The following is a 45,996-nucleotide window of genomic DNA, read 5'->3' as shown; positions in this document are numbered from 1 at the left end:
CCGATGGTACTGCTACACCAAGTGGGAGAGTAGGCCGCCGCCTTTTTTTAAGAGTCCCTTCATGAAAATGAAGGGACTTTTTTTTTGCCCTTCCGCAAAGTAGTTCCACAAAGTAGTTCCGCAAAGTCTCCCGACTTTGAGGGCCATTCCTACCCAAAACAACCATACCGCCAAATCCTGCTTCTAAGACATTTCTTTTTACGTGTCTATACATACTTTAGGCCAGTTCCCTTTTATCAAATACAGCTTCTTTGTAGCGTCAATGCAAACGCAGCGAAGCAACCTCATGAAGCATACGGAAAACAACAATAGATTATTACAACTCCACTTCGGTTCATTATTACATTAATCAATTGCTACATCAACCCATTGTTGCATTTTCAAATTCCCAAATTAATTCATCGCTACATTAACCCATTGGTATATTTCCACACTGATCTATTGTTACATTAAACAATTGGTAGATTATCATATTAGTTGATTAGCCAATTTTCAAATTCCCTCATTTTCAAATTCCCAAATTAATTCATCGCTACATTAACCCCATTGGTACATTTACACATTCATTCATTGTTACATTAACTAATTGCTACATTAATCAATCGGTACATAAACCTCATAGCTTCATTAAAAAGTTATTATATAAAAAAGAGGTCGGACTTTTTGGTCCGACCTCTTAATGATCTTAAACTTCCTGGCTTTACGGGGAGAGTCCGATTCACCGAAAATATTGTTATTTATTTAGTTCTACCTCAATCAAACCTTTTAGGGCGTTAGGCATTCTTAAATCGCTGGTATTTTCTTTAATAACACTCCCTTTTTTATCGACCAATAAATAATGCGGAATTCCCGAAATATTGAACTTTTGGGCTAAATAATTCCATTTATCCTTAGACACCCTGAAGTGCTCTCCTTTTATATTAGGAATCATGTTGTTATAGGTGGTTTCGGGAGAAGAGGGGTCTGTTATGTACACAAAGACAACATCTTTATCCTTGTATTCCTCTTTTAAAGGTTGCATTTGCTTCATGCCGGATCGACAAGGGCCACACCAGGTTGCCCAAAAATCTACAAATACTACTTTCCCTTGGTATTTCGAAATGATGGCGTCAAACACTTTATCGGCTTCGGTCATTGGGGTTTCATTAACTATAAAGTCGGTTTTAGATTTATTAGCTGAAATCTTGGCTTTCATCTTATCATTTTCTACTTTGATTACTTTTGTAATAAATGGATAGTCTACCACCTTTTGGGACGCGCTAAGTTCGGTATCTGACAACGGAATGTAACTACTTGTTATATTTCCCAATATGGCCTGTGCTATGATCACATCGGTACTAAAGCTATTACCTATATTTTTTCTAATTTGTTCTATATGTTGTTTTTTAAACTCATTGTTGATATAGGCATCAATGTGAGCTTTATGCTTTTCTGAAAAAGCTTGATTTTTTTCATGGATTTCTGGTGAGAAAAATTTGCTTATGCTCTTTTGCTCATCTTGCGTCAATAAGTTTCGTTGAGCTTTTTGAATTTCAATTTCTTCCTCTGTAAATACAACCTCTAAATTCTTAGATTTAATAATGATTTCTATTTTATCAAAATTGATACCTCCACTGCTAAAAACTTCCTTTCTTTCTTCTTCCGTCAACTTCTGATAAATAGTACTTAGTTTTTCACTAAGACTCCCAATCACCTCCTGATGCGACTTCTGAAATGCCTTCTGTTTTGCCAGAGCCGCTGCATTTTCTTTATAATGCATTTTATGACTGGCAATAAGTTCTTTGTCTTCAGCTGATAGCGTAATATTCTTCTCTTTTAGTATTTCGGCCAATTCTAAAACACTTGGATGGGAAACACTAACCCCTGATCTCATGGGTTTTAAATGTTTTAAGCGATTTATAAAGCTCTTATAACCACTAGAAACCACCGCCAATTTATTATTATATACTTCGGGTGTTATAAAACTTAGGTATGCATTATCGATTTTGGCTAAATTTCTATCCCTTGAGTTGATGTCATAACTTAAAATATTCTGATAAAGATGATAGTCCAAATCTAAGTCAAATACCTGACGTGATTTATTACTTAAAAATCGTGTCTTAAGAACACTGTCGCGCTTTTGGAGCTGTTTGGTATACAGAGAATAACATTCCTCTTTATAGGCTTCTAAAGAATAATCATCAATATGGGATACTACCTTCTTATAAAAGGTATGATCCCTAATTATAAATTCTAAACTATATAGGTCGGTATTTAGTTGGGCGCAATCGCCTGCAAAAAACCCGCCTTCAGATTTTCCGGGGTTTATTAATTGCCAGGATTCTTTTCCGGGTTCAACAAATACAGAAGTATAATAATTTGGGAGTCTCACAAAAACCTGCTGTGGATAATACGAAGGAAACTTTACGGAAAAACTACCATCGTCTTGTATTTCTACTAAATACGAATCTTGATCACCAGTAAAGACATTGTTCACATACACCATTCCGGTTTTTTCTTTACTGTTTACACTAAAGCCCCTTATAATTCCAGCATAGGTAGCAGAAGCTACTTTAAATAGATTCTCTTCGGTATAGGGCTCATCATTATCTAATTTAAAGCCTGGCTTATTTATTTTATTGGTCGTATAGGATACAAGTGCATTCATTTTAGTCCCAAAACTTGCGGAGCCATCTTTGTTTAATTTGCCATAGATGGTTTTCTCCTTCCCATTACGTTCTAAAGTAATTAGGTGTATGTCATCTATTTTCTTAACGGACTTATAGTTCCAAACTGTTCTATCTAGCACCGCATTATCGTAATAAAAACTAAAGGCCCAAACATTACTTCCATCTGCCTGTAACCAATCGCCCCTTAATTCTTTAGGGAATTTAGAGTTCATAAATGCTGCAACATTATCTATTTTATAGTCAGGATATTCTATGGAGGATTTATACCAATCTCCAGCCTTTCCATTAAAGCCTACTTGCAGATAATGTTCGTTCCAGTTTTTAAAATAGAACATCCAATATTCTTGCTCATTTTTAACTACAAAACGATATTCTTGTGGTTCTTTAGAGGTAAAAGAAACAACATCTTCAATGATGTACTCTTTATTTCTAAAGGTTATTTTTTGATTTTCAACCGAAAATTCTAGATTATTCTTTCCATCCGTGCTAAACCAGCTTCTTTTTAGCTCGTTGGTTACTTCTGCAGCCGTAATAGGTTTACCATCTAATGGATTTTTATACTTCACAAATACTCTAAACGGATTGTCTCCTAGCTTTAGTTTAATGGAGTCTTTCGCTACAACCTCTAGCTGATAGCTTATAGTATTTCCTTGATTGTCTTTAGCATCAAAAAAGTAAACACCGTTATCCCCTTTATAGATATTCTGGTACATAAATGCACGATACCCCGTCTCTATAAAGCCTGGATGTATTAACAAGCCATTGTATTCCCCATTTCCGGTATTTCCTTGCCATTCGCCAAACACCGTTTCTGGGAGGGAAAGGTTTACTGAAGGAGCAAATTCTGAGTAATATTTTATTCTGTCATTGGGATACTCTTTACCAGCTTTATACAGATCACCAGCCCTACCATTAAAACCGATTTGCAAGTAATGTGCATCCCAATTTTTAAAATAGAACATCCAATATTCTTGGTCATTTTTAACCACAAAACGGTATTCCCCAGTTGCTATCGACCCAAAACGAACAACATCTTCAATGGTATACGCTTTATTTCTAAAGGTGATTTTTTTGGTGCCCACGGAAAATTCAAGGTCGTTTTTGCCATCTGTGGTATACCAACTTCTTTTAATTTCGTTTGGCACTTCAGCTGCGGTAATACGTTTGCCTTCCAATGGGTCCTTGTGCTTAACGAATAGTTTAAACGGACTGTTCCCTACCTTAAGGTTTATGGAGTCTTTCGCTAAAACTTCTAGCTGATAGATCATGGTATTGCCTTGAATATCTTTTGCATAAAAGTTAAAAATACCATTGTCACCTTTATGAATATCTTGATACATAAAAGCCCGGTACCCAAACTCAATAAAGTCAGGATGAATTAATAATCCATTATATTCTCCATTTCCGGTCTCACCTTGCCATTCACCAAAAACGGTTTCTGGGAGTGATGCCTTACTAATATTTGATCCTTGGGCAATAGCAATATTTATAAAAAATATAAATACGAAGCAGCTAGTGAGTAGTTTCTGAATGTCCTTTAAGGTGTGGTCTTTGGTCGGTTGATTCATGTTTTCTAGTTTATTTTTGTGGTTTACAATGGATTATTAAACATACTGATTATTGTAAGAATATACAGGTGAAATCTTAGTAGAATATTATTCTATACCTTGGCTCAAGTTTGTTACTTACTATAATTATATTATACATTCAACCAACCTTTTACTTGCGCGTTATAGCTTCTACCCGTGGTTATGGTTTGTTTTTTATTGGTTTTTAAGGTGATGATATATCTGCTATTAAAGTATTTCTGTGCATTTTCTACATAATTGGTATTAATGATTAAACTTCTATGAACCCGTAAGAAATAATCGGGTAATTTCTCTTCTAATTGGGCTAGGGACTGCTCTGTTAAGTGGTTTCCAGAATTGGTGTAAATGCTTACATATTTGGCATCGGCTTCAAAATAAATGACCTCCTCTAATTTTACGAAAAATAGTTTCTCTCCCTTTTTAATGGTAATAGAGGTCATCTTCTTCGCTTCTTTTTCGGTAGCCATTTCTTTAATGGCTTCTAAAAGCTTAAGCGAGGTATTATTCCCTTTAAACAAGCGCAATTTCTCAACGGTTTTCTCTAACCGCTCTAACCGTACAGGTTTCACCAAATAATCTATGCTATGGGTTTCAAAAGCTTGTAAGGCGTATTGGTCAAAGGCAGTACAGAAGATAACCAAAGGGATAGTATCTAATTCTTCAAGAAGTTCAAATCCGTTTAGCCCAGGCATTTCTATATCCAAAAAAATAAGATCTGGATGTAGTTGATTAATTTTTTCTTTTGCTTCTGTTCCGTTCTTTGCGGTAGCTATGATTTTAAAACTCTCAGGAAAGTGCGTTACTAATTCAGATAAACGCTCCCTTGCCAAATGTTCATCGTCTATAATAATAGTTTTATAAGGTACATTCATTGCTAGTGCTAGTTTTCAATGGTGATTTTAATTTGTTTTGCAGGGGTGTTTTTCCAGCTAATGGATGCCTTTTCCTTATAGGTCAACCGCAACAGATCGAACACCGTTTGTAGACCGTGACCACTAACCAGTCCTTCTGGAAAATCGGGACCATTGTCTTTTACAATGATAGTGATGGCTGCTTCACTTTTTTGAATGCGAAGGGTAATTTGGCCTTTGCTCTCTAATTTAGAAATACCGTGTTTTACGGCATTTTCTATTAAGGGCTGAATGAGAAACATGGGGATTTTGGTGTTTTCTAATGAAGGATCAACCTCAATAGTAAAATTCAGCCGGTCGTCAAAACGAATCTGTTCTACCTCTAAATAATTTTTGACCATTTCTACTTCGTCGCCAATAGTGCTGTCTTTTTTTCCTTTTCGGTTGATAGTGTATTTAAATAGATCCGATAGGGATAATGCCATTTTTTCTGTTTTATCGGCATTTTTATGGGCTAAACTTGCTATGGAGTTCAACGCATTGTATAAGAAATGAGGGTTTATTTGGGATTGCAGTAGTTTAACTTCCGCTTGTGCGTTTACTTCTTTAAGTCGACTTAATTCTAGGTCTTTTTCCCTTATTAAATTTTCTGAAAAATGGTTGAGGTAAATGAAGATACCTCTTCCAATGGCCACAGTTAACACAGGAAATCCATTTCTAAATGAAAAGTCCCAATTAATTTCGCCCGCATTTATAACCAACGAAATGAAGATAGGGCTTAGTAAGACGATATAGGTGAAGATTACTTTAAGAAGTAGCGCTAAAGTAAAACTCATTTTTTCGTTAATCACGTACTTGTCAAAAAGGAATAATAACAATGCTATTAAAGAACCAGCAACTATTGTTATTATAATAAATCTTATGCTATAAATATCTAAGGCATATTGATGTTTATGTGTTAAATAATTATAAATAGCCATCGAAGATATCAGCCACAACAATAATATTATCGTTGGAATAAAATATTTAAAGTATCTTATATTATATTCTTTATTATGTAGGTTGAATCCGATTATAAGGAAAAAGATTCCTAAAAAAACAATTGTCCAAGTGGCATAGGTTTCAGCCAATTTTTTATCGATGAAGTTCAGGGCGTAATACCATGGATAAGTTTTGAATAAGTACTCTTTAAATTCCTCCATAAAATTTGGAGCGTATAATTTTTGTAATAAAAACTCGTCGTTTTTAGTTATAATTGTGCTAAATGATGAATTATTTGTTTGACCATAAACTGAAGGGACTTGTTTAATATTTCTCCTGCTATTTTGTATTTTACAAAGTGACTTCATGATATGTGCTGTAATTAAGGACTGCAAATAGTCGTCTTCTAATTCATTCTTTTCAATTGAAAAATGAATATTATCAGCTCCTACAAGATTAGAGTACTCTCCTGATTTAGAGGTTTTACGGATAACTGTTGATAGCTCACCTGCAGGATAATGCTGGTAATCTGGTAATACTCCCGGTAACACTTTTAGTGTGTCAGTGTTGAAACCTAAGTTTATGGTGGATTGGATGATATGGAAATATCTAAAACCTTTGTAAAAATCATTATAACTTGATTCTGAAGACTTTATTTTTTCGGCCATGTAATTAGCTAATTCTACAGGTGACTTCCCTAAAAACCGTTCGTAAAAATCAATTTCTTTATTTGGTATAATTGCACGTATCCTTTGCATTGCATTTTTTACCATAACACTATCTTGTTTTGTAGCATTTTCTAGTGTAAAAAGTATCGGTCCTTTAAGTTTGGGAACATTCGGTGTTTCGCCATCAAACAGTCTTTCTTTTACATATTCCCATTTTTCATCTGTTGGTAAATCTGGAAAAACCTCATTATATGGATCGTACTTGTTACTATAACTTGTCGCTATAATAATGGGTATAGCTATAATAACTAAAATTAGAAGGAGTGTAGAAATAATATTTCTTTTCATAATGGTCGGTTTATTTATTAATACACCTCAAAGAAACTTGATAAGCCTGATTTCTGAAACCATTTTCTGACGAACTGCATCTAGGGGGATTTAATTGCATTTTATTATCATTTGTGGATTGGTAGTAGGTGAAACTTATTGTATCTAGAATTAGTGATTGCTGCTAAATGGAATCATAATAATTTCACTTTACCTACTGTTTTCATCCATTTGTTTTGACAATTTCGACGCTATAGCTCATAGCATTTTCTCTAATTTTTCCATGACCACAGCAGGCCGTAGATGTGATCCTTTTTCTATAATAGTACCATCTTTATCAATTAATAAGTAAAAGGGTATACCACTAATATTAAATACTGTCTGAAAATCTCTACTTTGGTTCTGATCCAAAAAATAGTGTTCCCCTCCCAGTTGAAATTTATCTAATACAGCTTTGTATGCCTTTTCTTTGGTATTTATACAGAAGTATGCAAAGACTACATCTTGCCCTTCCATCTCCTCCATAAGTTTTTTGGAATTAGGAAACTCTGCTAGGCAAGGAGCACACCATGATGCCCAGGTGTCTACATAGATTACTTTACCTTTGTGGGTCTCCAAGAGGTTCTCTATAATTTTATCAACGGAAGTACCAGAGGCATCTTTTAATATGGCTTCGGACACTAGTTCTGGTGACTCTATACTTTTCTTGGCTTTTAAATAATTCTCATCCAAGGGTTTGGCGATAAAGGGTTCGGTGATATGGGTTTTAACCAAACCTCTATAATCTTCATAGAGATCAATTTCAACCTTGTCAAACCTCTGTTGAAATAACTCGGCTAATACTAATTGGCGCAGTAGGCTATCTTGCGTATATTTTATAATTCCATAGATACTTATGGAATCTAGTTCCTTTGAAGGACCTGTCATTCCAAATTCCGTACGATATTTTTCATTGGATTTCTCATTCCTAGTCTTGTTGAGTACATATCGGTAACTATAGCGATTTACAAAATTGACTAAGGCATAGCCGCTGATTAACATCGGTTTTGTAATAGGGAGCCGTTTGTTAAGTGAGTTGTAATAACTCTCTGGGACATCCCACGAAAAGGGCAAGTTGTTTAACTTACGATGTTCTGCTGGGTAAAAAGCTAACGCATTGTAGTAATCTTGTTCAATATAGGTTTTGGCCCAAAGTAGGGTTTCTTCATTAGGAGAATATGTCTGAAGAAAATTGTTCACCAATTCGGTATTCTTTTGCTTTAAGGTGTCTAGATACTGGAGATAGTCATCTACCCCATATTCCTTTGTCGCTTTCTTTTTGGCGTCCCAGTCCGTATAAATTTCATTGGAAAAATACATTTCCTGAAAACGTGCTGCATCTTGATTGGTCTTCACCGCATCCCCGGAAAATTGAATTGATTTTAAAATTGGAACCCGCTGAGCGATTTTGGCATCAAAACCCATATGGATGCTATCACCGGGATGTGTCAAAACTAAAAAATTGGTTCCTACATTTACCCAAACATCAGTAGGAGTATAGCTTTCAAAGGACACTGAGAAAAACCCTGTACTGTCAATTTTAGAATGCAGGTTTAATCGGTCTACACCAACCCGATTTACACCAAAACTAACATTTGGATTTTCTGGATCAAAATTAGATACAATTCCGGTTAGGGTAACGGTCTTAGGGGCATCAAAAACCGTGGAGTTTTTTGTTTCTCGATCTTTGCAAGAAATTGAAACGAGCAATAACAGCAGTATTATATTTTTCATTGTACTAAATATATTTTTCAATAGAATTTTAAAGGTTGATTTATAAGGTCTAGTTAAAGTTAATTTTCACTGCTTAGAAGCTAAGCTGGATGCTCCTATTGTTGGTGTTCTTGATTTTATCTTACACATTCAACCAGCTTTTAACTTGCGTGTTATAGCTTCTGCCCGTGGTTATGGTTTGTTTTTTATTGGTTTTTAAGGTGATGCTATATCTGCTGTTAAAATATTTCTGGACTTCGCTTACAAAATCTTTGTTTATAATTGTTGCGCGATGAACTCTTAGGAAATTGGATGGTAATTTTTCTTCCAATTGGGATAAGGGCTCATCCGTTAAATACACGCCATTTTTAGCATGTACGGAAACATAACGTTCATCGGCACTAAAATGACTCACCTCTTCTAGTTTAATAAAAATGAGTTTCCCCTCTTTCTTCACCGTAATGGATGTCATTTGGTGATCTTCTTTTTTAGAAGACAAGTCTTTTAGTAGCTGCATAATGTTCTGATTAGGAAGATTATTGCTAAACAGCTTTATTTTATTCACCGATTGTTGCAAGCGTTCTAACTTAATTGGTTTTAATAGGTAATCTATACTATTGGTTTCAAATGCCTGTAATGAATATTGATCATAGGCGGTACAAAAAATTACAATGGGGATATAGGTCAGCGTTTCTAACACTTCAAAACCGGTAAGTTCTGGCATTTCAATATCCAGAAAAATAAGATCTGGTTTTAGGGCTTCAATTTTCTCTTTAGCGATTAGTCCGTTTTCGGCAACGTCTATTACTTCAAAGGTATCGGTGAAATTCTCCAGTAATTTTAGTAGTCGTTTTCTTGCTGGCGGCTCATCATCTATGACTAAGGTTCTATATATTTTATTCATGCCATTACTTATTTTTAATGGATATCACTATTTGCTTCTTAGGCTCGTTCTCCCAACTTAAGGACGCTTTGTCACCATAGCTTAAGCGTAGTAGATCGTATACCGTTTGCAGGCCATGTCCGCTCACCAATCCCTGTGGGAAAGCAGGGCCATTATCGCCTACTGTTATTAACAGCCCCTTATCCTCTTTTTTAATGTCGAGACTGATTTTTGCTTCTCCTCCTATTTTGGAAACCCCGTGTTTTATGGCATTTTCTATAAGGGGTTGAAGCATAAACATGGGAATCTTTTCTTCTTTGGCATCCTCATCAATAGTAAGTGTAAACTCCAATCGCTCTCCAAACCTAATTTTTTCGATTTCTAAATAGTTCTCTACCAGAGTTACTTCTTCACTAACCGTACTCATTTCTTCTCCTTTTTTATTGATGGAGTATCGAAACAAATCGGAAAGGGAAAGGGCCATTTTCTCCGTTTTATCGGCATCATCATGAGCCAGACCAGCGATGGAATTTAAGGCGTTGTATAAGAAATGTGGATTAATATGAGATTGCAACAACTTTAGCTCGGCCTGCGCATTTATTTCTTTTAGGTGACTTAGCTCTACATCTTTTTGTTTTACTAGGGAGTCTGAGAAGTGGTTTAAGTAGATTAAAAAACCTCGTCCAAATGCTACAAATAAAATCAATTTAATATAGTCTTCGTAAGAATATATAGAGACCAAATTATTTTCCTGATTTGCCAATAGATAAAGTCCATAAATAAACAGGCATCCTGTTAAAATGACGAAACTTACTTTCAATAGGAGCTGTAAGGCAAAACTCATATTTTCTCTAATAAAAATTTTATCCAAAAGATATAGGAGGAGAGCTAGTGCAGTAACAACAATCAAACTGGTAAAAAAATAACCCAAATAGGCGTCTAAAGACGTAAAAGCTTCAGGATAGGCAAAGTAAAAAAATAGGTTATTCAAACAGTTATAAGATAAAAAAACGATTAGTAGTGGTAGTAGGTATTTGAAGAAAGTATATTTATATTTTTTCATATACAACAACCTTAGACCTAGAATAAGTACAATAACAACTAGTGTAATTGATAATAGTATACTAATAAACCTTGCTTTACTTCTATCGATTAAATATGTGGCATAGCGCCAGGGATAGGTGTTATACATATATTCTCCGAACTGCTCCATAAAGTCAGTAGAGTATAATTTTTGTAGTAGAAATAGGTCTAATTCTCCAATCGAGCCTAAACTAGATTGGTGTTCAGCCTTATTAAATATTCCTACCTCAAATGATTGATTATATGAGTTTAACATGTTTGGAGTGGAAAAAATCCTATCCCATAATTCATATTCGATAAACTTTTTTCTAGAAATATCAGAAATGTCATCATCAAATTTAAAAGCCAACCAGGAATGTTTGCTTCCATCATTAGTTCGAAAGAAATCAAAATTATTTATTCCAATAACAGTTCCATCTGGCCAATGTTTTTTTCTTAAAAATCTGTCATAATATTGGTATGGTACGGTTCTAAATCCTAGAGTATCTTTTCTAAACCCCATAATTATGTTATGTATAGGGGTAATCCAAGTTGAATCTGAATTAAAACCAATTCTAACTGTGGGGAGCAAACCATTAAGTTTTTTAATAAAACCATCAACAATTATACTGTCCTTAAAAGTGGCATCCTTCCCCAATTGAATGATAACAGGCTTATCATATCCTTTTTGAAGAGTACCATTCTTATTGAATGCCCTATTTTTTATATATTCCCATCCTCTGAATTCTGGTTGTTTAGAATTATATCTACTTATTTCTTCAACCTGTTGATTTAAGGGTTTTTCGGATATAATCAGAAATGGGGTAAATGCCAAAATCAGTACTAATAGTATTATTCTTTTCATCGTGCTATATTTAAAAATGTATACCACAAATGAATCGCAATAGTCTTACTTATAAAATTAGTTTCGGTTGAACTGCAAATAGGGTGTATAAATAGCATGCTGTTATTGTATGGCTAAATGTTTATACTATATAGGTTGAAGTATAAACATACTATTTATTGTAGGAATCTTCTAGTATTTTTCCATAAATATAGCTTCTTATACTATCTTTAGGACGATGTATATAACCAGTATTATAGGCCCTAAAAAGACCTTTCCATAAAATACAGAAAAATTATTTCTAAAAAATGGCTATTAGCTACTCAACAACCTCACAATAAGCCTCATCTAGCACTTTCATGGCTTCTTCCATTTCCTGCTGATTAAAATGTGCAAACCCCAGCCTTAGAGCGGTTATCGATCGATTTTGATAGAGGCAAATACTTGGAATAAAGAGTCCTTTTTCTCCTGCTTTTTTTTGCAATTGCGTCAAAGAAAATGAGGTATTAAACCGAATCCAAAAAGCTAAACCAGCTTGCGGAATATTAAAAATAATATTGTTCTTAAAATGCCTATTAAGTAGTTCGGCAAACATTTCTTTTCGCTCAGCGATTACTTTTTTCGACTTTCTTTGGTAACGATGAATGTCTCCTTGGTGAATGAGCTCTCTCAATGCTTTTTCCATCATAGTATCTGGTTTGCCAAAGATATTCAGGTATTTTGCTGCTTCCTGCAAAAGGTCTTTGGGAGCAATTAAAAAATTCATTTGAAAACCTGGGTGTAAAAACCGTCCGAAAGCACCAATATAAATGATGCGATTGCCGCCGTTTATTCTAAGTAGCGATTCTTTTTTGTTTTTAATCATTGAAAATTCAAAATCCCTATCATCTTCAATTACAATGAAATTGTATGCTTCTGCCAAATCTAGCAATTGTTTTTTCCGCTTTTTGGAAAGACGAATGGTGGTGGGATATTGGCATGTGCTGTTGATATATACCAATCGTACCTCTCCGGGTTTAAAATTGTTTTGAATATAATCAATATTCATTCCGTCCGCATCTACCGGAATTGTTTTCATTTTGGCACCCGCTTGACTATAGATCATATTGGGTAAAAAGTAACTGAGCTCTTCAACTAAAACAATATCGCCAGTATTGATCAGTAAACGTGATAAAATGGAGTGAACCTGCTCCGATCCAGCTACGGGTAGTAGAAAATCCCTAGACAAATGAAAACCTCGTGTTAAATTTAGATAATAACTGAGATGGTCCCTAAAAACCAGACTGTCATCAATGGTGTTTAAGAAAGGGCCTGATTGTTTTTTTCTTCGAATTACCGAAGTGTAAAAACGAACTAGTTCCTCCGAATTAATAATGCGATAATCTGGCCTGCCATCCGTAAAATATAATTTTTCTTGTTTTTTTTCTATCGGTGTATCCAATATAAAATCTTTCCTGAAATGAAACGCTGCCTTTTCTGGAGGATGTTGAAAAGCATTGGTGTTTTGGGTTTGAGTGGGGGAAAGCTCAGGATTTCTAACGATAGAACCTATGTTTGGAAGCGTTTCTATCCACCCTTGTTCTTGTAGTTCTGACAAAGCGGCTACAATGGTCTTTCTGTGTACTTGAAGCTCTTCGGAAATTTTCCTACTGCCTGGGAGTCGGTCATCATCTTCCAAAAGGTTGCTTTTTACGGCATTAATAAATTGATACACAATTTGCATATAGATCGCCTCTTTTTTGCGACGATCTATTTTTATGAAGGAATTAAAAGGGATTGTAACCGGACTACTCATTATTTACATTTCGGACTACCAAAAATACTATTTTAATCTAAACCTTTGCCGCCAATTTTAAATACTACGGTCAAAGAGAAATTTATGAAAACCCTATTAGCGACATTAATTTTATTAGCTGCGATACCTAGCTTTTCGCAACAAAAAAATACGCTTCCCGATCCAGACTGGCAAATGCAAGAATTGGATGAAGTTATTATTCAGGGAAACCGATTGCAAACTCCTTTTACTGAGTCTACACGAGATATTCAGGTCATTACCCAAAAACAAATTCAGGCGCTTCCTGCGAAATCCCTCAACGAGGTTTTATCTTTTATAAGTGGTGTGGATATTCGGCAGCGTGGCCCGTTTGGAACGCAGACCGATATTTCTATAGATGGTGGAACTTCAGAGCAGGCTATTGTTCTGATAAACGGTGTAAAGATGATAGATTCCCAAACCGCTCACAATATGATGAATATTCCTGTTCCTTTGAGTGCCATAGATCATATTGAAGTCATTAGAGGTGCTGCAGCTCGGGTTTATGGAATTAATGCCCTTACTGGAGCTATTAATATAGTTACTAAAAAGAGCAAACTTTCAAGTGTGTCTGCCGATATTAGGGCCGGAAGTTCTTTTAAAGGTAAGGATGAAGGTGACGGTGAAGGGATTTATGCTGGCGGAGCAGCTGAGGTTACAGGAGTTTTCGGATCTGATAAGCAGAGTCAGCTTTTTTCATTGGCTCAAAGCAACTCTAACGGACAGCGCTATAATTCGGCCTCAAAGAATACGCGCCTATTTTATAGCGGAAATTATGATTTTAATGCAAACAACAGCATTCATGCAATGGCAGGCTACGCGAAAAGCCAATTTGGTGCCAACGGGTTTTATGCTGCTCCCGGCGATATTAATTCGGAAGAACATGTAACATCCTCTGTTTTTAGTCTGTCATCTAAACATACTTGGGGCGATTTTACACTTTCTCCTAGAATCAGTGATCGCTATGGGGAAGATGACTACCGTTATTTCAAAGATGATTTAAGTAGAGGACGGTCTAAACATTATACTAACGCCTTGATGCTTGAATTGAATAGTAGCCTCAAAACAGGAATAGGAACTTTTGGTTTTGGTTTGGAGTCCCGATTAGAAGAAATCAACAGTTCTAATATAGGAGAACACCAGCGCGATAATCACGGTGTATATGCAGAATTTAAAAGCAATCTAAGTGAAAAACTAAGAGGGACTATTGGGTTATATGGCAACTATAATACGGATTATGGCTATCAGATGTATCCAGGGTTAGAATTGGCTTACCTTATCAATCACCACTGGAAATTTTCTGCGAGTATCGGTTCTGGTCAGCGCATCCCTTCGTTCACGGATTTGTACCTTGATCAGCGACCTGGGAATATTGGAAATGCATTGCTTCAACCCGAAAACGCATGGAACTATGAGGGGAATATTCAGTACCAAAATGGAAACCTACAGTTGAAAACAGGTTATTTTTACCGCCAGATTTCTGAATTTATCGATTGGGTAAGAGAGGATGCCTCAACACCTTATTCTCCAATTAATTTTGGAAAAAATACTATGCAAGGAATTTACGGCAGAATGCAGCAGGATTTTGAATTGCCAGGAAAGCAATCCTTTGGATATCAGGTGAGTTATAATTATTTGAGCCCTTCCATTGAGACTTCAACGGAAATTCAATCGAAATATATTTTAGAATCTTTGAAACATCAGTTAGTGGCAGGTGTTCATTATCGTATCAACGACTTTTCATTTCAAATTAAAAACAGATGGTTACAGCGAGAACTTGCCAATGCCTATAACGTTGCCGATGTTCGCCTAAATTACAAAGTTCAAAACTTCCTTTTATACACGGAGATAACGAACCTATTCAATGCCACGTATAAAGAAGCGGGTGCCGTTCCTATGCCCACACGTTGGTTTGGATTGGGCCTTAAATATCAATGGGGACAGGGGTAAAGATGGGGTTATACTAATTGTAGAACTAACAGAATACTTATAAGGATAGGAAACAATGGGTGTTGCCTTAAAATGGACACGAGATGAAGTAGTGGCATTATAGTATAAACCGATGATGGAAATACTTTAAGAAGCTGCCACCGTTTATAGGCAACATCACAACCCCAATAGAGTTCAAGTACCGAGTTTGTGGTCAACATAAAAACAAGTGGTTGCCTCGTAGGTTGTTCTTATGGTCTTCAGGCTGCAAGCTATCATACAATTGTGCACGAAGAGGGTTTGATAGGGATTGGTCAAGTCATCCCCAAAGGGTAACAAGCAATGGCCACTGGCAGTTCTGGAAATTGTTTGGGGGCCGCCTGGCGCAACCTTAAAGACGGACCAGAATTTGATCGGGTTTTGGAAATGGTGCATTCGCTCAATAAAATGGCTGTTGAAGTGTGTTGCTCTTTGAAATGATTACAAAAAAACAGGCAAAGCGCCTTTCAAAAGCAGGACTATAGGGTTACAATCATACGATCGACTAATCGGCTATCACTTCGGTTAAAAAGACCTATACAACTATATCTTTAGATTTTTCGTAACTACAGCAATAACAGGAGTCAGCCTCAACAGTTGAGGCTGTATTTTATGTGCCTCCTTCTTTTATAAGAGGTTCCTTGTTCCGCTTTTAAACCATCTCGCTTCCCTACACCTCATTTCGCTGTTGTTTGCATGGAACTTCCCTGATTTTTTTCATTGCTTATTGTTGCTTCTAACCCGTGTTAGGGATCGCAGCGGCATCCCCGCAGCGAAGCAAGGGATACAGCGGAGAGCCCGCCCGACATAGGAGGGAACGCCCAAAAAATATGCGTAACGCTATATATTTACAGTAGGCTAGGAGGTCTTCTCTTGGTATTCGAAAAAACTAAACACACTGCCACCATACCTTCTTTGGTAGGTGAAATGATCTAATACGGAAAGGTCTGTGTGCTTTGGGTGCTCAATAATTAAGACACCGTTTTTTAATAGAAGATCTTTTTCAAAAACCATCTTTGGTATTTGGGAAAATTCTTCAAAGCTTAAATCGTACGGAGGGTCGGCAAAAATAATATGTGCCTTAATAGGATTGTGAAGAAGATATTGGAAGACATCGCTTTTTATAGTAGAAATAGTAAACTCTAATTCCTTGGCGGTGTCGGTAATATATTTTATACATCCTGCATCGGCATCAACGCAGGTAATTTGTTCGGTACCCCTGGAGGCAAACTCATAGCTTATGTTTCCTGTGCCTGCAAAGAGGTCCAAAAGACTGAGGTCCGTGAAATAATATTCATTGTTTAGAATGTTGAATAGGGCTTCTTTAGCCATATCAGTGGTAGGACGTACAGGTAGTTTTTTGGGTGCCGTAAGTCTTCTTCCTTTGTGTTTTCCGGATATAATGCGCATTAAAGGGCGTTTAGTACTGTGAAATCGATACTGTCTTTTCCTAGATCCCCAAAATGATATATGCCACTATTTGAGGGGATGAAAATAGAAATATCTTTAATAAATTGATAGCAGAGATTGTAGTGGTCGTCTCCTTCTTCTATACTTCCAAAAAGTTTGACCTTGGTGGTTTGGGGGTCTAATTTCAATTGTTCTAAAGTAAAGAGGATATAATAAATAAAATCTTCCTTGGTATTGAAATTAAAATTATTGTAAAGGAGTAATTTCTTTTGAGAAATTACCGTGATGTCCATATTTCCTTCAAATAGATGTACGTAGCACACGGGGTCATTGCTATTGTGGTGACTGTTTAATAAGGTTTGTATTAATACAGTGCCGTGGTGCATAAATTCGAAAGAGCCAAAAAGATCGTATATGTAATTGTTGATATTTACAAAGGGCACATATACATTAACGATGTCAAAATTATTGATTTCATCGTAATCGAGATGGTCGTTGGCTAGGATTTTAGCGTTGAATTTTAAATAATTCGCTAACTCATCTTTGTTAAAAAGGGTTTTTGGTACTAAACTAAACAAGTTGTTGCGGTGTATAACGACCACTTCGGAGAACTTTGCTTCGGCCACCTTATGGGTTTCAAAAAGTTCCTTTATTTCTTTATGAACCGCATAGGGGGTCAGTTCGTTTTTAAAGGTGACACTTTGTGAGGCAATAATAGTATTGGAAAGTGTCTCCAGTACACAAAAATAAAGTCCATTCAAGCTAACTTGAATGGACAATTTATGAAATTCTGATTTAGAATTTTCTAAAATACTATTTATCGCTTTTCTTGTCATAGATAGAAGGCCAGTTTCCACTGGTACTTACCTCGGTCAATGATCCTACTTTAATAGTGTTTCCGTTAACCTCGTCAACATTAACTTGACTGTTCTCTTTAACTAATAAAGATTTTGGTTGATCGTGTAATACAACCTCCTTGTTAACTTTTGCTTCAAAAACAGGAGCTTTGTACCCGCTTTTCTCAATAATAGCGGACTTCATCTCAAATTTCTCATTGTTTGCTGCATAAGGAACATTCATCATGGTCTTATAGCGAGTATCCTTTTTGAATAAAGAATCCTTTACGGAAACATATCCTAAAGTGTCAACGATTTTAAATTCTTTCAACATGTCAATACCATAAGTCTTGTCGAACTCTAAGTATGAAGTATCTCTTTGTTGTGTAATAGTGTATTTTCCGGTATCTACGAAGCTTATTAATGCATCAAAATCCTTGGCATATCTTCCGTTTACGGTCTTATAGGCTTCTTGGGAGTTTCTGATGTCCTTTAAGTTTGCTATTACTTTGGCATAGCGCTCTTGTTTAACCTTCTTAAATTCGATAGGGCCGTTGACAGAATTATAAATCATGTATCCTAAACCAATACAAGCCAACCAAAGAAAAATTTGAATAATGGTCTTCATTTTATTATGTGTTAAATATATTTAGTGGTTATGACAAATCTACAATTTTTTTTTAATCGCAAAAGTATTTGGCCTTAAAAATCCTGATTATCTTTGATGACTTATGGATCCAATTACTGATACAAGTTTTTTTAGAATATTAAAAGAGAAATTCCCACACGACCCTACCATGAAGCAAGTAGTTGCCTTGCAGCAACTTGCTACTTTTATTCTGTCAAAAGAGAAGGATTCGGTCTTTATGTTAAAGGGGTTTGCCGGGACTGGGAAAACGACCATCATCGGCGCCGTGGTTACCAACTTGTGGAAAACCACCATGAAAGCTGTTTTAATGGCCCCTACCGGGAGGGCGGCGAAGGTAATGTCCAATTACTCAGCGACTCAGGCTTTTACTATTCATAGGAAGATCTATTTTCCAAAGAAGCAGAGCGGGGGTGGCATTCAGTTTGTATTGGCTCCCAATAAGCATAGAAATACCATTTTTATCGTAGATGAAGCTTCTATGATCTCCGATGCGCCTGCAGAATCTAAGCTATTGGACAATGGTTCTTTATTGGACGATTTGTTGATGTTTGTTTATGCTGGGCATAATTGTAAGCTTATCCTAATAGGGGATACGGCCCAGTTACCCCCTGTACATTTAGATATTAGTCCGGCCTTAGATGAAAACCAACTTTCCTTACATTATAATAAGGAAGTGATAAAATTAGAATTGGATGAAGTGGTCCGCCAGGCCGAAACTTCCGGAATACTCTTTAATGCTACTAATTTACGGGAGCAGTTGCAAAGCGAGTATTTTGACGATTTTAAATTTGACGTTGGTCCTTTTAAGGATATAGTGCGTTTAATAGACGGTACCGAAATCCAAGAAGCGATAGACGATTCGTATTCACAGCACGGCAAAGAAGAGACCGCTATTATTGTACGCTCTAATAAAAGAGCTAATTTGTACAATGAGAATATCCGTAAAAGGATTTTGTACCTAGAACACGAATTGGCTGTGGGCGACTTTATGATGGTCGTTAAAAACAACTACTTTTGGTTAAAGGCTACCTCCGAAGCAGGCTTCATTGCCAATGGAGATATTATAGAGGTACTGGAGATTTTTGCCATCAAGGAGCTATATGGTTTTAAATTTGCCGAAGTAAAGGTGAAGCTGGTCGATTATCCCAATCAGCAGCCTTTTGAAACCGTTTTGCTGCTCGATACCATTATGGCCGAAACACCGTCGTTGTCCTACGAAGATGGGAATAGACTATACCAAGAAGTTATTAAAGACTACGCGGATGAAACTTCCAAATACAAAAGGTTTATGGGAGTAAAGAACAATAACTACTTTAATGCCCTACAAGTAAAATTTTCCTATGCCATTACCTGTCACAAATCTCAGGGGGGACAATGGGAAACTGTATTTGTAGAACAGCCATATTTGCCTAACGGGGTAGATAAGGAGTACCTGCGTTGGTTGTATACTGCCGTGACCAGGGCCAAAAACAAATTGTACCTTATTGGATTTAAGGACGATTTTTTTGTTGATGGGGAATAGTTTAATTTAGCATAAAACATAGGGAGTATGACTTCGGAGACTGTCATAAGTATATTTTTAGGGGTGGGACTTGCAGCTTCTGTAGGCTTTAGAGTTTTTTTGCCCCTCTTTGCTTTGAGTCTCGCTGCTTATTTTAACCTTTGGGAGCTTAATGAAAACTGGCAATGGATTGGTAGTATAACGGCTATCATTACGCTTGGGGTAGCCACACTTTTAGAGGTGTTTGCATACTTCATTCCGTGGGTAGACAACCTATTGGACAGTGTTGCCATACCCTTGGCGGCAATTGCCGGAACAGCGGTGATGGTTTCTACCATCGCAAATATGGATCCTATGGTTACATGGGGATTGGCGATTATCGCAGGAGGTGGTACGGCAAGTGCCATTAAAGGGGCCTCGGCGACCGGGAGGTTGGCCTCCACAGCTACTACGGGAGGTTTGGCAAATCCGGTTATAGGATTGGTGGAAACAGGAACCGCGGCAGTGGTGACAACAGCTTCTATTTTTGCACCCTTAATAGCCATGTTTCTGGTCGTTATAATTTTAGCATTCATTTTTAGTATATATAGAAAACTAAGGCCTAAGACCTAGGGCTTGTACATAAACCTTAATAATAAATAATTTTCTAGTGAAAATCATAGCAATGATACCGGCCCGATATGCCGCATCCAGATTTCCTGCAAAACTTATGCAGGATTTAGTAGGGAAACCTGTAATTCTGAGAACCTACGAGGCAGCTGTAAATACAGGCCTTTTTCAGGAAGTATACGTGGTTACCGATAGTACCATTATATACGATACCATTGTTGCTAATGGCGGAAAAGCCATTATGAGCAAAAAAGAACACGAATGTGGGAGTGATAGGATTGCCGAAGCGGTGGCCGCTATGGACGTAGATATAATAGTAAACGTTCAGGGAGACGAGCCTTTTACCGATAGGAAAAGTTTGGCTGGGGTGATCGAAGTTTTTAAAGATGATCCCGACAAGGTCATAGACCTGGCATCCCTGATGACCAAAATCACCGATTGGGAAGAGATTAATAACCCTAATACGGTAAAGGTCATTGTAGATAACCAGAGTTTTGCGCTGTATTTTTCTCGCTCTCCGATTCCATATCCCAGAGATAAAAATGTAGCCACAACTTACTTTAAACACAAAGGGATCTATGCTTTTAGGAAAAGTGCTTTGATGGATTTTCAAAAATTGCCCATGTTGATGTTAGAGGCCACTGAAAAAATAGAGGCCATTCGGTATTTAGAATACGGAAAGAAAATTAAAATGGTAGAGACTAATGTAACAGGTATAGAAATAGATACTCCCGAGGATTTGGAAAAAGCCATCAAAGTATGGAAATAGATTATAGCAATATAAAGGTGATAGGTTTTGATGCCGATGATACGCTATGGGTAAACGAAACCTATTTTAGAGACACCGAAGAGAAGTTTGCTAACTTGTTGGACCAATACGAGACCAAGAATCAGATTGACCAAGAGCTCTTTAAAACAGAAATAAAAAATCTGGAAATATATGGCTATGGTATCAAGGGGTTTATGCTCTCTATGATAGAGTCGGCCTTGGATTTATCCAATAATAAAGTTTCACAAACAACGATTCAAGAAATATTGAATCTTGGAAAAGAAATGTTGTCCCATCCGGTAGAATTGTTAGATGGGGTCGAAGAAGTTTTACTAGCTTTAAAAGATAAATATCGTTTGATCGTATTGACCAAAGGAGATTTGTTGGATCAAGAACGGAAATTGGAAAAATCGGGCTTGTCTAGTTATTTTCATCATGTAGAGGTATTGAGTGATAAAAAGGAGGATAATTATAAGAACCTACTAGAGCATTTAGGGATTCCGAGTGACGAATTTTTAATGATCGGGAATTCTTTAAAATCAGATGTTTTGCCTTTGCTTAATATTGGGGCGAAAGCGGTACATATTCCGTTTCATACCACCTGGCAACATGAGGAAGTCAGACAAGAAGATCATGACAACAGCCATCAGACCTTAAATGTCATTACAGACATATTAAAATATCTAAAATAGATCTATGGAATCATTTAAAAATAGTGCTCCTGCCGTGAGTCCAGTTGTGAAAACAAAAAAACATAGAAATTTCCCTATGGTGCCAAGAGTGGTTTTTGGTACAGGAAGTTTTGACCAGCTTGGAGAAATATTAATGCCCAAAAGGGTGAATTCGGAGGCACCGGTGATTTTCTTGGTCGATGATGTTTTTGAAGGGACCCCCTTAAGCACTAGGATTCCCGCTATTTTTAATGACCAAATTATATTTATATCCTCGGAAGAGGAGCCCAAGACGGACCAGGTAGATGCTTTGGTGCAAAAAATAAAACTCGACTTTGATGCGCTTCCCTCTGGAATTGTAGGTATTGGTGGTGGTACTTTATTAGATCTTGCAAAGGCAGTGGCTATAATGCTCACCAATAAAGGGTCGGCTTCTGCCTATCAAGGGTGGGATTTGGTGCAAAAGCCTGCGATATACCATGTGGGGATCCCTACGATCAGTGGTACTGGGGCAGAGGTTTCCAGGACTACCGTACTGTTGGGACCTGAAAGAAAATTGGGGATTAATTCAGATTTCACCCCTTTTGATCAGGTGGTCTTAGATCCCGATTTAACACAAGGCGTACCTAAGGAACAGTGGTTTTATACCGGGATGGACTGTTTTATCCATTGTATAGAATCCTTAAATGGGACTTTTTTAAATGCATTTAGTGAAAGTTATGGAGAAAAGGCGCTCGACCTATGTAAGCAAGTGTATTTATCCGATTTAGAAGCATCAGATGCCAGGGATAAACTAATGATGGCATCGTGGCACGGGGGTATGAGTATTGCTTATTCTCAGGTAGGGGTGGCCCATGCTATGAGTTATGGGTTATCGTACGTATTAGGTGTGCGGCACGGAATTGGGAATTGTTTGGTGTTTCAATATTTAGAGGAGTTTTATCCCGATGGCGTAGCTGTTTTTAAGGAAATGATTCAGAAACATCAAATTGTCTTACCAAAAGGAATCTGTAGTCACTTAACAGATGCCCAGTTCGATGTTATGATAAAAGTAGCCTTAAGTCTAGAACCATTGTGGGAGAATGCTATTGGAAAGGATTGGAAAAAGGTGATAACAGCCGAGAAATTAAAAAATATTTATCAAAAAATATAACATCACTAAGGATCTTCTTGGCGGTATTCAAAAGGTAATGCCTATAGAGAAGGTTTTGTTTCATTCAAAAAATAACAGCGTATGCAGACCCTTGCAAAATGGATTTATTTTAAACTCTTGGGATGGAAACTTACAGGCGGACTTCATGAGGTAGATAAGTGTGTCATCATTGTAGTACCCCATACAAGCTGGCACGATTTTTTTTTAGGGCTTTTGGTGCGCAGGGTTATGGATGAGGAAATTAATTATATCGGAAAAAAGAGTTTGTTTAAACCGCCTTTTGGCTGGTATTTCCGCTGGATGGGTGGTGTACCCATAGACAGAAGTAAAAATAATGATACGGTAAAGGCCACGGCAGCCGTGTTTCAGGCGAGACAAAAATTTCGATTGGCCCTTTCTCCTGAAGGTACCCGTAAAAAGGTAACAGCATGGAAAACCGGATTTTATTATATCGCCAAAATGGCGGAAGTACCTATAGTATTGGTAGCCTTTGACTATGGAAAGAAGGAAATAAAAATTTCGGAACCCCAGTATCCGACAGCCGATAAGGAAGCCGATTTTATAAAGTATAAAAGCTTTTTTAAAGGAGTTAAAGGCAAGGTGCCAGCATTAAGTTTCACGGTAGATTAAATTAAAAAGGGCTATTGAAATTTCAATAGCCCTTTTTAATTATTCTTGCATGGTGTGATATACGTTCTGTACATCATCGTCCTCTTCTATCTTTTCCAATAGCTTCTCAACATCTGCTGCTTGTTCTTCGGTCAGTTGTTTGGTGATTTGAGGAATTCTTTCAAATCCCGAGGAAAGGATTTCCAATCCTCTAGATTCCAATTCCTTTTGGATAGCACCAAAGCTTTCAAAGGGAGCATAGATCATAACGCCATCGTCATCGGCAAAAACCTCTTCAGCACCAAAGTCAATCATTTCCAATTCTAGCTCCTCAGGATCTAGACCTTCCCCGTTGATACGGAAATTACAGGTGTGGTCAAATAAAAACTCTACCGAACCAGAGGTCCCTAGGCTACCATTACATTTATTAAAGTAACTGCGAACATTAGCAACGGTTCTAGTGTTGTTGTCGGTTGCGGTTTCTACTAAAATAGCAATACCATGGGGGGCATAACCTTCGAACAAAACTTCTTTATAATCCCCAAGATTTTTATCGCTCGCTCTTTTAATAGCTCTTTCGATATTATCCTTAGGCATGTTGACAGCCTTGGCATTTTGAATAACAGCCCTTAGCCTAGAATTCGAGTCCGGATCAGGACCACTTTCTTTAACGGCCATGACAATATCTTTACCAATACGGGTAAAGGCTTTGGACATTGCCGACCATCTTTTCATTTTACGCGCTTTTCTAAATTCAAAAGCTCTTCCCATTTGTTAGTATATTAGAGTGATTTGGAACAAAATTAATAATTTTTATCACCGTCACAAGAAGTTAGCTTATTCACTTACAATTATTTCTTCTATTCGGTGTGCAAGTTTAAAGTCCTTTTCCGTTACCCCATTGGTGTCGTGGGTAGATAATCGTATATGTAAAGTGTTATAAACATTACTCCAGTCCGGGTGATGGTTTAATGCTTCGCATTCAAAGGCGATGCGGGTCATTACAGAAAAAGCTTCCTTGAAATTTTTGAATTCAAAGGTGGTTTCCAAAGCAAAGTTTTCATACTCCCAACCTTCCAGGTCGGCTAATTGTTTTTCTATTTCTTGATCCGATAAATTTTTCATGGCTTATTATTTAAATTATAAATACAATATTAAGATACTACTTATTAACTAAATATGTGGTGATCGATAATATCTTGACAATGGAATTGTAGGTGATTGGGCAGGGTGTTTGTTTTAGGGAGAACAGCCAAATACCGGTCTTCATTGGTAGTAAATACTCGTTTGTAAATAGGATGATAATTGCCCATTCGTGCTACTATTTCCTTTATAAAATCTTCATGGTGAATTAAATCTATGCTTCCTAGGTGATAAATACCCGTTTTTTTATGATTTATGAGATAGTGAATTTGCTGGGTAACCTTGTCGTCATCGGTAACATTGATAATAAGGTTCGGGAAAACTTCAATGGGTTCGTTATAAGTCAACGCATTTTTTATTTCCTTTATCCTCGGCGACGCATTTCCAAAGACCATTGGCAATCTTATAATTGCCATTTTGCTGCTGGAAATCCGCAATAACATATTTTCAATCTTTATTTTAAACCTACCATAAATGCTGAGGGACAGGGTTTTGTCGTCTTCATAAGACGGATATTGGCTATAAGCATCAAAAACATTGGCAGAGGAGATAAAAAACAATTTACAGTCATTTCTTAGAATATATTCTACCATATGTTGGTGTGCCGTAATCTGAGCAGGAAAGTTTCCTCTCAGGGCCGAAATAACAATCGAAGGTTTTACCTTTTCTAATATGTCATAAATGTCGTCCTCTTCCAAGTCGTATCTAAAAAACATTTTGTTTTGCTCAAAAGTTTTTCTGGAAGAATAATATGTACCATAGGTCTCGTAATAGGAACTTAGTTCTTTGTAGATAGTATTTCCTATAAAGCCACTAGCTCCTAAAATTAGTATTCTATTCATTCAATCTGCTTCTTTTTAGCGCTTCTTTGTTCTGGGTTTTTGTAAAAGTCGTACTGCTACAAAGGTAGTTAAGAAAAATGTGGATATAAATTAATTGGCGAGAGTACTGTTGGTATTCAATTGTACGTTTTTGCAAATTATCATATCGTTGGTATCATGTATGGGGTAGAAATTGGGGGTCATATAAAAAAGAAAAGGAAGTACTGCACAAACCAAGATAAATTTGTGCGGTACTTCCTTTAGCATTCCTTTAATTTTTTATTAAGCCTTGTAAAAGGGCGGTTTTACGATGGTAGCCTGAAGGGCTTTTTTTCTAACTTGGATATAGATTTTAGTACCTAATTCTGCTATTTCCACAGGAACGTATCCTAAACCAATTCCTTTTCCTAAGGAAGGGGACATGGTTCCGGAAGTAACGATTCCGATAGTATTACCTTCGGCATCTACAATATCGTAATCGTGTCTTGGAATACCTTTTTCGTCCAATTCAAAAGCAATTAATTTTCGCTTAGGGCCCTCTTTTTTCTCTTTTGCAAGTGCCTCGCTGTTTACAAAATCCTTGGTGAATTTAGTAATCCATCCCAGGCCAGCCTCTAAAGGAGAAGTCGTATCGCTAATATCATTACCGTAAAGGCAGTACCCCATTTCTAATCGCAGGGTATCCCTTGCGGCTAAGCCAATAGGTTTTATGTCAAAAGAAGCACCGGCCTCAAAAACCTTATCCCAGACCTGCTGTACATCCTCGTTTTTGCAGTAAATTTCAAATCCTCCAGAACCGGTATATCCGGTGGCCGAAATAATTACATTATCGATACCTGCAAAGTCGGCTACCTCAAAGGAGTAAAATTTAATGGTCGCTAGGTCAATAGAAGTCAAGGACTGCATCGCTTCCACAGCCTTAGGACCTTGAATCGCCAAAAGGGAATATTCGTCAGAAATATTGCGCATTTCTGCACCAAATTCTTCGTTGTATTTGCTAATATGAGCCCAGTCTTTATCAATGTTAGAAGCATTTACAACTAACAAATACTGGTCTTCCTTCATTTTGTAGATGATTAAATCGTCTACAACACCGCCTGTTTCATTCGGTAGACAGCTGTATTGTGCCTTGCCAATAGCCATTTTAGAGGCGTCGTTAGAAGATACCTTCTGAATTAAATCTAGGGCCTTAGGGCCAGAAATTAAAAATTCCCCCATATGGGAAACATCAAAAACGCCAACACCCTTACGTACGGTTTCATGTTCTATATTAATGCCTTCATAAGAAACGGGCATATTGTATCCTGCAAAAGGTACCATCTTAGCGCCTAGGGCTTGGTGTGTATTCGTTAGTGCTGTGTTTTTCATTTCAATGGATTAAGCGGTAAAAATATCGAAAATTAATCGATGTGTAAAAATCATTCCACCTTGTTTTGTAAAATTTATATTTTTAAAGGTATAAAAGCTATAAACGACCATTGAGAAATAGCTTAGCTGATGGTGTTGTGATTTGGGCGTTCCCTCCTTCGTCGGGCGGGCCCTTGTCTATATCCCTTGCTCCGCTGCGGGGATGCCGCCGCGGTCCCTAACGCGAAATACAGAACAAATTAAACACTGGGTTAGGGGGCTAACAAGTATCTCTAAATTGAACAAAATTTCTATGGCGCTACAATATATGCTGGGGGCCGATATCGTGGAAGGAAAGGATATAAAAAAAAGCAAGCCCCCTATAAACACAGTATGTTTTTAGGGGGCTTGGCAGTCCCGATGGAAATAACAAAAAGGGAAAATCTTTGGTCCTTTTATTTATCTAAGAGAAAAGTCTTTAACTCGGCATACTCCGAAATCCTAATAGATTTTTTCTTTTTATCCATAAGTATTGCTATTTGCTTGGGCAGGGATATTTTTTTAGTAATGGTATCTTCTACGACATCTAAAAATTTAACAGGGTGGGCGGTTTCTAGAAAAATACCATAGGTGTTCGGATGATTTTCCTGGTATTTTTTTAAGCCTAAATACCCTACGGCGCCATGTGGATCGGCCACATAATTAAAGTCCCTATAGATTTTCAACATAGCTTCCTTAGTTTCTTTATCGGTAAAGGAATAAGAAGACAAATTATTTGACAAGGCATCAAAATTATCCTGGAACAAATGTCTGATCCTTATAAAGTTACTGGGGTCTCCAACATCCATGGCATTAGAAATGGTAGCTTGTGAAGGTTTTGGGGAATAGGTGCCGGTCTTCATAAAATTGGGCACTATATCGTTTATATTGGTCGCTGCTACAAACTGTTTGCACGGCATTCCCAATCGCTGAGCCATAATTCCAGCACATATATTTCCAAAATTCCCGCTAGGAACGGAAAAGACAATTTCCTTTCCTTTGCTTTTCGCTTGTTTATACGCGAACATGAAATAGAACAGTTGGGGAAGCCAACGGGCAACATTTATAGAATTGGCAGAGGTGAGTTGCATGGCAGCGGTCAGTTCCTGGTCCAAAAATGCTGTTTTTACCATGTGTTGGCAATCGTCAAAGGTACCATCGACCTCTAGGGCGGTTATATTTTGTCCTAGAGTGGTCAATTGTTTTTCCTGAATATCACTGACCTTGCCGCTAGGATATAGAATTACTACCTTAACACCATTAACGCCTAAAAATCCGTTCGCTACAGCACCACCGGTATCTCCGGAGGTAGCTACTAGTACCGTTACATCGTTGGTGGTTTTCTGAGAAAAGTACCCTAAACATTTGGCCATAAAACGGGCGCCTACATCTTTAAAAGCCATGGTTGGACCGTGAAAAAGTTCTAAGGAAGCCACTTGGTCCTCAATTTCCACAAGCGGGAAATCAAAATCTAAAACATCTTCCAGGATTTCTTTCAATACAGGGTCGGGGAGCTCGTCACCGGTAAATTGTTTTATAGCGGTAAAAGCAATCTCGTGTTTAGTGAGGTTTTCTATATTTTCGAAAAAGGAGGTCGGTAAAGGGGTGATAGACTCAGGAAAATAAAGTCCGCGGTCCGGTGCAATTCCTTTTACCACTGCTTCTTTAAAAGATACGTTTGGCGCTTGTTTATTGAGGCTGTAATATTTCATAAGCTTGTATTGTAGTCACTGTTCGGAAATTGGAATTTTTCCGTCAGTTGGTTTTTATTGTTATTGTCTTAGATAGGTACTTTTTAAAGCTCCCTGATGCCTTCGGCGTTTATTTTGGATACATGCACATCGTATTCTATCCCTATTTTCTGATAAACCTTACGCATGGCATCGGCTATCTTATCGGCATTTTCTGCTCCTTTGCTCAACGCAAAAATAGAGGGGCCCGATCCTGAAATTCCACAGCCAAGGGCACCGGCATTGATAGCTTCTTCTTTTACTTTGTCAAAGCCGGGAATTAAAATAGAACGAATAGGTTCTACGATGTGGTCTACTAAAGACCTTCCTATCAATTCATAATCATTGGTAAACAAACCTGCGATCAGCCCGCCTACATTCCCCCATTGTTTAATCCCATCTTCTAGCGATATGGTGGTTTTTAGGATACGCCTAGAGTCCGAGGTCTTTACTTCTATTTGAGGATGAATAACCGTAGCGTACAGCTCCTCAGGGTTCGGAATTTTAACAATATCTAAGGGGTCATAGCTTCTTACTAAGGTAAAGCCACCAAAAAGGGCAGGGGCAACATTGTCTGCATGGGCAACCCCACTCGCTAAACGTTCCCCTTCCATGGCGAATTTTACCAATTCTAAATTCGAAAAAGGCTGGTTCAGCAATTGGTTCATGGCCCAAACGGCACCTGTAGAACTTGCGGCGCTACTTCCTATACCGCTTCCTGCTTTAATTTTTTTATAGATTTCAATCTCAAATCCGCCATCATAGTCACTCTCGGCCAATAAGGCCAAACCAGCTACCCCGGCAACATTCTGATGGGTTTCCATAGGAAGGTCTTGCCCTGTAAGTTTTACGATCCGGATACCTTTTTGTGTCGTTTTTCGAACCACCATCTCGTCGCCTACGGCATCCAAGGCGAGTCCTAAGACGTCAAAACCACAAGATATGTTGGCTATGGTAGCTGGGCAAAATACTTTTATTTCGTTTTTCATGCTAAGGATCGTGTTTTAAAAATTACCAATTCTAATGATATCCGCAAAAATTCCGGAGGCCGTAACATCGGCGCCAGCGCCAGCGCCTTTAATGATCATCGGTTGGTTAGGGTATCTTTCAGTAAAAAATAAAACAATATTATCACTGCCTTCTAAGTTATAGAAATCGTGCCCCTTAGGAATTTGTTGCAGTCCTACACTAGCTTTGCCGTTTTCAAATTGGGCCACATATTTAAGCTTGCAATCTGCCTTGGAAGCTTCGCCGTACATTTCTTGGAAAGATTCCTCGTGTTTTACTAAAGAAGCAAAGAAATCATCGTTGTTATTAGTGTTTAAACTTTCCTCAGGAAGAAAGGGAGTATTCACTATATCGTCAATATTTAATTCATTACCGCTTTCCCTGGCAAGGATTAATATTTTTCTCATAACATCTATACCGCTTAAATCTATGGTAGGATCTGGTTCTGTATATCCCTGCTCCTGAGCTTGCTTTACCACATCGTGAAAGGTGGTCTTGTCGTTAAAATTATTGAATACAAAGTTTAGACTTCCAGAGAGCACTGCTTGTATTTTAAGGATCTTATCTCCAGAGGCCATAAGATTTTTTAGGGTGTCTATAATAGGGAGTCCCGCACCTACATTGGTTTCGAACAAAAAGGGAGCATTGTATTGACGTGCAAGGTCCTTTAATTCCTGGTAATTGTTAAAATCCGATGAACAGGCAATTTTATTACAGGTAACAATAGAAATGCTGTTTCTAAGGTAGGTATTGTAAGTTTTGGATACCTCGGCACTAGCAGTGTTATCTACAAAAATACTATTGCGATAGTTGAGTTTTTTAATGGTCTCGAAGAATACATCCTTGTCGGTAGGCTGACCATTACTCAGTGCTTCTTCCCAGTTTTTTAGTGAAATGCCATCCTCGTTAAAAACCATTTTACGGGAGTTTGCGATTCCAATAACCCTAATATTGAGTCTAAGCTTTTCTTTTAAGTATTTCTTTTGAAGCTGTATTTGGTTCATTAACTTAGAACCTACATTCCCCACGCCCATCACAAAGAGGTTTAATTGCTTTACATTTTCTTCAAAGAATTCTTCATGTAGGCTATTCAATGCTTTTTTTACATCGTCTTTTTTAATCACGGCAGAGATATTACGTTCGGAAGCGCCTTGAGCGATAGCTCTTATGTTTACGTTGTTTTTTCCTAGGGTGCTGAACATTTTACCGCTTAGCCCTTGGTGGCTTTTCATATTGTCGCCTACTAATGCTATAATGGCCAATTCTTTTTCAGCTATTACGGGTTTTATTTTACCCAAGGATATCTCATGGAAAAAGGCGTCGTTTATTATTTCAACGGCCAAGTCGGTATCGAAGTCAGAGATCCCTATGCAGATAGAGTGTTCAGAAGAGGCTTGGGTAATCATTACCACACTTATTCCGGCTTGGGAAAGGACTTCAAAAAAGCGTTTCGATATTCCAGGTATCCCAACCATTCCCGGACCTTCTAGGGAAAGCAAGGCTATATGTTCTACGTGGCTTATTCCTCTAACCGTTTTTCCGGAATGATTTTGGGATTTAGTGATCAAAGTACCGGCTGCCTCAGGGTCAAAAGTGTTTTTAATAACAATATTGATACCCTTGGCAAGGACTGGTTGTATAGTTGGAGGGTATAAAACCTTAGCGCCAAAATGCGATAGTTCCATAGCTTCTTCATAAGAAATATGGGGAATGGCCTTGGCTTGTTTTACAATCTTTGGGTTAGCAGTGTATAAGCCACTGACATCGGTCCAGATTTCTAATACTTCCGCATCTATGGCATTGGCAACGATAGCGGCCGTATAATCAGAGCCACCGCGACCTAGGGTTGTAGAGTCGCCCTTAATGGAAGAAGCGATAAAACCTCCCATGACAATAATTTGGTGAGGACATTCCTGAATATATTTGGCTATATTATCATTGGTGATGTCATAATTCACTATTGCCTTGCCGTAATTGTTATTGGTTTTTATTAGTTGCCTACTATCTGTATGGGCGGTATCTATACCTTCAGAAATAAAATACTCACTGATAATATAAGAAGATAATAGTTCTCCATAACTCACTATCTTATCGGAAAGTTTAGGTGTTATTTCTCCGATTAAAAAGGCGCCTTCTAAAAGTGTTTCCAAAATATTTAATTCACTCTTAACCTTGCTTAGGACCTTGCTTTGCTGGTGAATAGGAATTAATTCCTTAATAGTCTGTAAATGCCTGTTCTCTATCTCCAAGAAAATAGACTTATAACTCTTGTCTTGGACAGAAGCTAGCTGGGCAGTTTGAAGTAATAGGTCTGTTATGCCGCCTAAAGCAGAGACGACTACAATAGTTTTATCGCTATTTATTGGTGCGATAATATTTTTTATTAAACAGATATTTTGGGCATTGGCAACAGAGCTGCCCCCGAATTTTAGAACTTTCATGGTTGTTGGTTTTAAAGAAAAAGGTAAACGTTTTTTTGAAAAAAAAATATGGACGGACGAATATATAGTAGATTACCCCAAAGGGGTGGTGGTACCAATAGTAGTAGTGGTAATTGTACCAATTACTATAGGAGTGTAGAATTTTAGGATATCCGAATTGTTTACTGTCATATTGCAGATAAAGAATCAAATGTAGTATTTTTGAGTAACGAATCAAAGGATCGTTTCTATTTTTACATTATCAGTAATTATTGTCCTAAAAAAATACGATATGAAGATTTTTAATGCGCAACAAATATACGATGCTGATAAATTCACAATTGAAAAGCAGAATATTGAAAGCGAGGCGCTTATGGAGCGTGCTGCAGTTCAGATTTTTAATTGGATGCATTTAAGAATGCAGGGAGCACCCGTAAAAGTTCATTTGTTTTGCGGGATAGGAAATAATGGGGGAGATGGTATTGCTTTAGCACGTCATCTGCAGGAACACGGTTATAATATTGAGGTGCATGTGGTGAACTATAGCGAAAAGCGCTCTAAGGATTTCCTGATTAATCTAAATCGGTTGCAAGATCGAAAAGTATGGCCTAATTTTTTGAATAAGGTATCCGAATTTCCGGCTATTGGTAAAGATGATATTATAGTCGATGCTATTTTTGGGATAGGTTTAAATAGGGCACCAGACCAATGGGTGGTGAGTTTAATAGAGTATTTGAATGCCTCTAACGCCTTCATTCTTTCTATAGACCTTCCTTCCGGTTTATTTATGGAAACGGGAGTGGTCAATACCGCGGGGATTATAAAAGCGAACCATGTATTGAGTTTTCAGGCGCCAAAACTTGTGTTTTTCTTGCCTGAAACCGGTATTCATATTGGGCAATGGGAGATCTTGGATATAGGGTTGGATATGGAGTTTTTATCGGGTTTGCCAACTCAATACGAATTGATGGGTAAAAGTGAGGTGTTGCCAATGTACCTTCCCAGAAACAAATTTTCGCATAAAGGTACTTATGGTCATTCCTTAATCATTGGAGGAAGCTATGGTAAAATAGGGGCAGTAATTTTATCGGCCAAGGCATGTTTAAAAGTCGGTAGTGGCTTGGTGACTAGCTATGTGCCAAGTTGTGGTTATATTCCGCTGCAAACCGCTCTAGCGGAAGCTATGGTGGTTGTTGACGAAGGAGAAAAGGAGTTGGTAGATATAGCATTTGATATTACGCCCAATGCAATTGGTGTTGGCATAGGTTTAGGGGTTTCCGAAACCACCACAAAAGCTTTTACTGCTTTTTTAAAACATAATAAATCGCCTTTGGTGGTCGATGCCGATGCGTTAAATATATTGTCGAAAAACAAGAACTTGCTAAAATTATTGCCGGCAGATTCAGTGCTTACGCCGCACCCAAAGGAGTTGGAAAGGTTGATCGGGCCTTGGAAGGATGATTTTGAGAAATTGAATAAGGCAAAGAAGTTTTCTAATAAATACAATATTGTCTTGGTTATAAAGGGGGCTTATTCAATGGTGATATATAAGGATATTGGTTATATAAATTCAACAGGGAACCCGGGGATGGCTACGGCGGGTAGTGGTGATGTGTTGACTGGAGTTATAACAGGATTAATTGCACAAGGGTATGCCTCATTATCAGCGGCAATTTTTGGAGTCTATTTGCATGGGAAAGCTGGAGATATTGCCGTGGAAGATTGCGGGTATGAGGCCTTGACAGCTTCAGGAATTATAGAAAATATTGGGAAGGCCTATTTAGATTTGTTTTATGTGCCTCAACCACAACAAGAACAAGAGCAGGAAGAGAAAGAGGAGAAGTCCTAAATAGGAGGGAACTAGGCTTGCTTCTTTATATGGGGACGGATCAGGACCTAATCCTTCGTTTTACCCAGGTAAGGGCATTTTCTTGATCGATAAAAAATTTCATCGGCTTTTTATAGAACAATTTTTCAATATTAAAATTATACATGTCGATTTCCTTGACAGAAACAATGGCAAAGGCTTTAAGGCAATCTAGTTCCCTTAGGTAGCTATAGATCATAGGGTCGATGGCGTAAGAGTTTTTGCGGATACTGATATAGCCAAAGTTTTTGTTTTCATAATGAATTTCCATAATTCGGAGCAATTGTAGGAGTCGTTCCAGGGTAATAGTAGTTCCTTCGTTAAAAATTGAAATGACATAATCGTTATATACTTTTACTAGTCCAGATTCTAGCATGTATTCTTTAACGACTAATCCGTTTTTAGATTGTCCGCTGTTCATGTACAGTATTTTATATAGTGTCTGAGTCGAAAGTAGGATTTCGAAAATGGACCGTAAAAATTATTAGATTAAAAACCTAATAATTGGTGTATACGGGCGCTTGAGGAGCGTTTTGTACAATCACGGCAAACTAAAAAAGAAGGCGTAAAAAAAAATGGAGTAGCTGTAGGCTACTCCATTTTTGTGATTTTAAAAATGATATTATGCTTTGGAGGATTTCTCTCCTTTGTCAATTTTAATGGTAAGTTCTTGCTTCTCTTCGTTTAGATCCATTATGATGGTGTCCCCTTCATTAAGGTTTGAGTTGACAATTTCTTCGGCAAGGGCATCTTCAATATATTTTTGAATAGCTCTCTTTAATGGTCTAGCCCCGTATTCCTTGTCAAAACCTTTTTCGGCAATATAATCTTTAGCTTTGTCGGAAAGCTGAAGGTTGTATCCGATATCATTTATTCTTGCGAACAGTTTGTTAAGTTCAATATCGATGATTTTATGGATATCTTCTCTTTCTAAGGCGTTAAACACGATAACATCGTCTATCCTGTTAAGGAATTCTGGTGCAAAAGCTTTTTTCAGGGCGTTTTCAATAACGCTTTTTTGGTAGGTATCGGCTTGTGCTTTTTTAGCTGAGGTTCCAAAGCCTACTCCTTGCCCAAAATCTTTCAATTGTCTAGCACCAATATTGGAAGTCATGATAATAATCGTATTTCTAAAATCGATCTTTCTGCCTAGGCTATCTGTTAAGAATCCATCATCCAAGACTTGGAGCAGCATATTAAACACATCTGGATGCGCTTTTTCTACCTCGTCCAATAGGATAACGGAATAAGGTTTGCGACGTACTTTTTCCGTCAACTGTCCACCTTCTTCATATCCGATATATCCCGGAGGTGCACCAACGAGTCTCGATATGGCAAATTTCTCCATATACTCACTCATATCAATACGGATCAGGGAATCTTCCGAGTCGAATAATTCCTTGGCCAATACTTTCGCCAATTGTGTTTTTCCAACCCCGGTTTGACCTAAAAATATAAAGGAGCCAATAGGTTTGTTAGGGTCTTTTAAGCCTGCGCGGTTTCTTTGAATGGCCTTAGATACTTTTACAACCGCCTCGTTTTGTCCTATGACATTGTTTCTTATCAGTTGAGGGAGCTCTGCCAGTTTATTGCTTTCTGTTTGTGCAATTCTGTTTACAGGAATACCGCTCATCATAGAAACGACGTCCGCAACATTGTCTTCGGTAACGGTTTCTTTGTGAAGCTTGCTATCTTCTTCCCATTTTTCCTGGGCAATAGCCAGTTCTTTTTCTATCCTTTTTTCATCATCCCGCAGTTTTGCAGCTTCTTCATACTTTTGTTTTTTAACCACGGTATTCTTAAGAATCCTCACGTCTTCCAATTGCTTTTCTAGATCTAGGATTTGTTTAGGTACATCCATGTTTACAATGTGGACTCTAGAGCCAGATTCATCCAAGGCATCTATAGCTTTGTCTGGTAAAAACCGATCGGTCATATATCTATTGGTAAGTTTTACGCAAGCGATTATGGCTTCATTGGTATAAATAACATTGTGGTGCTCCTCGTACTTTTGCTTAATATTATTAAGGATTTCTATAGTTTCCTGCACAGTGGTCGGTTCAACAATAACCTTTTGGAACCTTCTTTCAAGGGCTCCGTCTTTTTCGATATATTGTCTGTATTCGTCCAAGGTGGTGGCACCAATACATTGAATTTCACCTCTTGCCAAGGCGGGTTTGAACATGTTAGAGGCATCGAGGCTTCCTGTGGCGCCTCCGGCACCAACAATGGTGTGAATCTCGTCAATAAACAAAATAACGTCGTTATTCTTTTCCAACTCGTTCATAACCGCCTTCATTCGCTCTTCGAACTGGCCACGGTATTTTGTACCAGCAACCAAAGATGCCAAATCAAGGGTAACTACTCTTTTGTTGTATAAGATCCTAGAGACCTTTTTGTTGATGATTCTCAAGGCAAGGCCTTCTGCTATGGCACTTTTACCCACGCCGGGCTCACCGATCAATAGAGGGTTGTTCTTTTTTCTTCGGCTGAGGATTTGAGAAACCCTTTCTATTTCTTTTTCTCGTCCAACAACGGGGTCTAGTTTGTTCTCTTCTGCCATTTTAGTAAGATCGCGCCCAAAATTGTCCAACACTGGAGTTTTAGATTTCTTACTTCCTTTTTGAGAAGAGCTTCCGCTGAAGGAATCGTCCTTTTCTTCGTTGCTATCATCGGAATCGTTCGGGAAGGACTCTGAGGTAGGTGTGTCTATATAATCGTCATCGCTTGTTATCATAGATTTAAATTGTTCTTTAACTCCATCGTAATCCACCTTTAATCTGTGTAATAACTTGGTGGTCGGGTCATTTTCATTGCGTAATATGCACAATAACAAATGAGCCGTGTTGATGGAAGGGCTTTGAAATAACTTGGCCTCCAAAAATGTCGTTTTCAGGGCGCGTTCTGCTTGCCTGGTTAAGTGTAAGTTTTTTTTGTCTTTCTGCAAAAGGCCAGGATTTGGATTTGCTGGACTCAAGATCTCTACTTTTCTTCTAAGGTGGTCTAAGTCGACATCCAGTGCATCCAATATGCTAATGGCCTTGCCGTTCCCATCACGGAGTAGTCCTAACATTAAGTGCTCAGTACCAATGAAGTCGTGCCCCAATCGCAAGGCTTCTTCTTTGCTATAGGCAATTACGTCTTTTACTCTAGGGGAAAAATTATCATCCATAAAATTATCCTTTCATCATTAAAAATAGTAAATCTATATCAATATAGGGCAAATACTGTACCTATATTTCTTAAACTTTGTTCAATAGCTAGAAAATAATAGATTTGTCAAATAAATGGACGGTTAAATCTAGAACTAAAATTCTGATAGGCCGTGTTGATAAATTTTTAAGAAAAGTGCGCTATAGTAGTGTTTGTGGCTTTGATTTTGTGTATATTGTCGTGCTTTTTTAACTAAAAAATAAACAGAAGATTTTAAATGGCAGAAGGAGAAAAATTAATTCCGATTAACATTGAAGATGAAATGAAATCTGCCTACATTGATTATTCAATGTCGGTCATTGTGTCACGTGCCCTACCTGATGTCAGGGATGGTCTAAAGCCGGTACATAGAAGGGTTTTGTTTGGAATGCATGAATTGGGAGTTCGCTCAAACAGTGCCCATAAGAAATCTGCCCGTATCGTCGGGGAGGTTCTGGGTAAGTACCATCCGCACGGAGATACCTCTGTGTACGATTCAATGGTTCGTATGGCCCAGGAATGGAGCTTGCGTTATATGTTGGTAGATGGACAAGGTAACTTTGGGTCTATTGATGGTGACAGTCCTGCAGCTATGCGTTATACGGAGGCCCGTATGCGTAAGATTGCTGATGATATGTTGGCAGATATAGAAAAGGATACTGTCGATCATCAGTTGAACTTTGATGACTCTTTGCAGGAGCCCACAGTACTTCCTACTAGGGTGCCTAACTTGTTGATCAACGGTGCTTCTGGTATTGCAGTAGGTATGGCAACGAACATGCCGCCTCACAATCTTTCTGAAGTTGTCGATGGTACGGTTGCTTATATTGACAATCACGATATAGAAATAGATGAGATCATGACCCATATAAAAGCTCCTGATTTTCCTACAGGGGGTATCATATATGGTTATGATGGCGTAAAGGAGGCATTCCATACTGGTAGAGGTCGAGTGGTGATGCGCGCAAAGGCTTCTTTTGAAGAGGTTCAAGGAAGAGATTGTATTGTCGTGACCGAAATTCCATATCAAGTCAATAAGGCAGATATGATCAAGAAAACTGCCGACTTGGTCAATGAAAAAAAGATCGAAGGAATTGCTACGATAAGGGACGAGTCCGATAGAAACGGTATGCGTATCGTTTATATCCTTAGAAAGGACGCTATTCCTAATATTGTTTTAAATACCTTATATAAATATACTTCACTACAGGCTTCCTTCAGTGTAAACAATATTGCACTGGTCAACGGAAGGCCCCAATTGTTGAATGTAAAGGAAATGATTCATTACTTTGTGGAACACCGTCATGAAGTAGTGGTTAGACGTACCAAGTTTGAGCTTAAAAAAGCCGAAGATAGGGCTCATATCTTAGAAGGACTTATTATAGCTTCTGATAATATTGATGAGGTGATTGCCATCATCAGGGCTTCTGCCAATGCCGATGCGGCAAGGGAAAGTCTTATGGAACGCTTTAAACTTAGCGAAATCCAAGCCAAGGCTATCGTAGATATGCGTTTGCGTCAGTTAACTGGACTGGAGCAGGATAAGCTAAGGTCAGAGTACGAGGAAATTATTAAGACCATAGCCGATTTAAAGGATATCTTAGAGAAAAAAGAACGTAGAATGCAGATCATTAAGGACGAGCTTCTAGAGATTAAAGATAAATACGGAGATCTTCGTCGTTCTGAAATCAATTTTGCCGGTGGTGATCTTAGTATGGAAGATATGATTCCAGATGAGCAAGTGGTAATAACCATTTCGCATGCTGGATACATAAAAAGAACTTCGCTTTCAGAATACAAGACCCAAAATAGGGGTGGTGTAGGACAAAAAGCATCATCGACCAGAAATGAAGATTTCCTAGAACATTTATTTGTAGGGACCAACCACCAATATATGTTGTTCTTTACCCAGAATGGAAAATGTTATTGGATGCGTGTTTTTGAAATTCCGGAAGGAAGCAGAACCTCGAAGGGACGTGCTATTCAAAACCTTGTCAATATTGAGAGCGACGATATGGTAAAAGCCTTTATCTGTACTCAAGATTTAAAAGATGAGGAGTATGTAAACAGTCATTATGTGATAATGGCAACCAAAAAGGGGATTGTGAAGAAAACCTCTTTGGAGCAGTATTCTAGGCCGAGACAAAATGGAATTAACGCCATTGGTATCCGTGAAGACGACGAATTATTAGAGGCCAAGTTGACCACTGGTAGCAGTCAAATTTTCTTGGGACTTAAATCCGGTAAAGCTATTCGATTTGAAGAAGGTAAGACCAGACCTATGGGAAGGAACGCTTCCGGAGTTCGTGGAGTTACTTTGGCACACGAAAACGATGAGGTTATTGGTATGGTATCCGTACATGATTTTGAAGAAGAAATATTGGTTGTTTCTGAAAATGGTTATGGGAAACGTTCGAGCATTGATGATTATAGAATTACCAATAGGGGAGGAAAAGGGGTGAAAACCATTTCTATAACCGAAAAGACCGGTGGTCTTGTGGCGATCAAAAATGTATCCGATTCGGACGATTTGATGATTATTAATAAATCAGGTATTGCGATTAGAATGAGTGTCGAAGATTTAAGAGTAATGGGAAGGGCTACACAAGGGGTCCGACTTATTAATATTAAAGGAAACGATTCTATTGCAGCAGTGGCAAAAGTGATGAAGGAAGAGCCACAAATTGACGGTGAGAACATTGTTGAAGAAGATGCCAAGGAAGAAGATGGCACGGCTCTTGATAATAATAGTCCAGAAATAACCGAGTAATTATATAAAACTAATTAGTAGAATAAAATATTAAAAGAATGAAAAGAAAATTTATAGTTTTAGCGGCGATGTCTTTTACGATCGCTGGATTTTCTCAGAAAAGTGAGATTAAAGCAGCCGATAAGGCCTTGAGGTCGGGAGACGAAATGGCTGCAAAAACAGCGTTGGAAGGCGCAGCTTCGTTAATTAACGGTGCCGATGCCAAGATGCAGGCTCAGTATTTTTTCTTGAAAGGGAATGCTTATGCCGGTCTTGCAAAAAAAGGTACTGAGGGAGCTTTTGATGAGGCTATCACAGCCTATAGAAAGGTTGTAGAAGTAGAAGAGAAAAGCGGAAAGTCTAAATACAGTGCCGATGCCAAGCAGAAATTAGCTGCTATGACGGCCGATTTGGTGAACGCTGCTGTGGAGGATAACAATAATAAAAGGTTTAAAGAAGGTGCCGAGAAACTTTATTTAAGCTACACTTTGAGTCCTCAGGATACTGTATACCTTTACTACGCTGCGAGTAGCGCGGTAAACGGTGGGCACTATGAGGAGGCTCTTACCTATTACAACGAATTAAAAGATCTTGGGTACGACGGTAGTGGCATGGTTTACAAGGCTACAAACGTTGCTACAGGAGAAGTTGAGGAGATGGATAGAACCCAAAGAGAGCTTATGGTGAAATCTGGGGCTTATAAAGATCCTGAAGATGAAAAAACACCTTCTAAAACTACCGAAATCGTTAAGAATATTGCCTTAATTTATACGCAGTTGGGACAGGATGAAAAAGCTTTGGAGGCGTATGTAGATGCTCGTGCCAAGGATCCTAATGATGTTAACTTGATTTTGAACGAAGCTAATCTTTATTACAAATTAGGTGATAAGGACAAGTTTAAAGTCTTAATGGCCGAAGCTGCTGAAGTAGCTCCCGATAACCCAGATTTGTTTTATAATATTGGAGTTATTAATATGGAGCAAGGGAATATCGAAGAGGCAAGAGATGCTTATAGAAGAGCCATTGAAATTAACCCTGGTTATGTAAATGCCCAGTTAAATCTTTCTACTACCTATGTAAATGAAGGAAATGGTTTAATTGATGAGATGAACTCTTTAGGGAACTCTAAAAAGGATATTGCTAGATATGATGAATTAAAACAACAAAAGGATGATTTGTTTCGTGATGGTGCTATCATTTTAGAAGATGCCATAAAATTAAATCCTGACAACCAAGGTATTCTTACCCAGTTGAAGAATATATATTATTCTTTAGGGGATAACGATAATTTCTTGCGTATAAAGAAAATGTTGAAAGAATAGCTTTCGGACATTGATTGTATAAAAAAAGACCTTCGTTTTGCGAAGGTCTTTTTTTTATACAATCTTTTTTATCACCCGTAGTTTGTGGGTGTAATTGTTTACTTCTGTATTAAATATACCAGTATGATCTAAGCGGTCTATACGCACTTTTCCATGACAATGAATTACATAATTATTGTCCATGATAATTCCCACATGGTCTATGATGCCATCCTTATTGTCAAAAAAAGCAAGGTCACCAGGTTCACTTTCTTCGATAAAACTTAAGGCTTCGCCCTGGGTTGATTGTTGTGCGGCATCTCGTAGCAGCTTGTACCCGTTTATTTTGTATACCATTTGGGTAAGGCCGGAGCAATCTATTCCAAAGGAGGTTTTTCCACCCCATAAGTAGGGGGCGTTAAGATAAAGCAGTGCGGTGGGCACTAGTTGTTCTTTATTCTTGTGGTTGGTAGCACCAAAGTCGTCGAATTTGTAATGCGATAGACAAACATTTTGAATGGTAGATCCCAAAACGATTGGGATTAGAACATTTTGTTTGTTTTCTGTAAAGGAGATGAGCTCTGACGTTATTTTTATATCGTCAGAACCTTCTATCTGGTAGTAGTCTCCTTCGCTGATCATGGTGTATTGCTGGTTGCTGATCCAACCTTCATAACCATCAAAAGCAATTCGGATTTTACTCCATAATTTTCGATGTTCTAATACTTTAAAATGTTCGCCGTATAATAGTTGTGATACCATTTCGGCGGCGTCGTCCGCACTTGAACGTACAGGAATAATACTTAGGTGGCAAATACCGTATTGCATGGATGTGCTTTGCAGGGGCTTGTTAATTTCTTTCAATGATAATTGCTGAGGCTCCACCACCACCATTACAAATGGCTGCTGCACCTATTTTTGCGTTTTTTTGTTCCAACACACTTAGTAAAGTAATGATTATTCGAGCGCCAGAACACCCTAAAGGATGTCCTAAGGATACTGCACCCCCATTAACATTGACATTTTTATCGGTTAGGCCTAGGATTTTCATATTGGCCAGTCCTACTACTGAGAATGCTTCGTTAAATTCAAAATAATCAACATCTTTTATGTTAATATTAGCTTTGTTCAACGCTTTTGGCAGTGCTTTTGACGGGGCCGTAGTGAACCATTGTGGTTCGTGGGCGGCATCGGCATAACTTTTTATGGTAGCCAAAGGTGTTAATCCCAATGCAGCGGCTTTTTCTGCGCTCATCAATACCAAGGCTGCGGCTCCATCGTTAATGGTCGATGCGTTCGCGGCCGTTACGGTACCGTCTTTTGAAAATGCAGGTCGCAAGCTGGGAATTTTATCTAGGATAACATTTTTAAACTCTTCGTCCTCCTGAACCAAGATAGGTTCGCCCTTTCTTTGAGGAACGGGAACGGGAACAATCTCTTGGGTAAATTTTCCTGCAGCCCAAGCTTCTGCAGATCTTTGATAAGATTGAATGGCATAGTTGTCCTGGTCTTCCCTACTAAACTTATACTCCGTGGCGCAGGCATCGGCACAAGTACCCATAGCTTGTTGGTCATAGGCATCTACCAAACCATCTTTCTGCATCCCATCGATAAGAGTACTAGGACCAAACTTATGGCCATTTCTTAAATGAACGTAATGTGGAATAAGACTCATGTTTTCCATTCCTCCGGCAACCACAATGTCAGCATCTCCCAAAGCAATGGTTTGGGCAGCTTGCATTACGGCTTTCATTCCAGAGGCACATACCTTGTTAATGGTAGTACAGGGAACGGTATTAGGAATACCGGCGTGTATTGCGGCCTGTCTTGCAGGGGCTTGTCCAGTACCTGCCTGCACAACATTCCCCATCAGAACCTCTTCCACTAAAGAAGGGTCCAAATCGATTTTCTTCAAGGCTCCCTTAATGGCAATAGCTCCAAGTTGGGGGGCAGTTATAGAAGATAAAGCACCCATAAAGCTTCCAATTGGGGTTCTGGCGACAGAAACAATTACTACGTCTTTCATGAAGGATTATTTTTATTTTACGAAATTAATAAATTAAAGCGCAACGAGGGTAGCAAGAGGGTATTATTCCTTATTTTTTATCATTTTAAAATCGCCCGTGAAGAAAGTCGTTCATTTGTAGTAATTTCCTTTTTGTATTTTTTGATGGGTAAAGGTTTGTCGTTGAAGTAAAATAACGATATAAGCTTATATTTTTCTATTTTTGATTTTATAATCCAAGCAATATGCGCACTTTTTTGGACAGTCTATATAAAAACCAGGCTCTGGTTTATAAATACTTTCTTTATATAGGATCTGTTTTTTTAATAGTATTTCTTTTCCCAAGAGGGGGTAAGTTTAAGTATGAATACCAAAAGGGGAAACCTTGGCAGTACGAAAACTTTTATGCACCATTCGATTTTTCTATCAATAAAAGTGAAGATGAAGTCTCAAAGGAGAAGGTAGCTATTGTTAACAATCGTATTGACTATTACGCTTATGATAACCAAATAACCGAAGATGTTTACGGGCTTTTTGAAGAGGAATTCAAGGATGTTTTTAAACCGCCTATCTTCACCGCTAACCAATTGCCTTTTTTAAAGAAGGTAGCTCGTGACATTTTAGATGACATTTATGAAAATGGGATTTTAGCAAAGACCGAACGAAAAAAAAACAATCTATACTTGTTAAAAAACCACGAGGCGATCAAAATGCGCTTCGATGAAATATACAGTCCTTCGGACATAGCGGATGTCGTTGATAAAAAAATCGCTCAAAATGGACTCACAGGGTATAGGGAGGCCTTCCAGCAGCTTTTTTTCACGCTAGTTCGGCCAAATGTTAGCCTGGATTCCAATTTGACCAAAAAGGAACTGGACCATGAATTTTCCAAAATATCCTACACCTTGGGCACCGTAGATGAAGGGAAGCTCATTATAGCCAAAGGGGAAGTTGTTGAAGAAGAGGATTTACGATTGCTAAATTCCCTTAAAGGTGAATTTGAATCTGAATTGTGGGGGGAAAATAACCAGTATTATGTGCTTGTTGGGTATACGGTTTTGGTGGCCTTGGTATTAATGATGTTGTTTTTATTTTTAAAACGGTATCGCTACGATATTTTTAAAGACAATACCAAGTTAACCTTTATTATAGTAAACATTCTGTTTATGGTGTTTTTCACCACTTTAGTGGTAAAATACGATGATGCATATGTCTTTGTGGTACCACTTTGTATTCTGCCTTTAATACTCAAAACATTTTTCGATGCTAGGTTGGGACTTTATGTTCACGTGTTAACGGTGTTGATTCTAGGGTTTGTGGTCCCAAATAGTTTTGAATATATCTTTCTTCAGATTATGGCCGGTATTGTAACCATATTATCTGTTTCTGAGCTGTATAAACGGGCCAATCTCTTTATTTCTGTAGGACAGATAACCTTTATTTATATAGTAGGGTATTTTGCTTTTCACATGATTCACGAGGGAAGTTTACAGGATATGCAGTGGATTGCTTTTGGTTTTTTCTTGTTAAACGGAATGATCACTTTATTTGTACAGCCTATGATATATATCTATGAAAAGATTTTTGGGCTAGTATCGGACGTTTCCTTGTTGGAGTTGTCCGATACCAATTCAAAGTTATTAAAGGAGTTGTCCAATAAGGCCCCAGGAACCTTTCACCATTCTCTGCAGGTAGCCAATTTGGCCGAAGCGGCTGCAAATGAAATAGGGGCTAATGCTATGTTGGTCAGGGTAGGGGCATTGTACCACGATATCGGGAAAATGAACAATCCGACCTATTTTACGGAAAATCAAATCACGAATGTGAACCCTCACGATGATCTAGAGCCTGTAGAAGCGGCCAAGATTATCATCGATCACGTGATTCAAGGAATAGAAATTGCCCAAAAAAATAAAGTTCCCGATAGGGTCATTGATTTTATACGGACGCACCATGGAACTTCTTTGGTCTTTTACTTCTATAAAAAGCAAAAAGAATTGGGCGGCGAAATGGACGAAGCAGATTTTAGGTATCCAGGCCCTATTCCTTTTTCGAAAGAAACAGCAATTTTGATGATGGCCGATTCGGTGGAAGCAGCATCCAAGAGTTTAAAGGACCCTACTTTTTTAGTAATTGATGAATTTGTAGAAAAAATAATAGAGGGGCAGGTGAAGGCAAATCAATTTTTAAACGCCAATATTACCCTAAAAGAGATCGAATCGATAAAAAAAATACTGAAGCAAAAACTCGTAAATGTCTATCACTTAAGGGTTGAATATCCGGAGTAAAAAAAAAGTGAAAAAAAGTTCGAGAAAACCTTGTGGTATCGAGAATGAACAAGTACATTTGCAACCGCATAGCCGATATGCGAGTTCTGAAAAATAAAGGAGAGGTGCCGGAGTGGTAACGGAGCAGATTGCTAATCTGTCGACGGGTAACTGTCGCCAGGGTTCGAGTCCCTGTCTCTCCGCTTTTTTTAATCAAGAATTAATGGGTAACCATTTCGGGGTGTAGCGTAGCCCGGTTATCGCGCCGCGTTTGGGACGCGGAGGTCGCAGGTTCGAATCCTGCCACCCCGACCAAAAAAATCCGATCACAAACTGTGATCGGATTTTTTGTTTTTAACAGTGTAGTGCCAAAGGCACTTAAACTGGAGAAAACAAAAAATACGACAGGCGATAGCCTGTATCGGATGCAGTTGAGCACCGACCCCTCCTCGGGATCACCGAGAGGATCGAGGTAATCCTAATTGCTTTCAAT

The 45,996-nt window shown here is 38.1% G+C and carries 32 protein-coding genes and 2 tRNA genes; 13 read left to right on the top strand and 21 right to left on the bottom strand.

Going from position 1 to position 45,996, the window contains the following annotated elements:
* Nucleotides 1-733: 733 nt before the first annotated feature.
* The 7 genes from HCG49_RS17515 to HCG49_RS17485 form a co-directional block, all read right to left on the bottom strand.
* Nucleotides 734-4,237, bottom strand: a complete 3,504-nt coding sequence (locus tag HCG49_RS17515; RefSeq protein WP_168470796.1) for a thioredoxin-like domain-containing protein — start codon at nt 4,235-4,237, stop codon at nt 734-736.
* Between the two features lie 131 nt (nt 4,238-4,368).
* Nucleotides 4,369-5,130, bottom strand: coding sequence for a LytR/AlgR family response regulator transcription factor (locus HCG49_RS17510; protein WP_168470795.1), 762 nt, complete (start codon nt 5,128-5,130; stop codon nt 4,369-4,371).
* Nucleotides 5,131-5,138: 8 nt separating this feature from the next.
* Complete coding sequence (locus HCG49_RS17505) at nt 5,139-7,106, bottom strand: sensor histidine kinase (RefSeq protein WP_168470794.1); 1,968 nt, start codon at nt 7,104-7,106, stop codon at nt 5,139-5,141.
* A 237-nt stretch (nt 7,107-7,343) separates the two neighbouring features.
* The gene (locus HCG49_RS17500) at nt 7,344-8,858 is read right to left on the bottom strand and encodes a TlpA family protein disulfide reductase (protein ID WP_168470793.1); all 1,515 of its coding nucleotides are present in this window, start codon (nt 8,856-8,858) and stop codon (nt 7,344-7,346) included.
* A 121-nt stretch (nt 8,859-8,979) separates the two neighbouring features.
* On the bottom strand, nt 8,980-9,741 hold the full coding sequence (locus tag HCG49_RS17495) for a LytR/AlgR family response regulator transcription factor (protein WP_168470792.1): 762 nt from the start codon (nt 9,739-9,741) through the stop codon (nt 8,980-8,982).
* Between the two features lie 4 nt (nt 9,742-9,745).
* Entirely contained in the window at nt 9,746-11,647 is a 1,902-nt protein-coding gene (locus HCG49_RS17490) for a sensor histidine kinase (protein ID WP_168470791.1), read from the bottom strand.
* Between the two features lie 298 nt (nt 11,648-11,945).
* Nucleotides 11,946-13,349, bottom strand: coding sequence for a PLP-dependent aminotransferase family protein (locus HCG49_RS17485; RefSeq protein WP_168470790.1), 1,404 nt, complete (start codon nt 13,347-13,349; stop codon nt 11,946-11,948).
* 156 nt (nt 13,350-13,505) lie between these two features.
* Here HCG49_RS17485 and HCG49_RS17480 point away from each other — a divergent pair, with 156 nt between their 5' ends.
* Nucleotides 13,506-15,389: a TonB-dependent receptor plug domain-containing protein gene (locus HCG49_RS17480; protein WP_168470789.1), complete on the top strand. Its 1,884-nt coding sequence runs from the start codon at nt 13,506-13,508 to the stop codon at nt 15,387-15,389.
* Between the two features lie 876 nt (nt 15,390-16,265).
* On the opposite strand, the gene HCG49_RS17475 is transcribed toward HCG49_RS17480, so the two are convergent.
* The 3 genes from HCG49_RS17475 to HCG49_RS17465 are packed head-to-tail and all read right to left on the bottom strand — an operon-like array spanning nt 16,266 to nt 18,281.
* The gene (locus tag HCG49_RS17475) at nt 16,266-16,817 is read right to left on the bottom strand and encodes an RsmD family RNA methyltransferase (RefSeq protein ID WP_168470788.1); all 552 of its coding nucleotides are present in this window, start codon (nt 16,815-16,817) and stop codon (nt 16,266-16,268) included.
* Nucleotides 16,817-17,653 (bottom strand): DUF3822 family protein, encoded by an 837-nt coding sequence (locus tag HCG49_RS17470; RefSeq protein ID WP_168470787.1) that lies wholly within the window; start codon nt 17,651-17,653, stop codon nt 16,817-16,819. Before HCG49_RS17470 ends, HCG49_RS17475 begins: the two co-directional genes overlap by 1 nt.
* Nucleotides 17,631-18,281, bottom strand: coding sequence for a hypothetical protein (locus HCG49_RS17465; protein WP_168470786.1), 651 nt, complete (start codon nt 18,279-18,281; stop codon nt 17,631-17,633). The genes HCG49_RS17470 and HCG49_RS17465 overlap by 23 nt, the downstream gene beginning before the upstream one ends.
* A gap of 103 nt (nt 18,282-18,384) precedes the next feature.
* On the opposite strand from HCG49_RS17465, the gene HCG49_RS17460 reads away from it, so the two are divergent.
* The 6 genes from HCG49_RS17460 (at nt 18,385) to HCG49_RS17435 (ending at nt 23,635) form a co-directional block, all read left to right on the top strand.
* Complete coding sequence (locus tag HCG49_RS17460; RefSeq protein WP_168470785.1) at nt 18,385-19,824, top strand: ATP-dependent RecD-like DNA helicase; 1,440 nt, start codon at nt 18,385-18,387, stop codon at nt 19,822-19,824.
* A 27-nt stretch (nt 19,825-19,851) separates the two neighbouring features.
* Nucleotides 19,852-20,415, top strand: coding sequence for a DUF4126 domain-containing protein (locus HCG49_RS17455; RefSeq protein WP_168470784.1), 564 nt, complete (start codon nt 19,852-19,854; stop codon nt 20,413-20,415).
* A gap of 52 nt (nt 20,416-20,467) precedes the next feature.
* Nucleotides 20,468-21,181, top strand: coding sequence for a 3-deoxy-manno-octulosonate cytidylyltransferase (gene kdsB, locus HCG49_RS17450; protein ID WP_205764434.1), 714 nt, complete (start codon nt 20,468-20,470; stop codon nt 21,179-21,181).
* Nucleotides 21,172-21,873: an HAD family hydrolase gene (locus HCG49_RS17445; RefSeq protein ID WP_168470782.1), complete on the top strand. Its 702-nt coding sequence runs from the start codon at nt 21,172-21,174 to the stop codon at nt 21,871-21,873. Before kdsB ends, HCG49_RS17445 begins: the two co-directional genes overlap by 10 nt.
* A 4-nt stretch (nt 21,874-21,877) precedes the next feature.
* Nucleotides 21,878-23,005: an iron-containing alcohol dehydrogenase family protein gene (locus tag HCG49_RS17440; RefSeq protein ID WP_240938728.1), complete on the top strand. Its 1,128-nt coding sequence runs from the start codon at nt 21,878-21,880 to the stop codon at nt 23,003-23,005.
* Between the two features lie 81 nt (nt 23,006-23,086).
* Complete coding sequence (locus tag HCG49_RS17435; protein WP_168470781.1) at nt 23,087-23,635, top strand: 1-acyl-sn-glycerol-3-phosphate acyltransferase; 549 nt, start codon at nt 23,087-23,089, stop codon at nt 23,633-23,635.
* A 39-nt stretch (nt 23,636-23,674) separates the two neighbouring features.
* Here HCG49_RS17435 and HCG49_RS17430 read toward each other — a convergent pair whose 3' ends face one another.
* The 7 genes from HCG49_RS17430 to thrA all read right to left on the bottom strand — a co-directional run bounded on the left by HCG49_RS17430 (nt 23,675) and on the right by thrA (nt 32,143).
* Entirely contained in the window at nt 23,675-24,385 is a 711-nt protein-coding gene (locus HCG49_RS17430) for a YebC/PmpR family DNA-binding transcriptional regulator (protein ID WP_072765677.1), read from the bottom strand.
* Nucleotides 24,386-24,451: 66 nt separating this feature from the next.
* Nucleotides 24,452-24,739 (bottom strand): 4a-hydroxytetrahydrobiopterin dehydratase, encoded by a 288-nt coding sequence (locus HCG49_RS17425; RefSeq protein WP_072765676.1) that lies wholly within the window; start codon nt 24,737-24,739, stop codon nt 24,452-24,454.
* A gap of 44 nt (nt 24,740-24,783) precedes the next feature.
* Nucleotides 24,784-25,599, bottom strand: a complete 816-nt coding sequence (locus tag HCG49_RS17420) for a sugar nucleotide-binding protein (RefSeq protein WP_168470780.1) — start codon at nt 25,597-25,599, stop codon at nt 24,784-24,786.
* A gap of 261 nt (nt 25,600-25,860) precedes the next feature.
* On the bottom strand, nt 25,861-26,946 hold the full coding sequence (gcvT, locus tag HCG49_RS17415; protein WP_168470779.1) for a glycine cleavage system aminomethyltransferase GcvT: 1,086 nt from the start codon (nt 26,944-26,946) through the stop codon (nt 25,861-25,863).
* Between the two features lie 434 nt (nt 26,947-27,380).
* The gene (gene thrC, locus HCG49_RS17410; RefSeq protein WP_168470778.1) at nt 27,381-28,676 is read right to left on the bottom strand and encodes a threonine synthase; all 1,296 of its coding nucleotides are present in this window, start codon (nt 28,674-28,676) and stop codon (nt 27,381-27,383) included.
* A gap of 83 nt (nt 28,677-28,759) precedes the next feature.
* A complete protein-coding gene (locus HCG49_RS17405; protein ID WP_168470777.1) occupies nt 28,760-29,683 on the bottom strand; it encodes a homoserine kinase in 924 nt (307 codons plus the stop codon).
* 15 nt (nt 29,684-29,698) lie between these two features.
* On the bottom strand, nt 29,699-32,143 hold the full coding sequence (gene thrA, locus HCG49_RS17400; RefSeq protein WP_168470776.1) for a bifunctional aspartate kinase/homoserine dehydrogenase I: 2,445 nt from the start codon (nt 32,141-32,143) through the stop codon (nt 29,699-29,701).
* 271 nt (nt 32,144-32,414) lie between these two features.
* On the opposite strand from thrA, the gene HCG49_RS17395 reads away from it, so the two are divergent.
* The gene (locus tag HCG49_RS17395; protein ID WP_168470775.1) at nt 32,415-33,971 is read left to right on the top strand and encodes an NAD(P)H-hydrate dehydratase; all 1,557 of its coding nucleotides are present in this window, start codon (nt 32,415-32,417) and stop codon (nt 33,969-33,971) included.
* A 40-nt stretch (nt 33,972-34,011) separates the two neighbouring features.
* Here the strand turns inward: HCG49_RS17395 and HCG49_RS17390 are convergent, their stop codons facing one another.
* Entirely contained in the window at nt 34,012-34,410 is a 399-nt protein-coding gene (locus HCG49_RS17390) for an STAS/SEC14 domain-containing protein (RefSeq protein ID WP_168470774.1), read from the bottom strand.
* A 201-nt stretch (nt 34,411-34,611) separates the two neighbouring features.
* The gene (locus HCG49_RS17385; protein ID WP_168470773.1) at nt 34,612-37,161 is read right to left on the bottom strand and encodes an ATP-dependent Clp protease ATP-binding subunit; all 2,550 of its coding nucleotides are present in this window, start codon (nt 37,159-37,161) and stop codon (nt 34,612-34,614) included.
* 258 nt (nt 37,162-37,419) lie between these two features.
* On the opposite strand from HCG49_RS17385, the gene gyrA reads away from it, so the two are divergent.
* Together gyrA and HCG49_RS17375 are read left to right on the top strand one after the other, a co-directional pair.
* The gene (gyrA, locus tag HCG49_RS17380) at nt 37,420-39,951 is read left to right on the top strand and encodes a DNA gyrase subunit A (protein ID WP_168470772.1); all 2,532 of its coding nucleotides are present in this window, start codon (nt 37,420-37,422) and stop codon (nt 39,949-39,951) included.
* Nucleotides 39,952-39,989: 38 nt separating this feature from the next.
* On the top strand, nt 39,990-41,252 hold the full coding sequence (locus HCG49_RS17375) for a tetratricopeptide repeat protein (RefSeq protein WP_168470771.1): 1,263 nt from the start codon (nt 39,990-39,992) through the stop codon (nt 41,250-41,252).
* Nucleotides 41,253-41,306: 54 nt separating this feature from the next.
* On the opposite strand, the gene HCG49_RS17370 is transcribed toward HCG49_RS17375, so the two are convergent.
* Entirely contained in the window at nt 41,307-42,059 is a 753-nt protein-coding gene (locus HCG49_RS17370; RefSeq protein ID WP_168470797.1) for a C40 family peptidase, read from the bottom strand.
* Between the two features lie 22 nt (nt 42,060-42,081).
* Nucleotides 42,082-43,257 carry an acetyl-CoA C-acyltransferase gene (locus tag HCG49_RS17365; protein WP_168470770.1) on the bottom strand — a complete coding sequence of 392 codons (1,176 nt, stop codon included), beginning with the start codon at nt 43,255-43,257 and terminating at the stop codon, nt 42,082-42,084.
* A 224-nt stretch (nt 43,258-43,481) separates the two neighbouring features.
* Between HCG49_RS17365 and HCG49_RS17360 the strand changes: the two genes are divergently transcribed.
* The 3 genes from HCG49_RS17360 (at nt 43,482) to HCG49_RS17350 (ending at nt 45,818) form a co-directional block, all read left to right on the top strand.
* On the top strand, nt 43,482-45,524 hold the full coding sequence (locus HCG49_RS17360; RefSeq protein WP_168470769.1) for an HD family phosphohydrolase: 2,043 nt from the start codon (nt 43,482-43,484) through the stop codon (nt 45,522-45,524).
* Between the two features lie 98 nt (nt 45,525-45,622).
* Nucleotides 45,623-45,706 (top strand) — tRNA-Ser (locus HCG49_RS17355).
* Nucleotides 45,707-45,740: 34 nt separating this feature from the next.
* A tRNA-Pro gene (locus tag HCG49_RS17350) sits at nt 45,741-45,818 on the top strand.
* The last annotated feature ends 178 nt before the right edge of the window (nt 45,819-45,996 follow it).

The organism is Arenibacter sp. 6A1 (assembly GCF_012272855.1).
Taxonomy (GTDB): Bacteria; Bacteroidota; Bacteroidia; order Flavobacteriales; family Flavobacteriaceae; genus Arenibacter.
The sequence above is the reverse complement of the archived record's forward strand: the minus strand, read 5'-3'. Positions and strand labels throughout refer to the sequence as shown.

What these genes read in the sequence shown, in the direction of transcription:
- HCG49_RS17515 (WP_168470796.1), bottom strand. Translation starts at nt 4,237, where the DNA reads ATGAATCAACCGACCAAAGACCACACCTTAAAGGACATTCAGAAACTA.
- HCG49_RS17510 (WP_168470795.1), bottom strand. Translation starts at nt 5,130, where the DNA reads ATGAATGTACCTTATAAAACTATTATTATAGACGATGAACATTTGGCA.
- HCG49_RS17505 (WP_168470794.1), bottom strand. Translation starts at nt 7,106, where the DNA reads ATGAAAAGAAATATTATTTCTACACTCCTTCTAATTTTAGTTATTATA.
- HCG49_RS17500 (WP_168470793.1), bottom strand. Translation starts at nt 8,858, where the DNA reads ATGAAAAATATAATACTGCTGTTATTGCTCGTTTCAATTTCTTGCAAA.
- HCG49_RS17495 (WP_168470792.1), bottom strand. Translation starts at nt 9,741, where the DNA reads ATGAATAAAATATATAGAACCTTAGTCATAGATGATGAGCCGCCAGCA.
- HCG49_RS17490 (WP_168470791.1), bottom strand. Translation starts at nt 11,647, where the DNA reads ATGAAAAGAATAATACTATTAGTACTGATTTTGGCATTTACCCCATTT.
- HCG49_RS17485 (WP_168470790.1), bottom strand. Translation starts at nt 13,349, where the DNA reads ATGCAAATTGTGTATCAATTTATTAATGCCGTAAAAAGCAACCTTTTG.
- HCG49_RS17480 (WP_168470789.1), top strand. Translation starts at nt 13,506, where the DNA reads ATGAAAACCCTATTAGCGACATTAATTTTATTAGCTGCGATACCTAGC.
- HCG49_RS17475 (WP_168470788.1), bottom strand. Translation starts at nt 16,817, where the DNA reads ATGCGCATTATATCCGGAAAACACAAAGGAAGAAGACTTACGGCACCC.
- HCG49_RS17470 (WP_168470787.1), bottom strand. Translation starts at nt 17,653, where the DNA reads ATGACAAGAAAAGCGATAAATAGTATTTTAGAAAATTCTAAATCAGAA.
- HCG49_RS17465 (WP_168470786.1), bottom strand. Translation starts at nt 18,281, where the DNA reads ATGAAGACCATTATTCAAATTTTTCTTTGGTTGGCTTGTATTGGTTTA.
- HCG49_RS17460 (WP_168470785.1), top strand. Translation starts at nt 18,385, where the DNA reads ATGGATCCAATTACTGATACAAGTTTTTTTAGAATATTAAAAGAGAAA.
- HCG49_RS17455 (WP_168470784.1), top strand. Translation starts at nt 19,852, where the DNA reads ATGACTTCGGAGACTGTCATAAGTATATTTTTAGGGGTGGGACTTGCA.
- kdsB (WP_205764434.1), top strand. Translation starts at nt 20,468, where the DNA reads ATGATACCGGCCCGATATGCCGCATCCAGATTTCCTGCAAAACTTATG.
- HCG49_RS17445 (WP_168470782.1), top strand. Translation starts at nt 21,172, where the DNA reads ATGGAAATAGATTATAGCAATATAAAGGTGATAGGTTTTGATGCCGAT.
- HCG49_RS17440 (WP_240938728.1), top strand. Translation starts at nt 21,878, where the DNA reads ATGGAATCATTTAAAAATAGTGCTCCTGCCGTGAGTCCAGTTGTGAAA.
- HCG49_RS17435 (WP_168470781.1), top strand. Translation starts at nt 23,087, where the DNA reads ATGCAGACCCTTGCAAAATGGATTTATTTTAAACTCTTGGGATGGAAA.
- HCG49_RS17430 (WP_072765677.1), bottom strand. Translation starts at nt 24,385, where the DNA reads ATGGGAAGAGCTTTTGAATTTAGAAAAGCGCGTAAAATGAAAAGATGG.
- HCG49_RS17425 (WP_072765676.1), bottom strand. Translation starts at nt 24,739, where the DNA reads ATGAAAAATTTATCGGATCAAGAAATAGAAAAACAATTAGCCGACCTG.
- HCG49_RS17420 (WP_168470780.1), bottom strand. Translation starts at nt 25,599, where the DNA reads ATGAATAGAATACTAATTTTAGGAGCTAGTGGCTTTATAGGAAATACT.
- gcvT (WP_168470779.1), bottom strand. Translation starts at nt 26,946, where the DNA reads ATGAAAAACACAGCACTAACGAATACACACCAAGCCCTAGGCGCTAAG.
- thrC (WP_168470778.1), bottom strand. Translation starts at nt 28,676, where the DNA reads ATGAAATATTACAGCCTCAATAAACAAGCGCCAAACGTATCTTTTAAA.
- HCG49_RS17405 (WP_168470777.1), bottom strand. Translation starts at nt 29,683, where the DNA reads ATGAAAAACGAAATAAAAGTATTTTGCCCAGCTACCATAGCCAACATA.
- thrA (WP_168470776.1), bottom strand. Translation starts at nt 32,143, where the DNA reads ATGAAAGTTCTAAAATTCGGGGGCAGCTCTGTTGCCAATGCCCAAAAT.
- HCG49_RS17395 (WP_168470775.1), top strand. Translation starts at nt 32,415, where the DNA reads ATGAAGATTTTTAATGCGCAACAAATATACGATGCTGATAAATTCACA.
- HCG49_RS17390 (WP_168470774.1), bottom strand. Translation starts at nt 34,410, where the DNA reads ATGAACAGCGGACAATCTAAAAACGGATTAGTCGTTAAAGAATACATG.
- HCG49_RS17385 (WP_168470773.1), bottom strand. Translation starts at nt 37,161, where the DNA reads ATGGATGATAATTTTTCCCCTAGAGTAAAAGACGTAATTGCCTATAGC.
- gyrA (WP_168470772.1), top strand. Translation starts at nt 37,420, where the DNA reads ATGGCAGAAGGAGAAAAATTAATTCCGATTAACATTGAAGATGAAATG.
- HCG49_RS17375 (WP_168470771.1), top strand. Translation starts at nt 39,990, where the DNA reads ATGAAAAGAAAATTTATAGTTTTAGCGGCGATGTCTTTTACGATCGCT.
- HCG49_RS17370 (WP_168470797.1), bottom strand. Translation starts at nt 42,059, where the DNA reads ATGCAATACGGTATTTGCCACCTAAGTATTATTCCTGTACGTTCAAGT.
- HCG49_RS17365 (WP_168470770.1), bottom strand. Translation starts at nt 43,257, where the DNA reads ATGAAAGACGTAGTAATTGTTTCTGTCGCCAGAACCCCAATTGGAAGC.
- HCG49_RS17360 (WP_168470769.1), top strand. Translation starts at nt 43,482, where the DNA reads ATGCGCACTTTTTTGGACAGTCTATATAAAAACCAGGCTCTGGTTTAT.